Origin of the sequence: Acinetobacter sp. YH16053, from assembly GCF_013417035.1 — a bacterium.
In the GTDB taxonomy this organism is placed as follows: domain Bacteria; phylum Pseudomonadota; class Gammaproteobacteria; order Pseudomonadales; family Moraxellaceae; genus Acinetobacter; species Acinetobacter towneri.
The window spans coordinates 1-57,164 of the sequence record NZ_VPEP01000008.1 but is presented as its reverse complement, the minus strand read 5'-3'; the positions used below and the strand labels follow the sequence as shown (position 1 = coordinate 57,164).

The following is a 57,164-nucleotide window of genomic DNA, read 5'->3' as shown; positions in this document are numbered from 1 at the left end:
CACAGCCAATTTGGTCATACTGCCCGATGCATGAGCATGGCAAATTGCAGCAGCCAAAGCATCGGCAGCATCTTGTTGTGGTTTGATGGATAGATTTAATAATTTCATGACCATCATTTGTACTTGTTCTTTATCGGCAGCGCCATAACCCACGACAGATTGTTTAATTTGACGAGCGGTATATTCCGCCACTTGTAAATCTAAATTTACCAAAGCGGCAATCGCTGCCCCGCGAGCCTGTCCCAATTTTAAGGCAGAGTCTGGGTTTTGCGCCATAAACACTTGTTCAACTGCTGCTTCAGTCGGGCCGTGAAATTTCACAATCCGTTCAATCCCTGCAAAAATCCGCTTTAAGCGTTCGGGCATTTCACTGGTTTCGGTGCGAATGGTTCCTGCATCTACAAAACGTAATTTAGCGCCATCACGTTCAATAATGCCGTAGCCCGTTAGACGAGAACCAGGGTCGATTCCAATAATAAGTGACATGCCAAGCCTTAAAAAATTACATCAAGTTGAATTATAGGAGTTTAAATCTCTTTTGTGTGGAGTAATTTCAAAACATTCGGTCAGTAAGCTGCCGTTTAAACAATTAGCATGTATCCTTTGCCATATTTTCAATTTTGGACTTCATTTTATTTTAAGTTTTGAGGCGTATATTTTATATACGGTAGCAAATGAGAGCGGCAATGAAGTGGATTAATAGGCTAAAACAGTGGGCGAAGCAAATTAAACGAAATGTTTATGCGGTTTGGTTTGTCGCACGTGATCCTGAAACGCCGTTTATGGCAAAGCTTTTGGCATTGTTGGTCGCTGCTTATGCCATTTCTCCCATTGATTTAATTCCAGACTTTATACCTGTTTTGGGTTATTTAGATGACCTGATTTTAGTGCCATTGGGCATCATGTTGGTATTGCGTTTAGTACCTGCTGAAGTAATGCAGCGTTGTCGCTTACAAGCCGATGCGATCAGTCAAAAACCGAGCAGTTATATTGCAGCATCAGTTTTTATTGCGTTGTGGTTATTATTGGCTTATGCCGCATATTTTTATCTTTATCGTTTAAATATATAGACGTATTAAGTCTGTTATTGGGTGATGATGAAAATATTAATGACAGACTTAACCTTTAAAAATACAATAATGCCCATATTGAAACAACAGCGAATCAAAAAGCTTGATCCCGATGAAGCACTTGGTTACTGCATTTTATTTATTTTGTTGAGATTAGATTAATTTTCATGAAATTATTTCTTATTGTTCTAATTGGCTTAGTTCTTGAAGTCTTCGTCTGGATTGGTGTGGGCGACCTAGTGGGGAGCATGTGGTACGTGTTCTTTTGGTTTGTCGCTGCTTTCTTCATTGGTTTGAACCTGATTCGTAAATATTCTGCAGGCGTGATGCCACAAATGCAGCAAATGCAAATGGGGCAGATGAGTGCCGATCCTGCGCTGAGCAATAATTTACCTAAAATTTTTGCGGGTTTTTTATTGATGATTCCAGGATTAATTAGCGATGTTTTGGCATTGCTGGTGATGATTCCTGCCGTACAAAATGCCTTTAAAGCGGCAATGATGAAAGCCATGATGAAACGTCAGCAAGCCATGATGGATCAAATGATGGGTGGCATGATGGGCGATATGAATGGCATGGGCGGAGCAGGTCAAAACCCGTTTGCAGATTTAATGCGCCAAATGCAAGACATGCAAAATCAGCAGGGTGGTGGTCGTGATTCCAGTATTATTGATGGTGAAGCACGTGAAATTACCCCCGATGCGAAAAAAATTGAAATGAAAGATGTCAATCCACCTAAATAATATGGGTGATGCTTGAGATCAAACCGAATCGTGCTGATTCGGTTTTTTTATGGGTATTTTTTGGTGAATATGCACGTGAGTGTTTAAACATTGAGGTGTGCATTTAAAGCCTTATTTATTCTCCTACCGCACAAGGTATAATCGGACTTTCAATTCTCCTAATGTATTTATGTCTTTGTTATTCACCATTTGTTCGCTGCATTTTGTGGCACAGCTTAGCCCAGGCCCAGATGTTTTATTAATTGCCAAAAGTGCAGCCAGCAATACCCGCCGTAATACCTTGCAGATTATTGCGGGTATTTCATCAGGGATTGTGGTGTGGGTGGTGCTGACCTTATTAGGTTTTACGGTTTTGGTGCAGCAATTTCCTTGGATTCAGCAAGTCTTAATGCTGATTGGCGGTTTATTTCTTGCCAAAATGGGATGGGGCATGTTGTCGGGCGGTTGGCATAGTTGGCAGCAGCGCAAACAGTTTGATGATACTCAAGTGCAAATTCCAGCCGCAAAAAACTACTTTTTATTGGGGCTATTCACCAATTTATCTAATCCGAAAACCTTAATTTATTTTAGTAGTGTATTTGCTTTGGCGTTGAGTTCATCGGCAAGTGCATCTTTGAAAGCCCAATTGGCAGTGATTATTCCAATCCAAACTTTTGTGACATTTACACTATTTATGTTGCTACTTTCTACACCAAAAATGAAAAAGTTATATCAGCGTTCAGGCAGTTATATTGATATGGTCTCGGGCGGATTATTTTTATTATTTGCTGTGTGGTTGTGGTTAGATGCACTGCGTATGTTTTAAAACATAGGTTTTGATGCCAATTAGTTAGATGATTTGATGTTGTCCAAAGCCAAGTTTGACGATTTTTTATTCAGTATTTCGGTTGCAGTCGTGTTTTCAGTTTTATCTAAATGATTGGGCTGATAAGTACGGTTTGATTGCAAAGTTGCTTCGGTATTTTCCGAACCTTGGTATTTACGACTACGGTTGGCACGTTCTCGCAAGCCACCTTTTTTAATGAGTTGCACCACTTTAACTTTACTCCGTGTAATAAAAAAATATGTGCTGAAAGCCAAGCTTGAGTCTAAACTTCAAGTAATCGAGCATGCAGAATTTTAGCATGGCATACCTATTTTAGATGGATAAAGTGACTGTTTATTCAAAAATACGATTTGCGCGAATAGCAGAACTTTGACATTCTAATTCACAAGCGATTGTGTCAGTTAAATCATCCAAAGGATGCAGGCTACAAAGTGTCACAGTTGCTTAAACAAAATTACACTGCATCAGGGTAGATGGTGTAACAATAAAAACAAGAATTACAGTGAAGTAGGAGAATACCTATGCTGTATCATCAGTATCGTTGCGCATGTTGCAATCGGGTGGTGGAATCATCAGAAAAAGAATGTGGTACTTGTGGTTCACACAATATTCGTAGTCCTTATGGTTTCTGGTTATTCTGTATTTTGGCATGCTTGGCAGCAGCCGTTGTGTTTAAAGTCGTGCATGTTTATTTGCAAGATCATCAAGAAGTGCCCGTGCAACAATCGGTGCTTGAGGTGATTCGTACGCAATAAGTGCTGCATCCAAGCTTAACGCTTATTTCGTCTATACAAGATTTCAAAAAATCCTGAATCATTAAATGGCTCAGGATTTTATTCAACTGTTTTTTCAATATTGAAGAGACTCACCATTTTATTCTTCAATATGGATGAGCAATTTAAAAAGATTAGCGACTTAAGAAGTCAGCTTGGTTGATTGCAGACAGTGCAGCATTCACCTCAAAAATCTTGCCACGAATATTCTTCACGCCAAAACTTTCTAAACGTGCAGTGTGCATTTTTAAATAGCGTTCAGCATTGGCCGCATGATCAAACAGATAGATTCCACCGGCTTCCTGTGTTTGACTGTTCTCAGTCCAAATTTTCCAAAGCATGCCAGTTTCTAGGTTAATGCTTTCTGCAAGTTCACGGTACGCTTGGCTCATGCTTTCGCCAAATGGGCCTTCAGAAGGGAAATCGACTTGAAGAATAACCGCCATAATAAACTCCTACATCATTATCTTAGATGAGTATTTAAAAAATCTCAGGAATGATTCACTATAACATATTCGTATTTTGTATATTGTGGTTTGACAGCTAAATTTTAGGCATAAAAAAGCCCACCGAAGTGAGCTTGATAAAACTGAAAAGTTTTACATTACAGACCTGCAGAAGCTTTTAACGCCTCAACTTTGTCAGTTTTTTCCCATGTAAATGCAGTGTCAGAACCTTGACGACCAAAGTGACCATAGGCTGCAGTTTGCTTATACATCGGTTGTAACAGGTTCAACATGTTGGTAATGCCGTATGGACGTAAATCGAAGTGTTCACGTACTAAAGCAATAATCAACTCATCTGCCACTTTTGCAGTGTTGAAGGTGTTGATTGAAATTGATGTTGGCTCTGCAACACCAATAGCATAAGACACCTGAATTTCACATTTGTCTGCCAAGCCAGCTGCCACAATATTCTTTGCAACATAACGACCTGCGTAAGCAGCAGAACGGTCAACTTTAGATGGGTCTTTACCAGAGAATGCACCGCCACCATGACGTGCCATGCCGCCGTAAGTATCGACAATGATTTTACGACCAGTTAAACCGCAGTCACCGACAGGGCCGCCAATCACAAACATACCTGTTGGGTTGATGTGGAATTTGGTGTCTGCATGGAACATTTCTGCAGGAATCACTTTTTTCACAATTTCTTCAATTACCGCTTCTTTAAGCTGAATTTGCGAAATTTCAGGATCGTGCTGAGTAGATAACACCACCGCGTCCAAACGTACAGGCACACCATTTTCATAAGCAAAAGTCACCTGACTTTTTGCATCTGGGCGTAACCACGGCAAAGCACCACTGCGACGTAATTCAGCTTGCTTTTCCATTAAGCGGTGTGCGTAAGAAATTGGGGCAGGCATTAATACATCAGTTTCACGGCTGGCGTAACCAAACATCAAACCTTGGTCACCTGCGCCTTGATCTTCAGGCTTTTGACGGTCTACACCTTGTGCAATTTCAGGTGATTGTTTACCAATCATGTTAATGACCGCACAGGTTGAACCATCAAAACCTAAGTCAGAATGATGGTAACCAATGCCATTTACGGTTTGACGAACAACGGCTTCAAAATCGACATTTGCAGTTGTTGTGATTTCACCTGCCAGTACAACCGCACCCGTTTTTACAAGCGTTTCACAAGCAACCCGCGCATAAGGGTCTTCTTTTAAGATTGCATCCAAAATGGCATCACTGATTTGGTCAGCCATTTTATCTGGATGGCCTTCGCTTACAGATTCCGAGGTAAATACAGCGTACTCGCGCATAAGTCCTATCACAGTTAAATTCAAAAGACGCAATATGTTACATCGAGTTAGACTTTAGGACTAGCGCATTACGACTAAATTGGCTGAATTTATTTCAATTCAATGACTTTTTATCGCATATCTTTAGCTAAAAAATAGATAAAGTATCGGTAGGACTATATTGTGACTCAAAAATATTCATGTTGGCTAAAGTATGCTGTCATAATTTTAAACTAAGGAGCACCTTGTTTTTAAGTGGTGAATCATTTTTAAAAACAATATTGTAGATGGGTAATTTAAAGACTTTGAATTGACTTTATCTGCATCAAGCTGCATTTTCAAAAGCTGTTTTAAAATTTTGGACGATGGCTGTGATTCAATTTATTGTGTGAAAAGTGAATAAAATTCAAGATGTGTTAAAATCTGTCTATTATTTCTACAGAATACTGTTGTGTTTTAACTTGTTGCTAGGCATTTGATTGGAGTTGCTGCAAGAGCGACATCACAATTCCATCCTGCGTCTATAAATTGAAATATCTATACTTTAGAATTTTGCCAAGAATAGAGCTTAACACGGCAATTAGCTATTTTCTTGTTGTTATAAACGTGAAAACGTCTTTGAATTTGCACGAAAAATACCCTGAATGGGAATTAATGCGGAAATATTGTTGCATAGGCTTTACCCCTCAGGCGTTTTTTTGAGAGAATAGCGGCTGTTTTGAATTCTATTCATCTTCTTCTATTTAACGATTTTTTGTGGACTCTGACCTATGACGACCCCGCTTAACGAACGTCGTATTGCAAACGCAATTCGTGTATTGGCAATGGATGCTGTGCAAAAAGCAAATTCAGGACATCCAGGTGCACCGATGGGGATGGCAGATATTGCCGATGTGGTGTGGCGTGAATTTTTGAATCACAACCCAACCAATCCACAATGGGCAAACCGCGACCGTTTTGTATTGTCTAATGGTCATGGTTCAATGTTGCAATATGCGTTGTTGCATTTAACAGGTTATGATCTTTCAATCGAAGATTTAAAAGCGTTCCGTCAGTTACACTCTAAAACACCTGGCCACCCAGAATTGGGTTATGCACCAGGGATTGAAACCACCACTGGTCCACTCGGTCAGGGGATTGCCAATGCTGTTGGTTTTGCTTTAGCAGAAAAAACACTGGCTGCACAATTTAATAAAGAAGATATTCAGGTTGTAGACCATTTCACTTACTGTTTCTTGGGTGATGGTTGCTTAATGGAAGGTGTTTCACACGAAGCATGTTCATTGGCAGGTACTTTAGGTTTAGGCAAGCTGGTTGTTTATTATGATGACAACGGCATTTCTATTGATGGTGAAGTAGAAGGCTGGTTCTCTGACGATACCGAACAACGTTTCTTATCTTACGGCTGGCAAGTCTTAAAAGTTGATGGTCACGATGCCGATGCAATTCGTGCTGCAACGGTTGAAGCAAAAGCTGAAACGCAAAAACCGACTATTATTATTTGTAAAACTGTTATTGGTTTAGGTTCGCCAAACAAACAAGGTAAAGAAGACTGTCACGGTGCGCCATTAGGCCATGATGAAATCGCTTTGACGCGTCAAGCATTAGGTTGGACAGATGAAGCGTTTGTAATTCCTGAAGATGTATATGCCGCTTGGGATGCGAAAGCTAAAGGTGCAGAAGCAGAAGCAGCATGGAATACAACTTTTGATGCCTATGCAGCAAAATATCCAACGGAAGCTGCAGAACTTAAACGCCGTTTAAGCGGTGAACTACCTGCAGAATTCATCGCGCAGGCAGATGCGTTTATTGCTGAAACCAATGCTAAAGCTGAAACTATTGCAACGCGTAAAGCCAGCCAAAATACTTTGCAAGCATTTGGCCCATTATTGCCTGAATTATTGGGTGGTTCTGCAGACTTGGCAGGTTCAAACTTAACCCTTTGGAAGGGTTGCCAAGGCGTTCAGGACAATGCAGCAGGGAACTACGTGCATTATGGCGTACGTGAGTTTGGTATGACTGCTATTGCAAATGGTGTAGCACTTCACGGTGGTTTCATTCCTTACGTTGCAACATTCTTAATGTTTATGGAATATGCGCGTAATGCCGTGCGTATGTCTGCATTAATGAAGCAACGTGTGATTCATGTGTATACCCACGACTCGATTGGTTTGGGTGAAGATGGTCCAACACACCAACCGATTGAACAAATTGCATCTTTACGTGGTACGCCAAACTTAAATACATGGCGTCCAGCAGATACCGTTGAAGCGGCTATTTCTTGGAAATCTGCATTAGTACGCAGCGAAGGTCCAACTGCTTTAATTTTCTCACGTCAAAACTTGCCATTCCAAACTCGTACTCAAGCGCAAATTGAGAACGTGGCAAAAGGTGGTTATGTCTTGGCTGAAGAAAAAGGTGAATTGAAAGCCATTATTATTGCAACAGGTTCAGAAGTGGGCTTGGCAATGGAAGCATACGCGCAGCTTGAAGGTGTACGTGTTGTGTCTATGCCGTGTGCAGAAGAATTTGTGAAGCAAGATGCAGCATATCGTGAAGCGGTATTGCCATCACATATTCGTGCACGTGTTGCGGTTGAAGCAGCGCATGTAGACTACTGGTGGAAGTTTGTCGGCTTAGACGGTAAAGTTATTGGTATGACAACTTATGGTGAATCTGCACCTGCAAAAGACTTGTATCAGTACTTTGGCATTACCACTGAAGCGGTTGTTGCTGCAGTAAAAGAATTAACAGCTTAATTTTTTAATCCAGTGTTTTTAAAGGCGTTCCTGCAAAGGGACGTCTTTTATTTTTGCATATTTGTTTGGTATTCGATGTGATGATCCAACAAATTTTGTCAGTGTAAGTCAGGTTTGTGAATAAACCTCTGTGTAATTGAGTGAGATGAGAAATGAGTTTGTACGAGCAAATTAATGATGAAGTCACTTTAATGGATGCGGGTGAGCAAAAGTGGATTGGACAAGATTTACCACTTGAAGCTATGGTGGCGGTAGAGTTGTTGTTACAGGATTTGGCTGAAGATCAGCAAATCAAAATTCGCCGTAAGAACCATGAAAAGCAATCAGGCTTAAAGCAAGTTGATCGTATTTTGATTGAGAAGCTTTAATCTATTGCGATGAATGCGGTGCATTAAATGGTGTATCGTCAAAAATAGCTTTATTCTATGCGTAGGGTAAAGCTTTTTTTATTGCTGAAAAATAGTTTATAAAATAGCCTAAGCATAATATGAATGATGCATAATCAATAAAATGATTCGATGCAAAAATAATCAGGCAATATCAAAGCATGCAGACAACTATATTAGATCATCAATTTAAGCACATCGACATTGTCGCGTTAAGTGAAATCCAATTTGAGCAATGGCAACCACTTTGGCAGGGTTATCAGCAATTTTATCAGGTGCAATTAAGTGATGAGGTTACGCAAAATACGTGGTCAAAACTAATTAATCCACACAGTACGCATATTTATGGTTTTGCTGCCGTATATCAAACTCAAGTTGTGGCAATTGTGCATGTAATTGAACATGACAGTTGTTGGACGCTTAAACCTTATGCCTATTTGCAAGATTTATATACCTTGCCTGAGTACAGAGGGATGGGAATTGCTCAGCAGCTTATTCAGCAGGTGAATCAAACAGCGCAACAGCGTGAATGTGATCGGGTATATTGGCTGACTCATGAAGATAATTTACAGGCACGGCAGTTGTATGATCGTGTCGCAAAAAGAACAGGTTTTATTCAATATCGCAGCCCTGCAACAGCGATGTAAAACGCGCATGCATATTTTTACAAATTTATCGTTTCAGTCATGCAACATACTGTTTTATCTTTAATCCTGTATTTGCAGCAAAAATCTATAAACTAAACCTCATTGAAACGTATCAACACTTTTAGAGATGAACAATATGAACATGAAATCGATTGCTTTAGGTTTGGCTATCGCGTCTGCAGCAACAATGACAATGGCTAAACCAGTGGCTTATCAAATTGACCCAACGCATACTGCTACTGTATTTACTTGGGATCACTTCGGTTTTTCTACGCCATCAGGTAACTTCTCAGACATTCAAGGTACTATCAACATTGATGAGAAAAAACCTGCTAACTCATCTGTGAATGTGACGATTCCATTAAGTAGCATCAACACCAACGTAAAAGCTTTAGATGAGCACTTAATGGCAGCAGATTGGTTTGATGCAGCAAAATATCCAACCATTACTTTTAAAAGTACAAAAGTTGAAACTCAAGACAAGAAAAACTTTAAAATCACAGGTGATTTAACGGTTAAAGGTGTAACTAAGCCAGTGGTACTTGACGCAGTATTGAACAAACAAGGTCCACACCCAATGACTCAGGCAGCGACTGTTGGTTTTAATGCAACAACATCATTCAACCGTTCTGCATTTGGTATCGCAAGCTATGTACCAAACGTGGGTGATAAAATTACTGTTAACATCACTACTGAAGCATCTGTAGCTGCAAAAAAATAAGCAGTTGTAATTTGATCAAAAAGCATCATTTTTTAAATGGTGCTTTTTTTATGTCTGTGATTTCATCTACATGACTTTGATGTTAGTAATTTTAGGTCTATGACTTGTAAATCTATGTAGATAAATGGCTTTTTCTGTTTTTCTTTTTGTCCATCTGTACATCCCAAATATAAAAAAATGCGAACCGAAGTTCGCATTTTCATTCATCATGTTGAGGTTAAAAGCTTAACTTAGAAGAAGCCTGCAGGTTTAGTTGAATAACTTACCAACAAGTTTTTGGTTTGTTGATAATGTTCTAACATCATCTTATGGTTTTCACGGCCAATACCTGACTTTTTATAACCACCGAAAGCTGCATGCGCAGGGTAAATGTGGTAACAGTTCGTCCAAACGCGACCCGACTGAATAGCACGACCTGCACGGTAAGAAGTGTGCGCAGAACGTGACCAAACACCTGCACCTAAACCGTAAATGGTGTCATTGGCAATTTTAATGGCTTCATCGAAGTCTTTAAATGTGGTCACAGAAAGCACTGGGCCAAAAATCTCTTCTTGGAAAATTTTCATGTCGTTGGTGCCTTTGAAAATTGTCGGCTCAATATAGAAACCGCTGCCAACTTCATGACGCTCACCACCACCTGTTAACACTTGTGCACCTTCGGCACGACCTGTCGCAATACAACCCAAGATTTTGTCCTGTTGTTCTTGCGATGCTTGTGCACCAATCATCGTTTCAGTATCAAGCGGGTGACCTGTTTTAATACGTTTAACACGTTCAATGGCTTTTTCAAGGAAACGGTCAGCAATACTTTCCTGCACGAGCGCACGCGATGGACAAGTACAAATTTCACCCTGATTCAGCGCGAACATAGCAAAGCCTTCGAGTGCTTTGTCTAGGTAGTCATCATCTTGCGCCATAACATCTTCAAAGAAAAGATTTGGAGATTTACCACCAAGCTCCAAAGTCACTGGAATGATGTTTTCAGTGGCGTATTGCATGATCAATTGACCGACCTGAGTCGAACCTGTGAATGCAATTTTGGCAATACGTGGATTGGTTGCCAATGGGCGACCCACTTCTACACCGTAACCATTGACTACGTTTAATACGCCTGCTGGCAATAAATCTTGAATGAGTTCGACTAAAACTAAAATGCTGGCAGGGGTTTGTTCTGCAGGTTTAAGTACAATACAGTTACCCGCAGCCAAAGCAGGTGCAAGTTTCCATGTTGCCATTAAAATTGGGAAGTTCCATGGAATAATTTGCCCCACAACGCCCAACGGCTCATGAAAGTGATAGGCAATGGTATCTTCATCAATTTCAGAAATTCCGCCTTCTTGGGCACGAATACAGCCCGCAAAATAACGGAAATGGTCAATCGCCAATGGAATGTCGGCAGCCAATGTTTCCCGAACAGGCTTACCATTATCCCATGTTTCTGCCACTGCCAATAATTCTAGATTTTGTTCTAAACGATCTGCAATTTTAAGCAGAATGTTGGAGCGTGTGGTTGGAGATGAGCTGTTCCATTGTGCTTTGGCTTTATGGGCTGCATCTAAAGCCAGTTCAATGTCTTCTGCCGATGAGCGTGGGACTTTGGTAAATACTTTGCCATCTACAGGAGAGATATTTTCAAAGTATTCGCCTTTTACAGGGGCGACCCACTCGCCACCAATAAAGTTTTCGTATTGTGCTTTAAATTGAACTTTTGAACCGGGTTGATTGGGATCTACGTAACGCATAATTCTCTTCCTTTGATGGTTTTTTATAATCTGCCGTCATCTTTACCTTTTAGCACAATCCTGTGTCTAAAATCAGGTTAAATTTACGGCTAAGGTATAAGGTACTTTAGTACGTTATTTGTTTAGCATACCAATATAAGGTTGGAAAAAGGTTGGAAAGTTGCAGGTTTACAAGCAGCGAACAAATCCTTACAAAAGTAAGCAGTACAATGGATGTAATGCCCACAGGATTGTGAGAATCAATAATGATGAAAAAACAAGACCTATTGGAAAAAAGACAGCATATTGAACAGCTTAGACAAAGAAGTAGTTTATCGCCGCTGCATGCGCAGCAAATTCAGCAGAGTATTTTAAATTCTTGGCAACGCTCTGAAATTGCAGAAATTCCTGTAGATCGGCAGGCTGCTCCGTTAAATTCCAGTTTATCGCATCCGCAAGGCGGTTCGGCTTTACAGAGAGCTGTGCAAAATTGCGCAGAAGATTTAAAACATATCGCGCAGCAGTCCGACATGGTGGCAGCCGTGGGCGATGTGGGCAGTACGATTATTTGGACGGCAGCGAGCGCTCAAATGCGTAATGTGGCGGAACGAGTACATTTTGTAGAGGGTGGACAGTGGCGTGAAGAGTTGGTGGGTACCAATGCTTTGGCTTTGTCACTCAAAACTCAGCAAGCCAGTTGTGTGTTTTCCAGTGAACATTATATGTCATCGTTACATGACTGGGTTTGTTATGCCGCACCAATTTTAGACCCACATTCCAAACAAGTGTTGGGCGTGATTGATTTATCGACCACTTGGAAAAATCATAACAGTTTGGGTTTGTTGGCAGCAGAGCGCTGTGCTTCTTTAATTCAAAATGCGTTGCTGGAACAGCAAAAACAGCAGCTTTATATTCGCGCGTTTCGTGTGCCACAGGTGTTATTTAATGGCAAAGTGGTGGTGATGACACCGCGTCAAATTGAAATATTGGTGATTTTGGCACTTTGCCCACAAGGCATGAGTTTAGACACTTTACACCAAGCACTATATGGTGAGCGTAAAGTCAGCATGGGAACGCTAAAAGCTGAAATGTCGCAATTACGCGATATTTTAGGGGGGATGCTCGGCTCGCGTCCTTACCGAGTTTTGGCGCATATTGAAGCCGATTTTTTACAAGCTGAGCAGGCTTTAGATGCAGGTTATGTGCAGTCTGCCTTGCAAACGTGTGCAGGGGTATTTTTGGCGAAAACTGAAAGTCCATTTTTATGCGCATGGCGAGATTGTTTAGAATCACGCCTGAGTGATGCCATTTTTAATGCACAAGATACCGATGTATTGCTGAAACATTTGGCGCATAGCCCTGAAGCGATTGATGCGGTAGAGCGTTTAATTGAACTGATGCCAAAGCATCATCCTGCACATCAAATTTTATTAAAATACAAAGCCTAAATGACGAATCAAGTCTTTAGGCTTTCATTTCACTGTCCTTTAGTCTTACTGTTTTTTTTAGTTTTTACAGCCCCTTGCGGTTTAACCAGTCAAACAAGGACTGATACACTTCCGCACGGACTTCTGGCGCAGAAAGCACCAAATCATGCACGCCATCTTCAATTTGGCAAAGCTGAATATCACCATGCATGTGATGCCCATATTTTTGCATATCCGCAACATCTAAAATTACGTCAGTACGTTGCGCAATCTCATTCCATTGGCGTGGATAACTACTTTGACTCGCATGCATAATTAAGGTTGGTACACCCAAATGCACACTGGCATGAATTTCTTTTTGTGCTTCATGAATTGCACGTACAAAACTTAATCGCACTTTAGGATAGCGCGGTTTTTTCCATTCCAAGTTAAATAGCCATTCACCATGATATTGCTTGTGTAGACTTGGCACATAAAATGGATTGAGGTGACTTGGAAATTTCATTTCTGGCAGTAATTTGCCTAATTGGCTTAGACGAGGAATGCCGACTTTTTTCTCAATTTCGCTCATATTGAAATCATAAAAAGGGCTGTTACACCATAAACCACGAATCAGTGGATGATTGGGATGATGTGCTACATATAACGTGGTGATTAATCCACCTGTTGAATGTCCCGCCAAAATCACTGAGTCATGTTCTTCTGCGGCAATTTGCTCAAGTGCAGCGGAAATTTCTGCATCATATTCAGACAAGCTGCGCACGTTGTACCAATGCTGATGTGACAAATGCGAACGCCCGTATTTGCGCAAATCTAAGGCATAAAAGTCGTAGCCGTACTGATTAAACTGGTCTGCCATTTCAGTTTGAAAGAAATAGTCAATAAAACCATGAATATAAAGTACGGCTTTACGGGTTTCCTGTTCAGCTTTTTTGCGTACCAAGGTAGCAATCACTTTGCCTTCATAATCAGATGGAAAATCCAGCGTCATTTGTTGGTAATCGGCACCCAAAATATCGGGTTGATAGCTTGGTGTTGTTTTTTGTTTTTTACTTAACAGCATAAGGTGTTCGTCATCCATTTTATTTTGACTATATCCTTGATGAGCTGTGCGCATTTGTCAAATTGAATTATGCAAACCCTCTGCATCTAAATCGCTTTAGTTTTATGCTGCGAGTTCATTTTGTTCTGAACAGCAAAAAAAGCAGAACGCATCTGAGATGGTTCTGCCAAAGGGAAGGATAAAAATAAAACAGCAAAAGAGGAAAATTGAAAAAAAGGATGGGAGATGCTGAGCAAATCTTGATTCACTCAGCAGGAGATTCAAATTACATCGCGGCTTTAAAAATTTCGACCACTTGTGCATGATTGGCTTTACGTGGGTTGGTGAGCATGCAGGCATCTTTTTGTGCATTTTCAGCCATAATCGCCAAGTCATCTTCTTTCACGCCTAACTCTGCTAAACCTGTTGGAATACCAATTGAGCTAGATAATTCACGAATTGCATCAATTGCGGCATAGGCGGCTTCTGTGGTGGTTAATCCGTCAGTATTGACTCCCATCAATTCTGCAATATCTGCATAACGCTCAGGGCAGGCAATCAGGTTAAATTCGCAAACATGCGGCAGTAAAATTGCATTACAGACGCCGTGCGGCAAGTTGTAGAAACCACCGAGTTGATGCGCCATGGCATGCACATAACCCAATGAGGCATTATTAAATGCCATACCAGCCAAATATTGCGCATAGCTCATGGCATCACGTGCTTCAATATTTTCACCATTTGCCACGGCAGGGCTAAGCCACTGGCTAATCATACGAATAGCTTTTTCAGCGCAGGCATCGGTAATAGGATTGGCTGCAGTTGAAACGTAGGCTTCTACAGCATGGGTTAAGGCATCCATGCCTGTTGCTGCGGTTAAACCTGCAGGTTTGGCAATCATGAGTTTTGGATCATCAATGGCGATGAGTGGTGTGCAGCGCCAATCGACAATTGCCATTTTAACGTGCGTGTCGGTATTGGTAATGATACAGAAACGGGTCATTTCCGATGCTGTACCTGCTGTGGTGTTAATGGCAATTAGTGGAGTCATTGGCACGGTACTTTTATCAATGCCTTCATAATCACGAATATGCCCACCACCTGCGGTAACTAAGCCAATGCCTTTGGCACAGTCGTGTGAAGAACCGCCACCTAAAGACACAATAAAGTCGCATTGATTGGCATTGTAGGCATCGACACCTTTATGTACGTTAATGTCGGTTGGGTTTGGCTCAGCACCTGCAAAGATATGGCTAGCAACGCCTGCTTCGGTGAGATAGCCTGCAATGGTATCGGCTACGCCAAATTTAAACAGTCCTTCATCTGTCACAATCAGGGCTTTTTTAGCACCTAAATTTTGCGCTCTTACGCCAATTTCTTTGGCACAACCAGGGCCGAAGAGAGACACACAAGGAATATAAAAACCGTTGGTTTGATCTGCAATATTTTTAAAAGCCATGCTCAGATTCCTTCTTGCATTGGGTATTGGAATAATGTGTTGTTATCGCGGTGTTGAACCGTGATTTGAGTATTCAATGCTTTGTGGTGAAATCCTACCTACCAAACACCAACCCTATTTTCTGAGTAAATAATGCAAACTAATCAATTGAAATTTATTTGTTTTTTAATGGGTTTTTATTTTTTCTGAAGTTGTGCGCAGGCTATAGGCAAGGGCTTAAATCTTGTTTATAGTGTTTTTGTATCTCTAATTTTAAGGTGTAGATACCGTTCACATAAATTTCAGGTGTAATTCAATTAATAAGTGGCTTAAGCTCGATTGAAGAATTGTCCACTTTTTGCAGATGGAAATAAAAAACAAAAAATAGGGATGTATCACGTGATGGGTCTAGTCGGTGCAATCAAATAAAAATAAGATGACACTTAGATAGACCGCACTTAAGCATGAGGAGCGTATATGCAGCCAATTTGCCAGCATAGCCAGTTGCATGCCGTTGCACAGCAATTGGTTCGTATTTCCAGTGTGGCCGCAGAAATCTATCAAGATCAAATGGATTTGGTTGGACATTTTACAGCACAAAATTTGTTTCGGATCGATCCTTTGCAGCATCGGGTCGAATTGCTGAATGGTCTGTTTAGTCTTGAATTTTATCCGCCAAAATCGCATACAAATTTAATAGAAACTCACTTTGAATTTGCGGGGAAACAGCAAGAAGCATTTGAAGATTTTTTCTTACATGATCTGCATTTTTTGACTGGGGATTTAAAACCGCAGCATTCTTTATTTTTGCGTAATCAGGCGCAGCAATTGCGACAATTGATTCTGCAGCAAGTTTACCTGTGGGTAGATGGTGCAGCACGGGTTAAGCAATTGTTATTGCATTTAGATGCAATGCAGGCACAAATTTTAGATCAGGCATTAATGCAGGCAGACGATCAGTATCAACCAGTATTGACCAAATTTGTGCAGCAAGGGCAGCACATTCCTGAAGATGTTTTAACTAACTTAACGATGCTGTGTGCTTTGGAATTTATAGAGGGTGAAACCTTTTTGCCAGTGCAAGCACTGATGCAAAGTTATGATGATTTTTGTTTTAGTGCGGCAGAATTTTTACCTAAAGCCATGCATCGTATTTTAAGTATTTCATTTCCTGAACGATTTAATTTGCAGGATTTAATCGATCATCAGGATGATATTCGGTTGTTGTATCGACATGCCGAAGAACATGGGCATTTATTGGGTTTTGCGCGTTTAATGCACCGTGAGGTGTGGCAGCGTTCCGATGCTTTGGCGAAACCGCATTTTTTAAAATCTTGCCCTTTAATTTGGCAAAAGAAAGTCGCCAAACTGCCGTTATTTGATTATCCACGTGCGGTGAATTGGCTGTTTAAACAGTCTGCACAAGTGTTGGATTGGCTCAGTTTAAATATGCAGCACACCAGTGTGCGGGTCGCAGTGACAGCGCTCAGTTTTGTCGATTGTAGTCAGGCACATCCACGGATTATTTTGGCAACTTTGCAATATTTTCAATATTCTGCGGCGCGTATGTTTATTCAAAGCTGTAATGTGTATGCGACACAGCAGGCGTGGTTTGCGCATGCACATAATGTCAGCCTAATGCCACATGGTGAAAAACAATCTGTAGATGATCCACGCGTTGCGATTAGTCCTTCCATTTTGTATTTGGATGAATGGATGAGTTTGCTAAAAACAGTGGCGCAGCAAGATGAGTATTTGGTGAAACATGTATTTAGACGTTTGAGTCGTGTCATGCAAAGTTATATGTTGTATTTACAGCAAATCACACAGGATTTACCACCCGCTTTGTTGGATTATATTCAGCCCGAGAGTCAGCAGCAGCGTGACTTTTATACGGTATTGCAGCGTTATCAGCTTCAACCCGATGATTTTAGGCAGCGTTTTTATTTACGGGCGCAGCATACGCGAGTTTCAGTGTTTGACAGTTATGTGCGTGACTATTTACTGGAATATTTTGCAGCGCATACGCATATTCCTAAAAGTCTGAGTTGGTTGGGGCTGTTTCATCAGGAGGTGCGTTGGCATCAACAAGTGTATAAAGCAGAGCTATTTGCCAAACTGAAAAAAGAAATTCCGTGTAGCACATGGCAGGCGAAAAGCCCGCAGCAAATATTGTACTTTTCAGGTTGGTGTTTTGAAGAACTGACCGATTTAGACCGTATTATTGAAGAATCGAAAAACTTTAAACACTGTTTGGCACTTAGCTATGCCAAGCTAATGAGTGAAGGGCAATATGTGGCTTTTCACATGGCATCGCCACATTATGCGCAGCAATTGACTCTGGGCTGTCATTTTCGGCAGGGGCAACTTGAATTTGATCAGTTGGAATATCCGAATAATCAAAAAGCGGAACAGTTACTGGTGACCATTGCAGAGCAGTTTATTGCATGGCTGAATCCACAATTGCCAGCTAAAGCATAAGACAACAGTTGTCGTATTCGCAGACTTGAGCCTTAACTTTTAGGCAAAAACTCGTTAGGCTATAGCCGTTCAGCAATGGTATAGGTCTTATGAAACAGGAAACTGCACTTAAACTTTTAAAAGCAGGCGAAAATGTCTTTTTAACAGGCTCTGCTGGTGCGGGTAAAACCTATACCCTGAATCAATACATCAATTATTTAAAAGCACGAAAAGTACCTGTAGCCATTACAGCATCTACAGGTATTGCTGCAACGCATATGAATGGCATGACCATTCACACGTGGGCAGGTATTGGTATTAAAGACTTTTTGTCCGATGCCGACCTAAAAAATATGAAAGAGCGCAAATATCTCAAAGAACATTTAGAAAATGCGCAAGTGTTGATTATTGATGAAATTTCGATGTTGCATGCCAAGCAACTGAATTTAGTCAATCAGGTTTTAAAATATTTTAAAGACAGTGATGAAGCCTTTGGCGGCATTCAGGTGATTGTTGCAGGAGATTTTTTCCAGTTACCGCCTGTAGGAAAAAACGATGAGCGCAATCGTGACAAGTTCTGTTTTATGTCAGAGGCGTGGGTCGAAGCTAAATTTCGAGTCTGTTATTTAACTGAGCAGCACCGTCAGGGCGACGATTATTTAAATGACATTCTCAATGCAATTCGTGCACAAAGTATTGATCATCAACATATTCAGGCTTTGGAGCACACCCGCCATCAAGATATTGGCGACACTTTCACACGTTTATATACGCACAATATGGACGTGGACAATATCAACTTTAAGCATCTGAATGAAATTGAAACTGAGAGCAAGCAGTTTGATGCCGTGTGTGATGGCAATGAAAAGTTGATTGAAACGCTGAAATCATCCGTACGTGCGCCTGAAATTTTAAATCTAAAAAAACATGCCAAAGTGATGTTTGTTAAAAACAACTTCGATATGGGCTATATCAACGGCAGTTTGGGCGAAGTGATTGGCTTTGAAGAAGATGACGATCACGGTATTTTGCCTAAAGTAAAATTGACCGATGGCACGGTATTACTGGTCGAGCCTGAAACTTGGTCGGTGGATAATGATGCAGGCAAAACCATTGCCAGTTTCCAGCAAATTCCGCTGCGTTTGGCATGGGCAATTACCATCCACAAATCACAAGGTATGACCTTAGAAGCGGCAGAAATCAATCTTAGCCATACTTTTGAAAAAGGGCAGGGTTATGTGGCGTTGTCACGATTAAAATCGTTAAGCGGTTTGCGTTTATTGGGATTTAATAGCCAAGCTTTGGAACTCGACAGTTTAGCGATTAAGGCTGACCGCCGTTTTCAGGAATTGTCTGAAGAAGCTGAAACGCACTATGAGCTGTTGGATTTAACACCACAACATAATGCATTTATTCGTCACTGTGGTGGCACGTTGAACGAAACCGAAATTTTGCGCAATGAAAAGAAAATTGCCAAAGGTGGAAAAACCAATTATGCGACTGCCACGTTAGATGAAACCCGCGCTTTATTTGAAGAAGGTTATGATATTCAGGATATTGCAGTAGAGCGAGGTTTAACTCCTGCAACTATTATCAACCATTTGGCACGTTTGCAAAAAGAACAAAATCTGGATATTTCAGTGGCACATCCAGGTGAAGAAGTGGTGGAAGAGGTCCGTAAAATTTATAAGCGATTAATGAAGCGTCAAAATGCAGAGCACTTCAGCGATGATGGCGCAATTAAACTGCGCCCGATTGTTGAAGCGACTAGTCCACGCATGGGCTATGATCAGGTGCGTTTAGCATTGCTGTTTATTCAGTAGTTTAGTCATTTGGATAATGATGACTTATACTGCAATTCTGCATTAAAAATGCCCGCTTAACGTCACATAAAATACTATCGTTTTGAGAAAAACTTCGGTTAAACTGCCATCACTGTAAGCCTTAAAATATAATATTCGGTATGGCATTTACACCGTGGTACACATTTCGAAAATTTGTCTATAACAACTTACACGACGATGACTATGAAACATGGTTTAGTCGTTGCATTAACTATTTTTTAATTTTACTGATTTTAGGCAATGCCAGTGCGGTTATTTTAGAGTCGGTGAATGATGTCTATCTTGCCTATCAGGTATTTTTTGACCATTTTGAAAACTTTTCCATCGCAGTGTTTACGCTTGAATATTTGCTGCGGATTTGGAGTATTGCCGAAAAAGACCCGTTTATTTCGCCGTGGAAACAGCGTGTAAAATGGCTTACCAGCGGTGGGGCAATTATAGATTTGTTGGCGATTCTACCTGCTTATATTAACTTCTTTGTGCATCTAGATTTACGGTTCCTAAGAATTTTACGTTTGCTGCGTTTGTTAAAACTGACACGTTACTTTGTATCATTGCAAATTTTATTAAGAGTGATCGAACGGGAAAAAGGATCATTTCAGGCAGTCATTTTTATTCTCTCTATTATGATTGTGATGTCTGCCGCAGGTGTGTATGTGGTGGAAAGCAAGGCACAGCCTGAAGCCTTTAGCTCAATTCCCGCTTCGATGTGGTGGGCAGTGGTGACTTTAACCACAGTCGGTTATGGCGATGTCACACCAATTACCCCTTGGGGCAGAATTTTAGGTGCGTTAATTACGGTATTGGGTGTCGGCTTGGCAGCATTGCCTGCAGGTATTTTAGCCACAGGTTTAGCCAACGAACTTGAACAACGTAAGCAGCATTTAGGGTTGAAATTTAGAGAGCTATTGCAAAATAGTGAGATTGATCTGTTAAATGATCAAGAAAAAATTGAAGATTTACGCAAACAAGTCGGTTTAACCACTGAGCAAACCCAAGATATTTTATTGCAGTTAATTCGTGAGCGTCGTGAAGAAGAGCTGCGTTTAGAACAGGAGCCTTATAAATACTGCCCACATTGTGGAGAGAAGTTGTCGGAGTAAGCGAGGCTTGGGTTAAGAATTTCAATTCTAGTTTGGCTCTGCACGTTGGAAGCCTAAAACATGCTTGCTGAAAGCCATATTATTTTTATGGAATTGTATTGATTTCGTAGTAAATATCATCGAATAAAAACTAAGATGAAGAAAACTCATTATTTACATGCTAAGATTAAATTAATTCATTATTAAATTGAATCATGTTTGGCTTTGTTTCTTATTTTGCAAAATAAAAATGCGACCTAGGTCTAAACATGCAGTCAATAACTTGAAAAACTAGGAACAAGCAATGCTTGAAATTCGCCACTTAAAAACGCTATCAGCCCTGCGTGAACATGGTTCTTTGGTTGCTGCCGCCAATGATTTATGTCTGACGCCATCTGCCATTTCTCATCAACTCAAAGAACTAGATCATTGGTATGGCGTAGAAGTGGTGAACCGTCGTAGTCGCCCTGTGACATTTTCCAATGTCGGACAGCGTTTATTGAAACTGGCGGATGATGTCCTGCCACAAATTCAAATCACCCAAACTGATATTACCCGCATTGTGCATGGTCAAACGGGGCGAATTATTTTTTCTTCGGAATGTCATAGTTGCTTTGACTGGTTGATGCCGCTGCTGAATCAATATCGTCAGCAATACCCTGATGTAGATTTAGATTTTGCTTCAGGTTTTGAAGCCAATCCGCATGAATTATTGCAAAACGCAGAATTTGATTTATTGATTACCGCAGACCCGATTGCCTTAAAAGGTATCGAATATTTTCCAATTTTTGAATATGAATCGCGTTTGGTGTTGTCAAATACTCATCCTTTAGTACGTGCCGAGCGCATTACCGTACAGGAGTTGGCAGAAGAAACCCTGATTACCTATCCTGTCGATAAACACCGTTTAGATATTATGTCTAAGCTATTCATTCCAGCCAATATTCAGCCAAAAGCTATTCGTACTACAGATTTAACCCAAATGTTGATTCAACTGGTGGCGAGTGGGCGAGGGATTGGCGCATTGCCAGATTGGGTGGTGAATGAATATGAGCAAAAAGGCTGGGTAACTTCACGTCGTTTAGACTGCGTTGCTGCGGGAGGATTACGCCGTACCTTGTATGCGGGTTATCGTAGCGAAGAAAAAGAAAAGTGCTATTTTGAAGGCTTTTTGAAGCAATTAGAGAAATTTTCCCAAAAACGCACGCAGTATTATTCAAGTTAAAAATCGTACGATCAGCATCGTAAAGAGAATGCTAATTTATCGCTAAAAACACTAAGCTCATCTAAATCTCCACTAAAAACAGTGAGATGTTCTTGCTAAGCTTGCCTTGCGAAAATTAAGGGAGAGCGCAGTGAGTTCGGTACGTTGGCTGACAAAGGATTTGTGGATTGTTGCTGCGGGTTTTATGGCAGCAATGCATATTGGCAAGTTGCCACCGACTGTACCCATCCTACAAGCTGAACTCGGAATTAGTTTGGTTCAGGCAGGTTTTTTGCTGTCTTTGGTACAAGCTGCGGGCATGTCTTTGGCGTTGTTGCTAGGCAGTTATACCGCAAAAATTGGCTTAAAACGCTGTGTACTTTTGGGTTTGTCTTTATTGGCAGGTGCAAGTTTTGTTGGTGGTTTTGTACATAGCTTTTCCGCACTATTAAGTCTGCGTGTAATTGAAGGTTTTGGCTTTTTACTGATTACACTCAGCGGCCCTGCATTTATTCGTCAACTGGTTGCAGTGGAGCAGTTGCCTGCCAAAATGGGGCTGTGGAGTGCCTATATGGGCGGTGGGATGGGTATTGGTTTACTAAGTACGCCGTTTTTACTGCCCATCTTGGATTGGCAAGGCGTGTGGATGTGTTTGGGATTGTTATCCTTTGCGCTCGCAATCATCATTTATAAAGCCGTACCAAGTGTGCAGATCAGCACGCAAGCCATTGCCATCTTTGAACTGATTAAAAGCACTTTGAGCCATCCACCCGCATGGATATTGGCTTTGGTTTTTGGTGTTTATGCAGGGCAGTGGTTCAGTTTGGTGGGTTTTTTGCCGACCATTTATCAGCAATATCAAATATCTTTACAAACCGCAGGTGTGCTCACAGCTATGGTTGCAATGGCAAATGCGGTGGGTACATTTGTATGTGGGTTGTTATTACAGCGTGGGCTGAGAGCGCAAGTGTTGATGCAAATGGGTTTTGCGGTATTGATGCTATGCGCACTGAGTTTTTATATTTTGCGTGATGTTTTACCATTCATTGTGCAGTTTTTATTGGTCATCCATTTCTCTTTATTTGGTGGTTTAGTCGCAGCTGTGGTATTTGCGCAAATACTTAATTTTGCACCACAACCGATTGCGATTAGTACCACCGTAGGTTTGGTGTTGCAGTGCTCGGCAATTTCACAATTTTTATTGCCGCCTGTGGTCGCAGCTATCGTATCTGCCACAGGAACATGGCTTTGGGTTGGTATTTTAATGGCCGTTTTATCTGCAATGGGAATGATATTAACATCTATCTTGTTTCGCAAAGTGGCTTAGATTTGGATGGTTTTTATTGAAATTGGTTGATACAAGACGATGAATTCAAGCAAAACCATCTAAACCAAGCGTCCCTAAATCTATGTTAAGAATAGCCAATAAACAAGGTGAGAATTCCTGCTGCAATCAGTGGTCCCACAGGCACGCCACGTAGCACAGCAACACCTGCGACTGTACCAATCAATAAGCCTGCGACCACATCAGGCTGATTGGTCATGAGCTTGACACCACGCCCGCCTAACCATGCCACAAAAACACCAATTGCAATCGCAAGTAAAGATTTCCAACTCAGGAAAGATTTTAGAATTGCTTCGCCTGGAAGTTTGCCACTGGCAATGGGTGTCAGTACGCCAATGGTGAGAATGATAATGCCCAGATTTAAGCCATGCTGCTGCAATAGTGGGAAAAATTCACTTAGCGGCGTAATTCTAAAAATAATCAGTACTGCTGCGGCAATGGTCACAGCCGTATTTTGGCTAAAAATACCGCATGCGAGTAGAACGATCAGCACCATCAGGTTAAGGTCTAATTGAGAGAGCATGGTGATCCATAAAAGGGGAAATAAATTGGAAAAGTGCAGTTATTGTAACTGTTTTGAACTACAAGCGGGCAAGGTACGCAATGTGTTCAGAATTTACGGTGTATTTGGTTTAGAATAGCAGCAAATATATTTATACTTTTTATCATTAGGTCGCTCATCATGTTGTTGGAAAAAATGTTGCAATCACAAGGCTTTGGATCACGTAAACATTGCCAACAACTCATTAAAAATGGTGCAGTCACCATTATGGGCGAAACCCAGACCAATCCTAAATTCGCGATAAAAATTGCGCCTGAAACGGTTTTGCAATTTTCGGTGTATGGGGAAAATTATCAATATCGTGAAAAGGTCTATATCGCCTTACATAAACCACAAGGCTATGAGTGTTCGCATCAGGCGACCCATCATTTTAGTGTGTTTGACTTGTTTGATGATGTATTGCTGAATCGTGGTTTGCAGTGTGTTGGACGCTTAGATCAGGACACCACAGGGCTGTTATTGCTGACGGATGATGGACAGTTTTTACAAGCATTGACCCATCCTAAAAAGCATGTGGCAAAAGTGTATGCTATGCACACCGCAGACCCGATTAATGCAACACAAATCCAGCAACTTGAGCAGGGTGTCGCATTGCGCAATGAATCAGGGACATTTGCTGCAACAGAGGTACAACAGCTTGCTGAACATGAATTGCAGATGACCATTCATCAAGGTGTTTATCACCAAGTTAAACGTATGCTGGCAGCAGTGGGCAATAAAGTAGAACAATTACATCGTCAGCAAGTTGGTGCATTAAACTTGACTGATTTGGCTTTAGATGTGGGTGAATGGATGTATTTAAGCCCTGAACAAGTCGAATTGGCAAAAAACCGTATGGAATAAATGAGGTTCTGCTGAACTTTCATCAATAGCTTATGATCAATGGCTTACGTCAGATTAAATTTAAACCCTTTGCCTAAAGCCGTAATCGTCAGATCAGGTGACTATTTTAAAAAGCAGTGATAAGTCTGGAATTCATCATCTTTGACAAAGCCCATCTTTTCATACAATTGGTGGGATTGGTAATTACTTTTTTGTGTTTCAAGGCTAATCCGTAGCGCATTTTCATGTCGTGCAAATAAAATTGCAGTATCAATGAGCTGTTTGGCCGAACCTTGTCGTCTAAAAACAGGGGTGACATAAACGTCATCTAAAATATAGTAGGTCGAGCAGGCAACCGAAGAAAAGCCTAAATAAAGTAATACAAATCCAGTGATTTTTTGATCTTTGATATGAATGAAAATCACACTTTCCTGATTTTCAAAACGCTGTTTTAAGAATGCTGCTGAAAGGCTTAAATTCGAGGATGCACCATAAAACTGACGATACTCATCGAACAATACAGCAAGCTGGTCTAAGTCTTCTAAAGTGGCACGTCTTACAATCATTACGATACTCCATGCTTTTTTATTGTCCTTGCATGAAGCATAGCTAAGTTTTTAAAGTAAATTTTTAAAGAATTGTTTAAAAATGCAACACTGTTAATTTTTGTCAGTTTCACCCAAAATTGCATTGAGTTCATCAAACAAGTCTAGATGTTCATCATCCGGTTCAAAATCTTCAACACTATTATTGCCAGTTACAGATGCTTCATTGCTTGGGGTTGCATCCACTAGCGTTGCTTTTTGCTCTTGTTTTAATTTGCGTAACTTAATCAATTGTTCCAGATTAATATTCTGATTTTCAATTGAAAAGGGAATTGATTTAGTCAGCACGACTTGCTTAAAAAACAAACGTACCGCTTGCGCAGGCGTAATCCCCAACTGTTTAAACACAGCAAAGGCTTGTTTTTTCTCTTGAGAGTCCAAGCGTACTTGATAGACTTCAGTTTTTCTCATAATTTTTAATAGAAGGAAATAGATTTAAATTTTAGCAATATTGTAAACAATTCATTTGTAATTTCAATATGACTACAACGAAAATCCACTATTTTGTAATGACAAACATATTACAATGTCAATTCTTGCTGTGCGCTAAAGTGGAATTGTTGCTGGCTAATCGGGTCAAAAAAACTTAAATGCTTGGCAAGCAATTGTAGCGGTGCAGAAAAATCATCTGCTTGTTTGTGCTGTAAAATGGGATAAAACGGGTCGTTCTTAATCGCAATACCTAAGCTATTTAAATGCACACGCAGTTGGTGCTGCTTGCCTGTTGTAGGCTTTAATTCATATTTTGCCCATGTTTGATTATGTTCAAGCAAACGAATTTCTGTTTCGCTGTTAGGTGTGCCTGCCACGACGTGCATCAAATAAAAAGGTTCACCTTTTTCCATGCGTAATTGCACAGTACATGGTAGTGACAAATTAGCTTGATAAGGCGCAATGGCATGGTAGGTTTTTTGCACCTGACGTTCTGCAAATAATTGCTGATACACCGCCCGAGTTTCTGGTTGTTTGGAAAACAGCACCACACCCGCAGTTTCGCGGTCTAAACGATGAATAGGCGTGAGCTGCTCATTCTGTGTTTGTTTTTTTAAGCGTACTAATAGGGTTTCTTGTACATATTGCCCTGTAGGGCTCATGGTCAAAAAATGTGGTTTATCTACAACCAATAAGTGTTCATTTTCAAATAAAACTTGATGCTGAAAAGGCACGGCAACTTCATGCGCTAAAAAACGATAATAAAAAATATCCTGATGTGCGCTATAAGGTGTATCTAAATCTAAACGCTTGCCTTCGGCATCATAAACCAGACCATCCTCAAAGCGTTGCAGCCATTCCTGTGCAGAAATATGGGCAAACTGGGCACATAAATAACGAAAAATTGATTCAGGCTGTGTGCTTAATTTGGGTAAATGCAATTTGCTGGCGCTCACACCATCTAGCATGGGTGGAACAAAGGTGTTGGGATGAGTCGACTTCATCTGCAAATTGCTCATATTCAGGTGGGAGAGTTTCTTTTTCATCATATTGAAAATAGCCTAAGCAGCTTGGGTGCTAAGCTTAATAATCTTGATTCATTGCCTTGTCTAAACTTGTTATAAATTGTCCACATTTACACAGTTTTATCCATCAGTACATAGGCTTTAAAGCAGTGCGATGCTATCATAATTGGTCTTTTGAATCATGTCGTGAGCGTTATGCAGTATTCATTTAATTTGGCTTTAAATAATGAGCAAGATACCCAAAATCTGGCGCAGGTTTTGGCAACGCATTTTCGGTCGGGTGTGATTTATTTAATTGGTGATTTAGGCGCAGGAAAAACCACTTTATCGCGTTATTTTCTACATCATTTGGGGCATCAGGGCGCGGTTAAAAGCCCGACTTACACCTTGGTGGAACCTTATCAAATACAAGGACAAGATATTTTTCATTTTGATTTATATCGTTTAAATGATCCTTATGAATTAGAGCTGATGGGCATTCGTGATTATTTAGAAACCCCAAATGCCTTGTTTTTATTTGAATGGCCATCAAAAGGTGGCGATGAAATTCCGCCCGCAGACCTGATCATTGAAATTAAAAAATCGGAAGATGAATTAAGCCGTACTGCAACGCTAAGTTCGTCTTCGGTTGCATTACAACAAGCTTTGGAGCAACAATTTAATCATGCCTAATGATGTGTTAAATCTACGTCGGATCCACACGCTTGAACCTGCCTTAGCCAACCAAATTGCTGCGGGTGAGGTAATTGAGCGTCCTGCCTCTGTGGTCAAAGAACTACTAGAAAACTCCATTGATGCAGGTGCAACCGAGCTAATTATTCGGGTGGCACAAGGCGGCAGTACACTCATTGAAATTATTGATAATGGTCGTGGCATTCATGCTGAAGATTTGCCTTTGGCGGTGACTCGTCACGCGACCAGTAAAATTCAAACGGCTGATGATTTACATGCTATTGTCAGTTTAGGCTTTCGTGGTGAAGCACTGGCATCAATTGCAGCAGTATCGCGTTTGACTTTGGTCAGTAGCCAAACTGAAGATGGTGTCGGTTATCAGGTCGAAGTCAATGGCACTGCCTTTGACCATCAAGATATTCAGGCCGTTGCTGCACAAAAAGGCACACATATTCGGGTACAGGATTTATTTTTTAATGTGCCTGCACGACGTAAATTCCTGAAAAAAGCGGGTACAGAATTCGGACATATTGAAGAAATTGTGCGTCGTTTGGCACTCACACATTTCGATATTCGTTTTGTTTTGGAACACAACGATAGCATCAAACTGAATTTACCCATTGCAGACAGTGGCGAATTGCGTTTTCAGCGCGTGCAGCAACTTTTAGGACGAAACTTTGTCGAAAATGCCTATTGGATAGATGCTGACAGTGTCACCATGCACTTATCAGGTTGGTTGGGGCATCCTTCCGATGCACGTTCACAAGCCGATCTGCAATATGTGTATGTGAATGGACGTATTGTAAAAGACAAGACCATCTCCCATGCTTTGCGTATGGCATACGAAGGTATTTTGCATGGACATCAACATGCTGCATATTTGCTATTTTTAGAAGTAGAACCTGAAAATATTGATGTCAATGTGCATCCGACCAAGCATGAAATTCGCTTTTTAAATCAGCGAGAAGTTCATGAGTTTGTAAGACATTACGCCAAAGAAACCTTAGCTCAATTTCAAACTGCAACTGCAGATTTAGCTACAGCCATGAAAGCCGATCCTATCGAACAAGCTGCGCCTTATGTGGTGCAACCGCGTTATCAGGAACAATTTTTACTGCACAAACATGCCGAGGCAAATCCTTACAATTCCGCTGACGATGCAGTAGATGCGTACACGATGCAGCCCGCTTCACAAGCGGGAAGTGAGTTACTTACCGATTTTAATCAGAGTCAGCCGCAGACAGTTCAATATAACCGACCTGTGCAGAGTAATTATCAAGGTTCGCAACAGCTCAACAATGCTTTAAAAAGCTATCTCGCGCCTTTACGTGATCTAGATCAAGACTCAGCCAATCTTACGCAAACAAACACAACACCTGCGGTGGATGAGCATCCGCTCGGCATTGCAATTGCGCAATTGCATGGTATTTACATTCTGGCGCAAAACAGTGAAGGCTTGATTATTGTAGATATGCATGCCGCCCATGAACGAATTGTGTTGCAACAGATGAAAGCCGCTTGGGATAAACCTGAGTTTTGGACTTCGCAGCAATTGCTGATCCCCAAAGTTATCAGCATTAGCCGCATGCAAGCCATGCGGGTGGATGATTTAAAAGAACAATTGGCACGACTGGGCTTGGAAATAGACCAATATGGCGATGAGCAAGTCATTGTGCGCGGTGTGCCAGCCATTTTGCATAAAGCAGATTTTGCAGAGTTGATTCCTGAATTACTGAATGATTTAGACCCAAATGATGAAGCGCAGGCATTACTGCAAAAACGTGATCATATTTTGGCGGGTATGGCGTGTCATAGCGCGGTGCGTGCACATCGGATGCTGAGTCTTTCTGAAATGAATGCCTTGTTACGTCAAATGGAACAAACTGAATTTGCCAGCCAATGTAATCATGGTCGTCCAACATGGCGTGCTTTTCCATTGGCTCAATTAGATAAACTTTTTGCTCGAGGAGAGTAGTGTTACATGTCAAAACAATTGCCGGTCATCAATTTAATGGGACCAACTGCAAGTGGTAAAACTGCTTTGGCATGTGAACTCTATGAACTAGGTCATTTTGAGCTAATTTCAGTCGATTCTGCGCTGGTTTATCGAGATATGGATATTGGTACAGCCAAACCAACTAAAGCGGAACAGGCGCGTTATCCGCATCATTTGATTGATATTATCAGCCCGCTTGAAGTGTATTCTGCTGCACAATTTGTCGAAGATGCCTGCGCCTTGATTGACGATATGCATGCGCGTGGCAAAACCCCAATTTTAGTGGGCGGAACCATGCTGTATTTTAAGGCATTGCTTGAAGGTTTATCTTCAAATTTACCCAGTGCCAATTACCAAGTACGTGCTGAAATTGAAGATAAAGCCGCGCGTGAAGGTTGGGAGGCTGTATATGCAGAATTATGTGCGGTAGATGCATTGGCGGGACAAAAGTTTAAAGTGTCCGATAAGCAACGTATTATTCGTGCACTAGAAGTTTATAAATTAACAGGAACGCCAATTACCCAGCTTCAGGCAGAACAACCCAAAAATGTACCATATCGTTACACTTTTCATAACCACGCTTTGATGCCTGATCGGGTAGAATTACATCAGCGTATTCAAAAACGCTTAGAGATTATGTGGGAAATGGGTTTTTTGAATGAGGTGCGACATCTTATTGAAAATTACGATTTAGATGCTAATTTACCCTCTATGCGTTCAGTTGGCTATCGTCAAACTTTAGAGCTTTTGCAAAACGGTGATGAAAGTCGCGAAAAAATGCAGGAAATGGAGGATAAGGCGCTATTCGCGACACGACAACTCGCGAAACGTCAATATACTTGGCTCAGATCGTTGCAAGAATCGCATAAATTTCACACATATTTTACGATAAAGCAGGCTCAAGAAGACTTGCGAAACTGTTACGGATAAAGCAAAATTTACCTACTGTCTTTTTTATAATTTTTAATTGAAAAATAGAGATAGTTTTTGCGCTGATTTTTAATTATTTTTGGAGTTATAACATGTCTAAAGGTCAAACTTTACAAGATCCGTTCTTGAATTCTCTCCGTAAAGAACGTATTCCTGTTTCTATCTTCCTTGTGAACGGTATTAAGCTACAAGGCCATATTGAATCTTTTGACCAATATGTTGTTTTATTAAAAAATACGGTAAGCCAAATGGTTTACAAACATGCAATTTCTACAGTTGTTCCTGCACGTAATCCACGTCCTGCTGGTGCACCTGCTGGTGGTCAAGGCGCAGGCTTCGGCGGTCAAGGCGGTGGCTTCGGTGGTCAAGGTGGTGGCTTCGGTGGTCAAGGCGGCTTCGGTGGTCAAGGTGGTGGTTTTGGCGGTCAAGGCGGCTTCGGTGGTCAAGGCGGCGGCTTCGGTAGTCAAGGTGGCTTTGGCGGTCAAGGCGGCGGCTTTAGTGGTCAAGGTGGCTTCGGCGGTCAAGGTGGCTTCGGTGGCGGTCAAGCAACAGGCGGTTTTGACAACGATTCTAAATTTGAAGAATCTTCAGAAGACGATAACAACCATTAATTGATCTTCTTAAAAAAACCTCTCGAAATGAGAGGTTTTTTTATGTCTATGGTTTTTATCAAAGTCATATTTGAGTAGTAAATAAGATGCGGTGCACATGTTAGAAAAGCATAAAAAAACCAGTGTAGCAACACTGGTTTTAATCTTAGAAATAGCAGAAAACTTAAGCTTAGTTTTTCTTGCGGTCTAAGCTTGGGTCTTTAATTTCTACAAAAGCATTGTTGCGCGTTTCACGTAACCAGCTATCCAATTCAGTATCAAACTGGCGTTCACCTAGTATTTGACGTGCCATACGTTCTTGGTATTCACGAGTCATATCTTGCTGGCGTGTATCGGTCACTTGCAGTACATGCCAACCAAACTGGGTTTGGAATGGTGCGCTAATTTCACCTTTTGCAGTGTTTTTCATTTGATTTTCAAATTCTGGCACCATCACGCCAGGATTCACCCAGCCTAGACTACCGCCATCACGTGCAGAGCCAGCATCATTAGAGAAAGTCGAAGCTAAGGTTGCAAAGTCTTCACCCGCTTTTAAACGGTTGTGAATACTGTCAATCATGTGTTTCGCATTTTCAGGGCTTACTACTTCACTTGGCTGAATCAAGATATGTCGAGTTTGATATTGTGGAACTAGTGCACGTTGCTCAGTACTTTTGCGTTCCAGTAATTTTACGACATGAATACCATCACGGACTTCAATCAATTCACTGGTTTGCCCCACATCTAATGGCGTAATACGTGCAGCAAGTTCTGCAGGAATATCGGTCAAGTTACGTAAGCCCATGTCTGCAGACTGAACGGTTATGCCGTTGCCTGTATATTTTTTACTGATGGCTTGAATGTCATTGTTCTGCGCCAGTTCAGCTTTGACTTGTTGCGCAACCTGAGCTGCATTTTCTTTTCCTGAAACACGCACATGCAAAATATGGACTTGGTTGCCTAAAGCGGCCTGACCTTGTGGGGTTTTCAGAAAGTTATCAACGTCTTGATCGCTAATTTGAATACGTGACATCACCACTTGCTGACGCAAACGATTCATGGCCAAATCTTCTGCAATACGATTACGTAAAAATGCATAACTGCCAGGAGATGATTTGTCTAACTTTTGCTGAAAAGCCTCTAAGCTATTGCTTCCATTTTGCTGTGCAACTTTTAACACAGCTTCATTCAGGGATTTTTCATCAGCTTTAATGTTATAGCGTTTTACTTGTTCTAATTGAGCCTGACGTACAATTAATTGCTCTAAGGCTTGTTGTTCTAAAATTTGTTGAGGTGGAACAGGGCGCTTTTGCATTTCAAGCTGTTGCTTAAGTTCAACCACGCTTTGCGCTAAATCACTTTTTAAAATGACACTATTGTCAACTACAGCCACAATTTGATCATTCGCAGCGGCAAATGCAGGCAGGCTAACAGCCATGCTCAGTGCCAAGGTAGATGCTTTTAAAAATCGTTTTAACTGTACTGTCTTCATTAACGTTGTGTCCAAGATTGATTAATTTTATTAAAACCTAAAATACGGTTTTCAAGCAAAGAAGCAAGTTTATTATTGAAACTGCCTAAACCTTTTAAATTTAGCTCTGCCATAATGGCACGTTTTGGTTTAACACCTGCATCTGTCACATCGTCCAAGTCGTTATAGTAAGAGCGACCATAGACTGAAATACCCCAGCAGCATGATTCGTAATTTACACCCAGTAAATACTCACGTGCCACACTGTTATCTAAGTCATATTGTGCGTGACCTAAAATACGCCAGTTGTTGTGAATGGGTTGAATGAATGATGCAACCACTTGATCATAATGGTCTTGGCGGTTTGGAATATAACGACGGTTAATATAGCCAAAGTTATATAAGTTACCCTGATCGCCAGCGTAAAGCAGATTTACATTACGCTGAGCATTGTCGCCATTAGACATCCAAGCAGCATTGGCACCGATGCTGAGATTTTGGCTTAATTGGCTGGTGAGGCTGACAATTGGCCCTGTACGGCTTTGCGTGTCAAAATCATCGCTGGTATTTTCTAGTGTGACACGGCGGTCTTCAAAATAGAAACTTTGACCAATGCCTGCCTTAATACGTTCCAAACCAATTTCATCAAACAGGCTGTAGCTTAAGCCTAAAGATAGGAAATTATTATCTTCTAAACGGTCATGTCCATAGAAACGGTTTGGACTGAATAATTGATCATAATTGATTGATGCTGTTGCAGAATCAAAGTTAGGGTGATCATTTTGATTTTTATACGGTGCATAGGCATAGAATGCACGTGGCGTAATCGTTTGTAGGAAGCGACCATTTTTTTCAAAGGTAATCCCTGTGTCTAAAGTGAATTGAGGAACAGTAACCGACTCACTTTTACTTGAAGATTTATACGTGTCTGTACTTAGAGTTTCTTTATCATAGAAGGTGTTGATGTTGCGTAACGATACTTCTGGAATCACAAATGACCACGGGTTACGGTAGTTGTAACGCACTGCAAAGTCATTATAAATACGCGTACCACTTGGTTCCCCATCTTGCGCAGCTAGATCTTTTTTGAAGTAAGCCGTGTCGTTATTAAACTCGACTTGGAAACCTTGAGGATTACCTGTTTTATAATTCAACAAGAATTGTGGTAAACGTGCATAAGGGCGTTTTTCATAGGCAATAGATTGATCCAGCGTTTGGAAATCTTCAACTTTGAGCTGAGCTTTTAAGCCAGGGATACCATTGCGATAGTTAAGTTCCCAAGCACGACGTAAATTAAGGTCGGTTTTGGAGTTCGGGTTGTTATTTAAATCGGCAAAGTAATCTTTGTCTGAAGCATAGTTGTATTCAAGATTAGTCGAAAACTGATTGTTAATTTGCCAGTTGTGTAAAAAGTGCAAGTCTTTACGGTCTTGGTCATCATATTTGGCATCTGAAGCTAAATAACCGCCCCAAATTTTACCTGAACCAAAATTTTCAGTTAAATAACGGAATTCACCTTCTAGCATCGCGCCACGATCTGCAATATAACGTGGGCTAACGGTAGCATCAAAATTCGGTGCAAGGTTTAAATACACAGGCACAGATAGCTCGACACCACCATCATTGGTAAAGCCAAAACTAGGCGTCAAAATACCTGTGGTACGGCGGTCATCAATTGGGAAATTGAAGTAGGGTACAGCCAAAACTGGTACATTTTTCACATACAATTTGGTGCCACGTGTTTCACCGCGTCCCGTTTCCTGATTCAGCTTAATTTCATTGGCTTGAATTTTCCAAGTCGGGGCTTGTTCAGGCGGGCAAGTACTGTAAGTGGCATTATTCAGCACCATCGTATTGGTTGAGGTGCGTGCAATTTTTTCTGCCATGCCGTGTGCATGTTGTTCTTCGGCAATATAAAAACTGTTGTTTAAGTCACCTTGCTGGGTTTTTAGGTTGTAATTAATTTCATCACTTTGCGCCAGTAAACCCGCTTGCGCCATTTGTACCCGACCTTCGGCTTTGGCAAAGGTCTGAGTTTGATCAATGGTAATTTTATCGGCACGAATTTGACGACCTTCTTGGTCAATCACCACGTTGCCTTCTAAGACTGAATCACCATTTGGGTTATAGTGACCATAATCGGCAGTCACTGTAGAAGTGGCATTTGCAGCATCTACCGCAACAGTACCTGAGCTGATCGGCGTTAGCCACGCACCCTCACAATAGGCAGAACTTTGGCTGTGACCAAATTGTTGTTGTGCTTCAGGTGCAGCTTTATCAACATAATATTGCTCAAAGAACTGCTGCCCAGGATAAGCTTCCTGAATGGTGTGTTTAAGCTGCTGGTTATTGAGATTTGTGACAGATGAAGTCTGATCTGTGGTCTGCGCATAGCTGGAAACAGAGTGACCACATAACAGAGTTAAGACCGCAGTCGCTAAAGGATTAAATTTAAACTGATGCTTCATTTATCTCATCAACCAAGAATGCTTAATCGCAATTAATTATTGTCGCATCATAGAGAAAAAGCGCAGAAGTAGCTACACTTAGCACTTTAAAAACTCAGCCTGTATTAGAATTTATTGCAAATGAATACACAACGCGAACAATTGATACAAACATGGATAACATCTGTACTTGGTTCAGATCAATTTGAAACTCATTTTTTAGCAGGCGATGCAAGTTTTCGTCGTTACGCACGAATCAAGTTGAATAATAAAACATTTATGCTCATGGATGCACCACCAGAAAAAGAAGATTGTGGTCCTTTTGTGACGATTGATGAATTTTTTGCTGCCCATGGCGTGCGCGTGCCAAAAATTGTAGCCAAAGACCTGACACAAGGCTTTTTGTTGCTTGAAGATTTTGGTGATGTCTTGTTATCCACCTTGCTGAATGATCAGACTGTAGATGACTACTATGCGCAGTGCTTTAAGCAGTTAATTCAATTACAAGATATTGATGGCACTGCACATTTCCCTGAGTATTCCTATGACAAACTCATCAGTGAAATGGAATTGCTCACCGATTGGTTATTGCCTGCCTTACAGATTCAGCCAAGCGCAGAAGAAAGTGCCTTAATTAAACGTACTTTTGCTATTTTAGCCAATGCAGCTGTGGCACAGCCGCAAGTGATTGTGCATCGTGATTTTCATAGTCGTAACTTAATGAAAGTTGGTGAGGACACCGAGCTTGGTGTGATTGATTTTCAGGATGCGGTCATTGGTGCAGATACATACGATTTAATTTCGATTACGCGTGATGCTTATGTGCAGTGGAATGCTGAGCATGTGTATCGTTGGTTTAAAATGTTCTATGACTTGTTGCCAGAAGCATCTAAACAAGAACGTGATTTTGAACAATTTAAAAAAGATGCCGATATGATGGCGATTCAGCGTCATATCAAAATTTTAGGTATTTTTGTGCGCCTGTTTGAACGTGATGGCAAATCGGGTTATCTCAAAGATTTACCGCGCGTGATGTGGTATTTACTTGAAGAAAGTAAGCCTTATTCAGAATTACAACCATTTATGCACTTTATTCACACGACAGTAATGCCAAAATTTACAGCAAAATATGGTCAGTATGAGGTGGTTGCCTAAATGAAAGCCATGATTCTTGCCGCAGGAATGGGCAATCGTATGCGTCCTTTAACACTGCATACGCCTAAACCTTTATTGGAAGTCGGTGGAAAACCTCTAATTGTGTGGCACATCGAAAAATTACAAAAGATGGGTGTGCAGGAAATTGTCATCAATACGGCATGGTTGGGTGAAAAACTTGCAGATGCTTTGGGTGATGGTTCTCAGTTTGGTGTGAAAATTTTGTGGTCGCATGAAGGCGAAGGCTTAGAAACTGCAGGTGGCATCATCAATGCGTTGCCATTATTGGGCAATGAACCTTTTATATTGGTGAATGGCGATGTTTGGACCACCATGGATTTTGCGCCACTATTAAATGTGCAGCTTCAAGACGACTTGGCACATTTGGTTTTGGTGGAAAACCCTGTGCATCATCCGCAAGGTGATTTCACTTTGGCTGCAAACAAAGCCTATACTTTTGAGCAAGCACGCTCAGGTGAAAATCTGACTTATAGTGGCGTGGCGGTGATGCATCCGCAAATGTTTAACGGTTTGGAATCGGGCAAACGTCCGCTTGCGCCATTGCTCAAACAAGCCATGCAGCAAGAAAAAATTTCTGCACAGAAATTGCAGGGTGTTTGGGTGGATGTTGGCACTCCTGAACGATTAAATGCGCTAGATGAACAAATTCAGCGGGGTGTGTACGCTTAAGTGCATATTCACTAAGCATTCGCCCCTATGACTGCAACTATAAATCGGTATACTTCCATTAACTTTTTCGAGATGTGAATTGTGATGCATTCGTTTTTTCAGGAACTCAAGCAAGGTAGTCAGGCTTTAGGTTTAGAGCTCAGTGATGAGGCTTTAAATTTATTACTCAAATACCAAGATGCTTTGGTGCTATGGAACAAAGCGTACAACCTCACTGCAATTCGTGACCCGAAAGAAATGCTAGTGAAGCATTTGCTTGACAGTCTGAGCATCCTCAAAGATTTGCCTGCAGGTCGTTTACTGGATATTGGTACTGGCGGTGGTATGCCAGGCATGATTATTGCCTTGTGTCAGCCTGAGCGCGATTGCGTGTTATTGGACTCGAATGGTAAAAAGATTCGTTTCTTAAAACAGTTTATTGCCGATTTAAAACTGAAAAACGTCGTGGCAGTTCAGACCCGTGTTGAAAATGAAGACAGCATCCGCGAGTTAGGTCAGTTTGATGTAATTACCAGTCGTGCTTTTGCATCTTTAACTGACTTTGTAGCCGCGTCAAAACCATTTATGCATGAGCAAAGTATTATTGCATCTATGAAAGGTTTGATTCCTGCCGATGAAGTAGAGGCATTGAAAGATGAATTCAGCTGTGAAATTATCGAGCTTAAAGTTCCGCGCTTAGACGAACAACGTCATTTACTTTTATTAAAACGTATCTAATTTTCAAAGGACTGGGGTGATCATGGCACAAATTATTGCGATTGCGAACCAAAAAGGTGGTGTCGGAAAAACCACAACCGCAGTAAATTTGGCAGCATCTTTGGCTGTTTTGAAAAAGCGCATTTTATTGGTCGATATGGACTCACAAGGCAATGCCACCATGGGTTCAGGCATTCAAAAAAATGATTTGCTGTATTCAGTGACCGATGTATTGTTGGGCGAAGTGCCGATTGAAACTGCAATTAGCAAGGCAGAAGTTGGTTATAAAGTTTTGGGTGCCAATCGTGATTTGGCTGGGGTTGAATTGGTGATTGCTGAGCAAGAGGGGCGTGAGTTTATTTTGCGCAATGCCTTGCAAGAAGTTGCCAAAGACTTTGATTATATTATTGTCGACTGTGCACCAAGTTTAAGCTTAATTACAGTAAACGCTTTAGCAGCAGTGCAAAGTGTAATCATTCCAATGCAGTGCGAATATTATGCACTTGAAGGTTTGGCTGACCTGACGCAAACCATTGACCGTATTCAACAAGCACTCAATCCTGATTTAGAAATTATTGGCGTATTGCGTACCATGTATGATGCGCGTAATGCCTTAACCCGTGACGTGTCTGAAGAATTATCGCACTATTTTGGTAAAAAATTATACGATACCGTGATTCCGCGTAATGTACGCTTGGCAGAAGCACCTGCACACGGTTTACCCGTCATTTATTTTGAAAAAAGCTCGAAGGGTGCAGTTGCCTACCTGAATTTAGCAGCTGAAATGTTGAAAAAAAGCAAAGTGAAAAAAGGAAGTAAAGCATGACCACAAAAAAACGCGGATTAGCCAAAGGTCGTGGTTTGGATGCCTTATTGGGGTCAATCCAGAAAGAAAAATTACAACTTGAAGTGCAATCTTTAGATCATGGTCAGCTAAAACAAATTGATGTCAATTTATTAAAACGTGGTGAATATCAACCGCGTCGCTTTATTCAAGAGCAAGATTTACAGGAATTGGCGGCATCTATTGAAAAACATGGTGTAATGCAGCCAATTGTGATTCGTCCGATAGATGACGAACAACATCCTTATGAAATTATTGCAGGTGAGCGTCGCTGGCGTGCTGCACAGTTGGCAGGTTTAACTGAAATTCCTGCAATTGTGCGTGATTTGACCGATCAGGTCGCGATTGCTTTGGCATTAATTGAAAACATTCAGCGTCAAGACCTCAACCCAATTGATCAGGCAATGGCGTTACAACGCTTTCACGATGAGTTTAGCTTGAGTCATCAGGAAATTGCCGAAACAGTAGGTAAAGCACGTACCACGGTCAGTAATTTATTGCGTTTACTCACTTTGGCTGAGCCTGTTAAAGAGTTGATGCAGCAAGGCTTGCTAGATATGGGTCATGCACGTGCTATTTTAACTTTGAAAGCTAAAGATCAGCTCAAAGTCGCGCAGCATGTAATTGAAAAGAATTTATCGGTACGTCAAACCGAACAGTTGGTACGTGACTTTAATGCGCCAAAACAAGAAAAGCCGAAAACGGCTATTGCGCCTGATATTCAACAACTCACGCAACGTCTTTCTGAGCGTTTTAGTGCAGATGTTAAAATTGATTATAACAAGCAAGGTAAGGGCAAATTGACCATCAGTTATCACTCTCTGGAAGAGCTGGATGGTATTTTAAATATTTGCCTGTCCGATTAATTTTAATTCGTATTTTATTGGGGAAAAGCGAATGTGGGAATTGGTAAAAGCAGGTGGCTGGCTGATGCTGCCGTTGGTATTGTGCTCGGTATTTACCGTTGCAATTACCATTGAGCGTTTTATGCGTTTAAAGAGAGCAGGTATTTTGCCCAATGCGTTGTTGCTCAACCGCGGGCAAAGTTTAGCGACTGTGTTGCAACAACTGAATCAAAGTGCCAACTTAAAAAACAGTACATTAGGCCGTATTTTTGAGGCGGGTGCGCGTAACAAACAACAATCAGAACACTATGCGCGTGCACAAATGGAAGCGACAGCTTCACAAGAAATTGGTTATTTAGAAAAAAATATCAACTTCTTGGGTACGCTCAGTGCAGTTGCGCCATTATTGGGTTTATTGGGTACAGTGCTTGGGATTATTGAATCATTTTTAGTGATTGATGTGGGTGCAAGTAATCCAACCTTAATGATTCCAGGGATTTCTAAAGCCTTAATTACCACTGCTGCAGGTATGTTAATTGCAATTCCAGCCTTATTTGCCTATCGTTATTTTCAGCGTTTGGTGCAAGAATATACTGCTGAGTTAGAGCAACAAGCGACTTTGTTTCACGCAGGATTATTCCATCAGAGTCAACCTCATCAGCTTGATGCGGATGTGCAAGATGTGAAAAAAGTAAGCTAAGGTGAGTTTATGAAATTCAAACGCTCGCAAGTTGAAGATATTCATATTAACCTGACCCCAATGATTGACTGTTTGCTGTTCATCTTGGTGTTTTTGTTGCTTTCGACCACATTTAACCAATTTAGCCGTATGAATTTAACTTTGCCAGATGCGCAAGGCGTACCACCAAAATCTTATGAACATAAAATTGAAGTCGTGGTAGATTCTTCAGGGCATTATTCTGTCAATGGTCAGGCACTTTCGACTAAGGAAGTGGCAGATTTAAGCACAGCAATTAAACAAATTTCTCAAGATCGACGTGATTTAATGTTTATCATTGCTGCAGATGCCAAAGCCACTCATCAAGATGTGATTCGAGTGATGGATGTCGCAGGACAACTTGGTTTCGTCAACATCAATATCAGTACGAAAGTCCCAACTCGAGGTTATTAGTGAAGAAGGATTTACAGGTCTATCGCCGTCTTCTGAGATATTTGCTCCCATTTTGGGGCTTGGCAATCTTGGTGATTATCGGTTTCGCCATTAATGCAGCCACAGAAGTATCTGTGGCAAAACTCTTGGAAAAAATTATTAATGCCATTCAGGAGCGTGACCAATCTTTCACCACACTATTTCCGCTATTAGTCATTGCGCTGATGTTTTTTCGTGGTTTGGGAACTTTTATTGGCGGTTACTATACCGCAGTGATTTCACGTAATTTGGTATTTAATATTCGTCAGGAAGTCTTTGCTAAACTGCTGCGTCTACCTGCGCAGTATTACTTAGACAATACCAGCGGGCACATTACCGCCAAAATTATGTATAACGTAGAGCAGTTGACTGCTGCATCTACAGAATCGCTGCGTACATTGGTACAACAGGGTTTGATTACACTCGGCTTGCTCGGCTATTTGCTGTATACCAACTGGCGTTTGACCCTCTGTATTTTGGTATTTGGCCCATTAATTGGCTTGCTGATTCGTAAAGCTGCAAAACGCATGCGTCGTTTATCTATTCAAGTACAAGACACCATGGGGGATGTAAACCACGTGGTGCAAGAAACGGTGAATGGTAATTTGGTCGTCAAAGGTTTTTGTGGTCAGACCTATGAACAAAGCCGATTTAAAGAAAACTCTTTAGAAAACCTGCGTCGTGGTTTAAAGATGGTGGCAGTGCAGCAATTGAACAGCCCTGTGGTGCAGTTCATTATGTCCATTGCTTTGGCAATTATTATCTGGATTGCCTTACGCCCAGAAATTCTACGTGATATTTCAGCAGGCGAGTTTGTAGCCTACATTACTGCCGCAGGTATGTTGAGCAAACCAATTAAAGCCCTTACCGATATTAATGAAAAATTACAACGCGGTTTGGCAGCAGCGCATTCGGTTTTTGAATTGCTCGATATGCCTGAAGAAGATAATCACGGGACGCTTACACCAGACTTAAAAGGTAATTTGCAATTTAAGAATGTGAATTTGGTGTATTCCGATGGGCATCATGCCATTCATGATTTTAATCTGGATGTCAAAGCAGGTGAAACTGTGGCTTTAGTTGGGCGTTCAGGTGCGGGTAAAACCTCATTGGTCAATCTGTTGGTACGTTTTCAGGAAGTATCTTCAGGGCAAATTTTGTTTGATCAGCAGGATATTCGTGACATTGAGCTGAATAGCCTGCGTTCACAAATTGCTATGGTCAATCAGCAAGTGGTATTGTTTAACCGTACGGTGCGTGAAAATATTGCCTATGGTCAGCTTGAAGGTGCGAGTGATGAAGCAGTGATTGCTGCAGCCAAAGCGGCTTATGCACATGACTTTATTATGGCTTTACCGCAAGGCTACGACACAGCATTAGGTGCGCAAGGCTTGAATTTGTCTGGTGGTCAGCGACAACGTATTGCCATTGCACGTGCAATCTTAAAAAATGCACCAATTTTAATTTTAGATGAAGCCACCAGTGCTTTAGACAATGAATCTGAATACTTTATTCAACGTGCATTTGATGCGGCTATGCAAGACCGTACCACCATTGTCATTGCACACCGTTTATCTACCATCGAAAATGCTGATCGTATTGTAGTGATGGATCAGGGACGTATTTTAGAACAAGGTACTCATCAGGAACTCATGGCGCAAAAAGGCGCGTACTTTCAGTTGCATCAGCGTAACTTCGAGGAACATTAATTCATGTCTTTGGCACAATTTATTCAGGACGCTTGGCAGCAACAGGCCAAATGGCTAGTTGTGCTTAGGCCCTTGTCTTTATTGTACCGTGGCGTGAGTTTGCTCAATCAAAACTTATATCGTTCAGGTATTAAAACCGCTTATACCGCGCCCGTACCTGTGATGGTGATTGGTAATATTACTGTGGGTGGCAGCGGCAAAACCCCTTTGCTGATTCACTTGGTCAAATATCTACAAAGTTTAGATGTTCGTGTCGGCGTGATTAGTCGTGGTTATGGCGGCAAAGGCCCATTTCCAGCCTATGTAAGTATCGATGCCAATGTAGATGTTGTGGGTGATGAACCGACCTTGATTGTGCAATCTACAGGCGTGCCGATGGCAGTGGGGCCAAATCGTCAAAAAAGTATTGAATTGTTGCTTGCACAGCATGAATTGGATTTAATTATTAGTGATGATGGTTTGCAGCATTTGGCTTTAAACCGTCAATTGGAATGGATTGTTTTAGATAATAATCGTGGTTTGGGTAACGAGAAAATATTGCCCGAAGGTTATTTGCGTGAACCAAAATCTCGATTAGAGCATGCTACGGTGATTGAGCATGCAGCGCAGCCGAGTTCTGAGTTGAATATGCATTTGGCCGTTGCAGCGCCATACTTATTGCATCCCGCACAAGAATTAATTTTTGATCCGACCCAAAATTTTTATGCTGTCGTGGGCATTGGCTTTCCTGAGCGGTTTTATAAAACTTTAGAGTCGATGGGTGTGACCCAATTTCAATGTCATGAGTTTCCAGACCATCATGACTATGAAATTACCGATTTGCAGTTTGAAGACTCGCAACCGATGATTACCACAGAAAAAGATGCGGTCAAGTTATTGCCCCTGTTAAAGCAATATCCAGATTTTCAGCGCGAAATTTGGGTTGTACCTGTAGATGCAGTATTGTCATCGGCCTGCTATGTCACCTTACATCAACAATTGAAACAATTGGGTTTAAACCTGCCTGAAAGACCATGATAAGGAAAATTATGAAGCACATTGTTATCCCTGCACGTTATGCCAGTTCACGCCTGCCAGGCAAACCTTTACTGGAAATTCATGGTCGTGCCATGATTTTACGTGTGGTTGATCAGGCAAAAAAAGTGGCAGGTTTTGATGACTTGTGTGTGGCGACCGATGATGCTCGTATTGCAGAATTATGCCGTGCCGAAGGTGTAGATGTAGTGCTGACTTCGGCAGACCATCCATCAGGTACAGATCGTTTAAGTGAAGTGGCGCGCATTAAAGGTTGGGATAAAAACGATATTATCGTCAATGTGCAGGGCGATGAGCCACTTTTGCCTGCGCAATTGGTGCAACAAGTGGCGCAGTTGTTAGAAGCTCAACCTGAATGCTCGATGTCTACGCTATGTGAGCCGATTCAGCAACTAGATGAATTTACTCGCGACAGCATTGTTAAAGTGGTCATGTCTAAACACAATCAGGCTTTGTATTTTAGCCGTGCCACGATTCCTTATGACCGCGATGGTGCGAAAGCAGCGACACCACAATTGCATGCACATGCGTACCGCCATTTAGGTTTGTATGCGTACCGTGTGGAATTGCTGCAAGAATATGTGACTTGGGAAATGGGAACATTGGAAAAGCTGGAAAGCCTAGAGCAATTGCGTGTCTTGGAAAATGGACATCGTATTGCCATTGCAGTTGCAGAAGCCAATTTACCACCGGGTGTAGATACCCAAGCAGACTTAGACCGTTTAAATGCAATGGATATTGCCCATTTTGAGTAAGTGAATCACCGACCATGCAACGTGATGTAATTGGACAAGTATATCCTTGGCAGCAACAAGTTTGGGAAAACCTGACAGGGCGATTTCCCAAAATGGGGCATGGTTTATTGTTTTTTGGCAAACAGGGTTGTGGTAAAGAAGCCTTTGCACAGCAATTTGTGGCTTGGATTTTATGCCAACAGCGTGATGTGCAGTCACAGCCTTGTGGTGAATGTAGCAGTTGTCAGTGGTTAAAATCAGATACACATCCGAATTATGTCTATATCAGCACCGATGAAGAGAATAAAAAGCAAAACGCGAAAATTAAGATCGAGAAGATCCGTGATTTATTACCTTTTGTCCAGCAAACGGTAGATGGCTGGCGGGTGATTGTGATTGAACCTGCTGAAGCCTTAAATATTGCATCTTCCAATGCGTTGCTGAAAACCCTCGAAGAACCGGGTGATCGCATCGTGATTATTTTGCTGGCAGATCATTATCTTAAATTACCTGCAACCATTCGTAGCCGTTTGCAGCATTTTGCTTTAGACCGTATTGATGCTGCACAGGCTACGGCATATTTGCAGCAGCATTTGCCCGATTTAGATGCGAGCAAACAGCAATTGTTGATGAATTTGTCTAATCAAATGCCATTGCAGGCTTTGCAGTTGGCACAGGCAGAATGGCTGGAACAGCGTACAGATTTTCTGAAAGACTGGTATAAACTGGTGACGCAAAAAAATATGCCGATGGCAATCGCAACCAAGTGGAACAAGGCGCTGAGCTTTACTGATTTTAGTCAGATGTTTGAATACTTGTTGTGTGATTTAATTTGTGTCAAGCTAAATCAAAGCATTAAAAATTTGGATTTAAGCACCGCTTTGCAGCATTTGGCTGAACAATATGACTTAGAAAGTCTGTTTGGTTTATATGCAGAATTACAGCAAGCCAAGCCAATGCTTGAGCAAAACGTGCAAAGTAATCTAGTGCTTGATCAATTATGTATTAAGTTGATGAATATTTAAGGGGAACATGATGCAACCACGTATGGGCGGTATTATTCAGGCCAATATTCCTGATGTCGAAGCGCTATATTTAAGTTATATGCCATACGTTGTGGGCGGTGGCTTATTTGTACCCTCAAAACAACCTGTAAAAATGGGTGAAGAAATCTTCGTGCTTGCAACTTTGCCTGAACAATCACAAAAAATTCCACTTACAGGAAAAGTCATCTGGATTTCGCAAAAGCAAAACGGCATCAAATTGCAGGGCTTTGGCATTCAACTGAGCGGTGAAAAAGGCGTTTATTACAAATCTGAAGCCGAAAGAATCCTTGCGGGGCTTAAGTCTGACAACCGTAACAGTTACACTATGTAGGTTGTTTGCTTTTAGGAAAAAATCGTGTTTGTAGATACACATTGTCATTTAACGATGTTGGATTTAAGCCCTTATGATGGTGACTTAGATGCAGCAATTGCACAGGCACGCCTAGCGGGTGTGTCTAAAATTATGGGTATCTCTGTCGATTTAGACGATCATATTGCATTGTCAAAAATTGCAGCACGCCATGCCGATGTTGGTTATAGCGTGGGTGTGCATCCTTGTGAAAATGCAGAAAATATGGCGCGTGCCACCACCGAGCAACTGATTGCTTTAGCACAAGCAGACAAAGTCTGGGCTTTGGGCGAAACAGGTTTGGACTATTTTCACAGTACCGATTTTGTCGCAGAGCAAAAAGCCTGTTTTGCACGGCATATTCATGCGTCACAAGCTGTAAAAAAACCTGTGGTGGTACATACCCGTGCTGCCAAGCAAGATACAGTAGATATTATCCGTGCTGAAAAATCGACGCATGGTGTATTACATTGCTTTACTGAAGACTGGGCAACCGCCAAAGCGGTGTTAGATTGTGGTTATTATGTGTCATTTTCAGGCATTGTTTCCTTCAAAAATGCGCAAGATTTACGTGATGTGGCCAAGCAAGTACCTTTAGACCGTGTCTTAATTGAAACTGATAGTCCATATTTGGCACCTGTGCCATATCGCGGTAAGACAAATGAGCCAAAATACGTTCCGTATGTAGCCAAAGCCCTAAGTGATGTATATGATAAGTCCTTAGAGGAAATGGCTTTCATAACAACACAAAACTTTGAAAACCTGCTCAAAGGACATTAATTTGCATAGTGGAATGATGCAAAAATTTAATGTTCTGGTGATATTAAAAATTTCCATTGATTGAATAGTGAAAAGAGAGTTTATCGGGTGAAGATGGATCGTCAGGCTCAGTTTCGAGCAAGAGAAACGTTAATTTTCCAAGTGGCAGAGCAGTTGCTTTTGGAAAATGGTGAAGCAGGAATGACCCTTGATGCTTTGGCAGCAGAACTGGATTTGGCCAAAGGTACTCTATATAAACACTTTCAAAGTAAAGATGAACTATATATGTTGCTTATTATTCGTAATGAGCGCATGTTGCTAGAAATGATTAAAGATGCGGAAAAACAGTTTCCTGAACATCTAGCATTTTTTATGCTGCATCACTTACATCATCCTGAACGTACTGTGCTTTTTCATCAAATTGAAGAACGCCTTTCTACAACGGGTGTTGGCATTGGCTTGTTGTTTAGTGAACTATATCAGGTTCGTAAAAGCCGATTACGCATCATTATCCGTATGACTGAACAATATTTAGAATCTATTCATAGTCACATGGAAGTGCGTGATTATCTGGCTTCAATTTGGGCACTTACGCATGGTGCGGCAGCCATTTTAAACTCAAGTTTCTATCAGCGTTATTTAGGTTCCCGGGATACTTTACGTGTGGCCTATATCGATCAAGCGTTGGCGATGCCCAAACAAGCACAATCTTTCGAGCAATTGAATTAATACGCTATGAACACACCACTATCTTCGGTTCGCGGTTTTACGCTCATTGAATTGATGGTGGTGATAGTCATTATGGCGATTATGGCATCGCTGGTTTTAATGAATATCGGTGGTGTTGATCAGCGTAAAGCTATGCAGGCGCGTGAAGTGTTTTTATTGGATTTGCGTAAGCTGAATCGTGAAGCCAATGATCAAGCGCGTATTTTTGCACTCAATTTGCATCAAGCAACCGATGTTTCAGCTGCGCGTTATGATGTGTTGGAATATCAGCCTTATGCCACAGAACAACAATTAAGCCTACAAAATAATCAAAAATGGCAAAGCTATAGCGAATTTAAAAGAAGAACTTTACCTGAACAAGTTTCTATCCAAATTTTATCTTTAGAACAAAGCTATCCGAATGCTAACAATAGTGAGTTGCTGCAAGGTAATGCACCCGCACTGATTTGGCTTGGCAATGGTGAAGCCAAACCTGTGCGTATTCAGTTCTATTTAGAACAGCGTCCTGTAGGTGCGGAAATAGAGGTCGATCATTTAGGAAAAATCCATGAAAGCTAAAGGATTTACACTACTTGAAGTTATGGTGGCTTTGGCAATTTTTGCAACAGCAGCTATGGCAATGACCAAAGTGGCGATGCAATATACCCAATCCACCGCCAATGCAATTTTAAGAACCAAAGCACAATTTGTGGCTTTGAATGAAGTGGCAATGATGGAAATGAATCGGCAATGGTTAAGTGGAACAGAGTCAAAGCAAGTGACACAACAGGGCGAAACATGGCAAATTGACAAGTCCACACAGCCAACCATTAGTCCGAATGTGCAACGTGTCGATCTTCAAATCAGTTTATATAATCAAGACACAGGACAAGTTGAAGCAGGAGTGACTTCTTTGGTGTTTTTTAATGCCCGTGAGCAGCAATCATGAGTACAAAGAAAGGCTTCACTTTAATTGAGTTGCTAGTCGCTATTGCAATTTTTGCAGTGCTGTCTGCTTTGGGTTGGAAAGTATTTGATTATCTCGCCAAAGTCAAAGATCGCAATGCGATGCATGAAGCCAATTTAGAGCAGTTGCAAGAAAGCTATCAACAAATTTTACGTGACACGATGCAGGCTGTTCCATTAACGGCCAATGTTAAAGGGCAGCAACAACCTGCTTTAGTTTTACAAAATGGACGCTTTAATTTCAGTAAAACAGGGGTGACCGATCCTTTGCAGCAGGGTATTTCACCCCATGAGCGTGTTGAATATCAATATCGTGCCGATGAAAAAAAATTGTATCGTTTAAAATATCGTAATTTGCATCAAACGGGCAATGATCAGCCTGAGTCGAGCGTGATGTTGGATGAAGTTGAAGCCTTTGAGATTATGGTATTGAATCCAAATGAATTAAGTAGTTGGCCTGAAAGCAATATTGATCCTCAGCAAACTGAACAATTAAGGCTACTCCCGAAAGGAATAAAAATAAATTTAACCGTGCGTGACGTGCAATACGAATGGATATTTAGCTTATTGCAGACTGATTTTTTAAAGAAGAAAGACAATTAAAGGCACAGTGGCAATGTATTCAAAATCGACTCAGCGCTTAGGTAGCATCATCAAATCACAACAAGGCATCGCCTTGATTACGATTTTGATGTTGGTTGCCTTGGCTACGATTTTGGCCGCGACCATAGCCAAACGGCAAATGTATACCAGTGAAAATACCGCGTATTTGATGCGTCAAAATCAAGCATTGTTATATGCCAAAAGTGCCGAAGTGTTTTTTGCAGAATTACTACAAGATGATGCTGAAAATGCAGGTCAAGTCGATCACTTACAAGAAAACTGGGCAAAACCAATGCCGCCATTTCCAGTCGAAGATGGTTATGTATCGGGCGTATTGCAAGATGAGTCGGGGAAATTTAATTTAAATAGTTTGCTGACAACCGAAGATCAAGTGAACGAAAAAGCAAAAAAATATTTTGAAAAGCTGTTGCAGCGTGTTGGGCTACCTGCTCAATTAAGTGAAGCCGTGATTGACTGGCAAGATGCAGATGATGAGCCGAGTGGTGCAATGGGTGCAGAGTCGAGTTATTACCAAGGTTTAGCAATTCCTTATTTACCGCCCAATAGCTTATTTCACAGCGCAGAAGAATTAAAACAAGTCCGTGGTTTTGAAGGTACGAAGTATCAGCAAATTGCGCCTTATGTGAGTGCCTTGCCAAAACGGGATACCACTATCAATATTAATACCGCACCTGCTTTGGTTTTGGCGAGCTTAGATGAAAAACTGGATGTGGTTGTAGTGCAAAATCTACTTGATCGTCGTAATGCCAATTTGGAACACTTTAGCAATGTAAACGCTTTGTGGGAGTTAGATGGCTTTCAAGCTGTCGATAGCGCGATACGCAATGAATTTACAAGTTTATTGGGTGTGCAATCCCATTATTTTAAAGCCAAAATTGAAGTGGTATTGGGCGAGCGCAAACGTCAATTTAGCAGTGATTTGGTGCGTACCGAAAAATCTGTCAATGTCAGTGGGCGAAGTCTGGCGCTATTTTAAGTATTAGCATTAACCTTGACTTAGTTGCTGTTATTCGGATGCAAATGCATTGCATATCTGTACTGAAACTGATCATTACGATTTTTGTCTGGCAATCTGCGGGCTAAAATTGGCTTATTGTTCACGTTTTGCATTATAATTAAAAAGAATATCCCCCAAATATTTTGATGACGTTAAGACCCATGTTAATTCGAAAGTTATTTAAGTTTGAAAATGCGCATATTGTGCGTAATTGCACTTCAGACCGCTGTAAGCGCTCGATTCATGGTCATAGCTATAAAGTAGAATTATTACTGAAAGCTTCAAAACTTGATCATGGACAAATGGTGTATGACTTTGGTTTGCTTAAAGGTGTAATCAAAGAATTATTTGATGCCTTCGATCATGCCATTTGTTTTTGGGAGCAGGATGACCCTGCATATATTCAAGCCTGCAAAACGTTCAGCGCACGTTGGGTATCTTTACCAGTATCGCCATCAGCAGAGCAGTTTTCACGTATTTTCTTTTATTTGGCACAACAAGTTTTGGCATCAACCATCACACAAAATGGGGAAGGTGATGTAGAGGTCTATTCTGTGATTGTACATGAAACTGATACAGGCTATGCACAAAGCTTTTTGGAAGATATTGAAAATGCGCAGATGGGATTGCTAAGTCTGGATCAAATTCATTTCTCTGAGCAAGTACAGACAGAATGGTCAGACCCACAAATGTATGAAAAATTAAAACAGGGGATGACATTCCAAAACCCGAATGTCGAGTTACAAGTTAAACTTTAAATCACATCATTAGACATCAACAAGGATTGATAGCGGTATGTCTTTTACTGAGCAGCAATATGCGAGCTTAAACAAAGTCCAGTTGGATGACAGTTGGAAATACAGCTTGGCTGAATTTTTATTAAGTCCTCAAATGGATGCGCTACGTGAGTTTTTGTTGCAAGAAAAACAACAGAATAAGGTGATTTATCCACCAAGTTCGCTGATATTTAACGCTTTAAATACCACCCCTTTAAATCAGGTGAAAGTGGTTATTATTGGGCAAGACCCTTATCATGGGCCGAATCAAGCGCATGGACTCAGCTTTTCTGTGCAAAGAGGGGTTGCATTACCCCCATCTTTGCGTAATATTTTCCATGAGTTACATACAGATTTAGGTATACCTGTTCCACGCCACGGCGATTTAACCCATTGGGCGGAACAAGGGGTGTTGTTACTCAACAGCGTATTAACTGTACAAGCAGGACAACCAACCTCGCACCAAAAGCAGGGTTGGGAAGATTTTACAGATCATGTGATTGATGTGTTAAATCAACAACGTGAGCATATTGTGTTTATTTTATGGGGCGCGTATGCACAACGTAAGGGACAACGTATAGATCCGAATAAACATCTGATATTGAAGGCAGCACATCCATCGCCACTGGCAGCAAATCGTGGTGGTTTTTTTGGATGTAAAGTATTTTCAAAATCAAATAATTATCTTAAACAAAATGGCATTGAGCCTATAGACTGGCAGCTGGACGCATGACACATTCTCCCATTTCAAAAGAATACCACCCAGATTTAATTATAGAAGAAGCAAAAAATGGCTGGCGCATTGTGCGTTTGAATCGCCCAAAATCATTGCATGCTTTGGATGAATCAATTGTTTCTGCATTATTGGCAGTATTTGAAGATTTTCATACCGATGACAGTGTGAAAGCAATTTGGCTGGATTCAACTACACCTAAAGCGTTTTGTGCAGGTGGTGATGTGCGTAAGTTACGCCAGTTGGTTATTAATGATGAAGTTGCAACCGCCAATAAATTCTTCGAGCAAGAATATGCGCTGGACTTGTTGTTGCATAACTATGCCAAGCCTGTGTTGGTTTGGGGTGAAGGTTATGTGATGGGCGGTGGTTTAGGCCTTTTCATGGCTGCGCCATTCCGTTTGGTAACACCGTATTCACGTTTGGCGATGCCAGAAATTAATATTGGCTTGTACCCAGATGTAGGCGCAACCCGCTTCTTGGCAGACCGTGGTGCGATTGGTTTGTTCACTGGTTTAACAGGTTCAATTATGACTGCAGCGGGTGCTTATGGTATTGGTTGGGCAACGCATATTTGTGATGCGCAGCGTGCAGCAGTGTTAGATAAAGTCATTAATATTGACTGGAATCATTACCCAGCAGGTGACTTTCGTGCCATTGATGACACCTTGAACAGTATGCATCGCCCAGTAGGTCCAGGGCCATTACAAAACTCTTTGGATGTGATTCAAAGCGTGTGCCGTGGTGTGAGTTTTGAAAGTGACTATGAGTCGATTATTGGTTTGAGTGATGCGCGTAGTGACTGGTTGCGTCAAGCCAGTGAAAATCTGCAAAAAGGTTCACCAACCACAGCGGCTTTAACTTGGTTGTTATGGCAATGGGGTAAGCAAGTTCATTCTTGGAATGAAGTATTTGAACTAGAAACTCAAATTTCTGACTGGAAAATCCGTCACGCAGATTTTGTAGAAGGTGTGCGTGCGCGTTTAGTTGATAAAGACTTGGCACCTGCATGGCAACAAAACGGCAAGATTAATCTCAAAAATATTTTTGTAGATAATCCACCTGTGACCACTATTGAAAGCTGGAATGAATTGTTAAAGCAATACGAAATTATTTAATTTTTCATTCTATTTCGCTGTTATTTTGAATGTCAGAACAACACTATAGTGATGAAGATTGGATGCAGCTTGCTTATGCGCAGGCTGCATTGGCTGCGGCACAGGGAGAAATTCCTGTGGGTGCAGTGATTGTGAGTCAAAATCAAGTAATCGGTGCGGGCTATAACGCACCTATTTCTTTACATGATGCAACTGCACATGCTGAAATTGTTGCTATTCGTGCCGCTTGCGCCAATATTAAAAACTATCGTTTACCCGAAGACGCAATCTTATATGTCACCTTAGAGCCTTGCACCATGTGTGTGGGGGCATTGATTCATGCGCGAATTAAACGGGTAGTGTTTGGTGCGACAGAACCCAAAGCGGGTTCATTAATCAGTGCCAGAAAGCTTTTAGAATCGGGTTATTACAATCATATTTTTGAATATCAATCAGGTTGTTTAGAGCAACAATGCTCGAGTCAGTTAAGTGATTTTTTTAAAATGCGTCGTGCACAAAAGAAACAACAAAAGCAGCAACAGCTAATAAATGACCTAGATGATCAAAAGCAAACCTGAGTTTTACTGCTGATTTGCGTTAAACTGAATGACAGATCATTTAATAATTTATTCTCAGGTCTTACCATGAATGCCATTCAAATCAAAAAAGAATTTAATGCGCCTGTTGCGCAGGTTTTTGAATTACTGTCTAAACATGCGACATATAACATTGCCTTTGCGCCTATGCAGGTAGTGCGTGTGAAAGATTCAGCTGACCCTGAGCGCCCTGATGGAGTAGGTTCCGTACGTCGCATGGGTATTGGGCCAATTAAGCCTTTGCAGGAGCAAATTACTTTGCTCGAACCGAATCAGCGTATTGAATATAAAATCATTAAAAACCCATTGATCAAACATCATTTGGGGGTCATTGAATTTCAAGATATGCCTGATAATAAAACTTTGGTGACCTACAGCATTGAGTTGCAAACTCGTGTGCCATTTGTGAGTAAGGCTATTTTGGCTCAACTAAAAACTGCAATTAAAATTGGCTTGTCTAAACTGGCCAAATCTCTCTAAATCATTACGGAAACAGCATGACGGTTCAAATTATTACCATTGATGGCCCAAGTGGCTCAGGTAAGGGTACCTTAGCTGCAAAATTGGCAGCACATTATCAATTTCATTTGCTAGATTCAGGTGCTTTGTATCGTTTGCTTGGTTTGGCTTTGCATAAGCAAAATCTGCTAGATCGTCTAGATACAGAGCTGCAAGCGTGCATCAACATCGCAACGCACTTAAACATTCAATTTGTAACCCAGTCTGATGCAACTCAAGTGCTATTGGATGGTGAAGATGTCACCCAAACTATTCGTACTGAGCGTGTAGGTGAGTATGCTTCTAAAGTGGCAGCTGTGCCAGAACTAAGAATCGCATTGCTTGCCCGACAGCACGCTTTTGCCCAAGCACCTGGCCTGGTGGCAGATGGGCGTGATATGGCAACCAGCATTTTTCCTGCAGCGCAAGCCAAAATCTATTTAACGGCTTCGGCGGAGTCACGTGCACAAAGACGTGTAAAACAGTTGCAGGGTATGGGGCTGGATGCTAAAATAAGCGACATTTTAGCGAATATCCAAGCTCGCGATAAACGTGACATGGAGCGCACAGTTGCTCCACTTAAGCCGGCAGATGATGCTTACATCATTGATAGTTCTGAACTGAACATTGATGAAGTATTTGCATTAATGACGGTTTATGTCGATCAGAAGCTTGGTATTAGCCGCGCTTAATAGGCGTGAACCTAATATATTCAGCGAACGCATAGCTTGATCAGTTTTATACGGACTATGTAGACGCTTAACTAAACCGGCCTTGTCTGATCCAAGACCGCTGACTTTATCAGGTATATCATGACCGAATCTTTTGCAGCCCTCTTTGAAGAAAGCGAATTAAACCTCAACGTTGAAAAGGGTGCTGTCATCCAAGGCGTTGTAGTAAGCATCGACTCTGATTGGGTAACAGTTGATACTGGCCTTAAATCAGAAGGCGTTGTAGACCGCGCTGAATTCTTAAACGAACAACGCGAACTTGAAGTTCAAGTTGGTGACACCGTTGATGTTGTTGTTGAAGCACTTGACAACGGTATGGGCCAAACTGTTTTATCACGTGAAAAAGCAAAACGTGCTGAAACTTGGACTAAACTTGAAAAAATCTTTGAAGACGGCGAAATCGTTACTGGTGTTATCTCTGGTAAAGTTAAAGGCGGTTTCACTGTAGACATCGGTCCAGTTCGTGCGTTCTTACCAGGTTCTTTGGTAGACACTCGTCCTATCCGTGACACAACTCACCTTGAAGGCAAAGAGTTAGAGTTCAAAGTTATCAAACTTGATGCTAAACGTAACAACGTTGTTGTATCTCGTCGTGCAGTGATGGAAGCTGAATCTTCAGCTGACCGTGAAGCACTTCTTGCTCAGCTTGAAGAAGGTCAAACTGTTACTGGTACAATCAAGAACCTTACTGACTACGGTGCATTCGTTGACCTTGGCGGTATTGATGGTCTTCTTCACATCACTGACATGGCTTGGAAACGTATCAAGCATCCATCAGAAGTGGTTGAAGTGGGTCAAGAAGTTACTGTTAAAGTACTTAAATTTGACAAAGAGCGTAACCGCGTATCTTTAGGTCTTAAGCAATTAGGCGAAGATCCATGGTTAGCGATCATGAGCCGTTATCCTAAAGGTTCTATCGTTAAAGCTCGCGTAACTAACTTAACTGACTACGGCTGTTTCGCAGAAATCGCTGAAGGCGTTGAAGGTTTAGTTCACGTTTCAGAAATGGACCACACAAACAAAAACATCCACCCATCTAAAGTTGTTCAGATTGGTGATGAAGTTGATGTTATGGTTCTTGAAGTGGACGAAGAGCGTCGTCGTATTTCTCTTGGTATCAAACAAACTCGTGCTAACCCATGGGAAGAGTTTGCTAAGAACCACGACAAAGGTGAAAAAGTTTCAGGTACTATCAAGTCAATCACTGACTTCGGTATCTTCATCGGTTTACCAGGCGGTATCGATGGTCTAGTTCACTTGTCTGACATTTCTTGGAACGAGCAAGGCGAAGAAGCTATCCGTCGTTACAAGAAAGGTGACACTGTTGAAGCAGTTATCCTTTCTGTAGACGCTGAAGGCAACCGTATCAGCCTTGGTATCAAGCAATTGAACAGTGATCCATTCAACGATTTCTTAGCTGCTAACGAACGTGGTGCTTTGGTTAAAGGTACTGTAACTGCTGTTGACGCTCGTGGCGCAACTGTTAAGTTAGCTGACGAAGTTGAAGCAACACTTAAAGCATCTGAAATCAACCGTGATCGCGTTGAAGATGCAACTAAGTTCTTAGAAGTTGGTCAAGAAGTTGAAGCGAAAATCATCAACGTAGATCGTAAATCTCGCTCTATCAACTTGTCTATCAAAGCGAAAGACGAAGCTGAAGAGAAAGAAGCAGTTGCTAACTTGAAAACAGCAGCTAGCGGTCAAGACAATGGTCCTAAGACTATTGGTGATTTGATCAAAGCTCAAATGGGCAACTAAGTTGCGGGTAAACTGTATGGTTAATGTAAATTAACTAATACTTTTTACACAAATACTGTAAACGGTAGCGTAGTATTCAATTATTACGCTACCGTTTTGTATTTAAACAGGTTATTATCAGTTTTAGGTAAAAGTAGCTTGATAATTAAAGAGGTCGCAGATGACTATTGAAGCACTTAATAAGTCTGACTTGATAGAACGAATTGCTTTGAAAAATCCACATCTGGCTGAGCCATTGGTGGAAGAAGCTGTTAAGATAATGATAGATCAAATGATTGCATCACTATCGGCAGATAACCGAATTGAAATTCGTGGATTTGGTAGTTTTGCATTGCATCACCGTGAACCACGTGTAGGTCGTAACCCAAAAACAGGTAAGTCTGTAGAAGTTGCGGCTAAAGCTGTACCGCATTTTAAGCCGGGTAAAGCACTACGTGATGCAGTAAACGAATCGGCAAATAAATAAAATTCCTAGGGGTGTTTATGCGTTACGTTCTCGTCGCTATTTTAGTTATTCTATTTGGATATTCTCTGGCACTGGTTTTGCAAAACGGCACTGAACTTTCGGTTGATCTATTGTTTACCCAAGTACCTGCTATGCGTTTGGGCTTATTATTACTAATCACGTTAGCACTTGGTTTAGTGTTGGGACTGTTGTTGGGTGTGCAAGTTTTCCGTGTATTCCAAAATAGTTGGGAAATTAAGCGACTACGTAAAGACATCGAACATCTGCGTAAAGAGCAAATTCATGCGGCTCAACTGGCTGCTGCTGAAGCTGCTGCACATACGCGCCATGAAAAAACAGTATTAGATGTGCATACAGAAGACCGTTCTTCTAATGCCCTTTAAATTAGCAAATTAAGTTAATTTAAAAGCAACACCCCAAGGTTTACTTTGGGGTGTTTTTTTATGCTTATATTTTTATAGTCATCTATTCCGCTTATGATCAGATTTGAGCTGTCTTTTGACTATCTGCCTCATGCGAATCACTTTATAATAAGCATTATTTGTCTAATTCATAGGTAATTCTCTTGAGTATCATTGTTGCCCTCGATGCTAAAAGCCAATATGACGCCTTAACCATTGCAGAACAGTTAGATCCTGCATTATGTCGAGTAAAAGTTGGTAAAGAGTTATTTACCCATGAAGGTCCTGCAGTCGTGAAAGCCTTGCATGACAAAGGTTTTGAGGTTTTTCTAGATTTAAAATTTCATGATATTCCAAACACAACTGCGCAAGCGGTCTGTGCTGCAGCTGACTTGGGTATTTGGATGGTCAATGTGCACGCCTCTGGTGGCCGAAAAATGATGGAAACCTGCGTGGAGCGTTTAAAAGCGGGGAATTACCAAACACAACTGATTGCGGTGACTGTATTGACATCTATGGGGCGTGAAGATTTAAAAGACTTAGGTTTAGATATTGAGCCGTTTGAGCAAGTGCAGCGATTGGCTAAACTCACAAAAGATAGTGGTTTAGATGGGGTGGTATGTTCTGCGCAAGAAGCAAAAATGTTGCGTGAAACTTTGGGACAAGATTTTTCCTTAGTGACGCCAGGTATCCGCCCTGAAGGTGCTAATGCCGATGATCAAAAACGTATTGTGACTCCAAAACAAGCTATGCTGGATGGTTCTACGCATTTGGTGATTGGTCGTCCAATTACAAAATCTGAAAATCCACGTCAGACTTTGAAAGATATTTTAGCGACGCTTTAATTTTACTATCGCTGACTCTCTAAAAGGGAGATAAGCCCTCATTGCTGTCCCACAATTTTTCACAAGAGGAAGCTCATTTGAGCTTCCTCTTGTTTTATGGGTATTTTATCGGGTGAAAATAAAGCTTTTAAAGTTCTTCTTTCAAACAAATTCACTTGAATTATTC

The 57,164-nt window shown here is 41.2% G+C and carries 60 protein-coding genes (1 of these 60 running past the window's edge); 47 read left to right on the top strand and 13 right to left on the bottom strand.

The window, feature by feature from the left end; all coding sequences use genetic code 11:
- Positions 1 to 486, bottom strand: partial view of a crossover junction endodeoxyribonuclease RuvC gene (gene ruvC, locus FTV43_RS08415; protein ID WP_004976895.1) — the 5' portion only. It extends 60 nt beyond the left edge of the window; the window shows 486 of its 546 coding nt (coding positions 1-486); the start codon lies at positions 484 to 486; its stop codon lies off the left edge, out of view.
- A 200-nt stretch (positions 487 to 686) separates the two neighbouring features.
- On the opposite strand from ruvC, the gene FTV43_RS08410 reads away from it, so the two are divergent.
- The 3 genes from FTV43_RS08410 to FTV43_RS08400 all read left to right on the top strand — a co-directional run bounded on the left by FTV43_RS08410 (position 687) and on the right by FTV43_RS08400 (position 2,618).
- Positions 687 to 1,070: a YkvA family protein gene (locus tag FTV43_RS08410; RefSeq protein WP_179995315.1), complete on the top strand. Its 384-nt coding sequence runs from the start codon at positions 687 to 689 to the stop codon at positions 1,068 to 1,070.
- Between the two features lie 167 nt (positions 1,071 to 1,237).
- On the top strand, positions 1,238 to 1,813 hold the full coding sequence (locus FTV43_RS08405) for an FxsA family protein (protein ID WP_004976892.1): 576 nt from the start codon (positions 1,238 to 1,240) through the stop codon (positions 1,811 to 1,813).
- 169 nt (positions 1,814 to 1,982) lie between these two features.
- The gene (locus tag FTV43_RS08400) at positions 1,983 to 2,618 is read left to right on the top strand and encodes a LysE family transporter (protein ID WP_004976890.1); all 636 of its coding nucleotides are present in this window, start codon (positions 1,983 to 1,985) and stop codon (positions 2,616 to 2,618) included.
- A gap of 20 nt (positions 2,619 to 2,638) precedes the next feature.
- On the opposite strand, the gene FTV43_RS08395 is transcribed toward FTV43_RS08400, so the two are convergent.
- Positions 2,639 to 2,848, bottom strand: coding sequence for a hypothetical protein (locus FTV43_RS08395; protein WP_179995314.1), 210 nt, complete (start codon positions 2,846 to 2,848; stop codon positions 2,639 to 2,641).
- 312 nt (positions 2,849 to 3,160) lie between these two features.
- On the opposite strand from FTV43_RS08395, the gene FTV43_RS08390 reads away from it, so the two are divergent.
- Positions 3,161 to 3,394, top strand: coding sequence for a hypothetical protein (locus FTV43_RS08390; protein ID WP_004976885.1), 234 nt, complete (start codon positions 3,161 to 3,163; stop codon positions 3,392 to 3,394).
- 152 nt (positions 3,395 to 3,546) lie between these two features.
- Here FTV43_RS08390 and FTV43_RS08385 read toward each other — a convergent pair whose 3' ends face one another.
- Together FTV43_RS08385 and metK are read right to left on the bottom strand one after the other, a co-directional pair.
- Entirely contained in the window at positions 3,547 to 3,858 is a 312-nt protein-coding gene (locus tag FTV43_RS08385) for a monooxygenase (protein ID WP_004976884.1), read from the bottom strand.
- Positions 3,859 to 4,016: 158 nt separating this feature from the next.
- Positions 4,017 to 5,183 (bottom strand): methionine adenosyltransferase, encoded by a 1,167-nt coding sequence (gene metK, locus FTV43_RS08380; RefSeq protein ID WP_004976883.1) that lies wholly within the window; start codon positions 5,181 to 5,183, stop codon positions 4,017 to 4,019.
- Positions 5,184 to 5,932: 749 nt separating this feature from the next.
- Here metK and tkt point away from each other — a divergent pair.
- From tkt to FTV43_RS08360, 4 genes are all read left to right on the top strand, one after another.
- The gene (gene tkt, locus FTV43_RS08375; protein ID WP_004976881.1) at positions 5,933 to 7,921 is read left to right on the top strand and encodes a transketolase; all 1,989 of its coding nucleotides are present in this window, start codon (positions 5,933 to 5,935) and stop codon (positions 7,919 to 7,921) included.
- A gap of 152 nt (positions 7,922 to 8,073) precedes the next feature.
- Complete coding sequence (locus FTV43_RS08370) at positions 8,074 to 8,289, top strand: hypothetical protein (protein ID WP_004976879.1); 216 nt, start codon at positions 8,074 to 8,076, stop codon at positions 8,287 to 8,289.
- Positions 8,290 to 8,468: 179 nt separating this feature from the next.
- On the top strand, positions 8,469 to 8,954 hold the full coding sequence (locus tag FTV43_RS08365) for a GNAT family N-acetyltransferase (RefSeq protein WP_096901195.1): 486 nt from the start codon (positions 8,469 to 8,471) through the stop codon (positions 8,952 to 8,954).
- Positions 8,955 to 9,090: 136 nt separating this feature from the next.
- Positions 9,091 to 9,675 (top strand): YceI family protein, encoded by a 585-nt coding sequence (locus FTV43_RS08360; RefSeq protein ID WP_004976875.1) that lies wholly within the window; start codon positions 9,091 to 9,093, stop codon positions 9,673 to 9,675.
- A 230-nt stretch (positions 9,676 to 9,905) separates the two neighbouring features.
- Here FTV43_RS08360 and FTV43_RS08355 read toward each other — a convergent pair whose 3' ends face one another.
- Positions 9,906 to 11,417, bottom strand: a complete 1,512-nt coding sequence (locus FTV43_RS08355; protein WP_045795779.1) for an aldehyde dehydrogenase family protein — start codon at positions 11,415 to 11,417, stop codon at positions 9,906 to 9,908.
- A 245-nt stretch (positions 11,418 to 11,662) separates the two neighbouring features.
- On the opposite strand from FTV43_RS08355, the gene FTV43_RS08350 reads away from it, so the two are divergent.
- The gene (locus FTV43_RS08350; protein ID WP_179995313.1) at positions 11,663 to 12,844 is read left to right on the top strand and encodes a transcriptional regulator; all 1,182 of its coding nucleotides are present in this window, start codon (positions 11,663 to 11,665) and stop codon (positions 12,842 to 12,844) included.
- A gap of 64 nt (positions 12,845 to 12,908) precedes the next feature.
- Here the strand turns inward: FTV43_RS08350 and FTV43_RS08345 are convergent, their stop codons facing one another.
- A complete protein-coding gene (locus FTV43_RS08345) occupies positions 12,909 to 13,904 on the bottom strand; it encodes an alpha/beta hydrolase (protein ID WP_179995312.1) in 996 nt (331 codons plus the stop codon).
- Positions 13,905 to 14,151: 247 nt separating this feature from the next.
- Positions 14,152 to 15,324 carry an iron-containing alcohol dehydrogenase gene (locus tag FTV43_RS08340; RefSeq protein ID WP_004976867.1) on the bottom strand — a complete coding sequence of 391 codons (1,173 nt, stop codon included), beginning with the start codon at positions 15,322 to 15,324 and terminating at the stop codon, positions 14,152 to 14,154.
- Between the two features lie 456 nt (positions 15,325 to 15,780).
- Here FTV43_RS08340 and FTV43_RS08335 point away from each other — a divergent pair, with 456 nt between their 5' ends.
- The 5 genes from FTV43_RS08335 to FTV43_RS08315 all read left to right on the top strand — a co-directional run bounded on the left by FTV43_RS08335 (position 15,781) and on the right by FTV43_RS08315 (position 23,220).
- The gene (locus FTV43_RS08335; protein WP_179995311.1) at positions 15,781 to 17,784 is read left to right on the top strand and encodes a hypothetical protein; all 2,004 of its coding nucleotides are present in this window, start codon (positions 15,781 to 15,783) and stop codon (positions 17,782 to 17,784) included.
- Between the two features lie 89 nt (positions 17,785 to 17,873).
- Positions 17,874 to 19,586: an AAA family ATPase gene (locus FTV43_RS08330; protein WP_179990130.1), complete on the top strand. Its 1,713-nt coding sequence runs from the start codon at positions 17,874 to 17,876 to the stop codon at positions 19,584 to 19,586.
- Between the two features lie 140 nt (positions 19,587 to 19,726).
- Positions 19,727 to 20,710, top strand: coding sequence for an ion transporter (locus FTV43_RS08325; protein WP_096901190.1), 984 nt, complete (start codon positions 19,727 to 19,729; stop codon positions 20,708 to 20,710).
- Between the two features lie 283 nt (positions 20,711 to 20,993).
- Positions 20,994 to 21,914: a LysR family transcriptional regulator gene (locus tag FTV43_RS08320; RefSeq protein ID WP_131261626.1), complete on the top strand. Its 921-nt coding sequence runs from the start codon at positions 20,994 to 20,996 to the stop codon at positions 21,912 to 21,914.
- 130 nt (positions 21,915 to 22,044) lie between these two features.
- Positions 22,045 to 23,220 (top strand): MFS transporter, encoded by a 1,176-nt coding sequence (locus tag FTV43_RS08315; RefSeq protein ID WP_179995310.1) that lies wholly within the window; start codon positions 22,045 to 22,047, stop codon positions 23,218 to 23,220.
- Between the two features lie 85 nt (positions 23,221 to 23,305).
- On the opposite strand, the gene FTV43_RS08310 is transcribed toward FTV43_RS08315, so the two are convergent.
- Complete coding sequence (locus tag FTV43_RS08310) at positions 23,306 to 23,761, bottom strand: DUF441 domain-containing protein (protein WP_179995309.1); 456 nt, start codon at positions 23,759 to 23,761, stop codon at positions 23,306 to 23,308.
- Positions 23,762 to 23,920: 159 nt separating this feature from the next.
- Here FTV43_RS08310 and FTV43_RS08305 point away from each other — a divergent pair, with 159 nt between their 5' ends.
- Positions 23,921 to 24,643: a pseudouridine synthase gene (locus FTV43_RS08305; protein WP_104851878.1), complete on the top strand. Its 723-nt coding sequence runs from the start codon at positions 23,921 to 23,923 to the stop codon at positions 24,641 to 24,643.
- A gap of 101 nt (positions 24,644 to 24,744) precedes the next feature.
- On the opposite strand, the gene FTV43_RS08300 is transcribed toward FTV43_RS08305, so the two are convergent.
- From FTV43_RS08300 to FTV43_RS08290, 3 genes are all read right to left on the bottom strand, one after another.
- Positions 24,745 to 25,188 (bottom strand): GNAT family N-acetyltransferase, encoded by a 444-nt coding sequence (locus FTV43_RS08300; protein WP_004976850.1) that lies wholly within the window; start codon positions 25,186 to 25,188, stop codon positions 24,745 to 24,747.
- Between the two features lie 93 nt (positions 25,189 to 25,281).
- Positions 25,282 to 25,638, bottom strand: a complete 357-nt coding sequence (locus FTV43_RS08295; protein ID WP_096901186.1) for a type II toxin-antitoxin system RelB/DinJ family antitoxin — start codon at positions 25,636 to 25,638, stop codon at positions 25,282 to 25,284.
- A 110-nt stretch (positions 25,639 to 25,748) separates the two neighbouring features.
- A complete protein-coding gene (locus FTV43_RS08290; RefSeq protein ID WP_154320807.1) occupies positions 25,749 to 26,663 on the bottom strand; it encodes a pseudouridine synthase in 915 nt (304 codons plus the stop codon).
- Positions 26,664 to 26,879: 216 nt separating this feature from the next.
- Between FTV43_RS08290 and tsaE the strand changes: the two genes are divergently transcribed.
- The 4 genes from tsaE (at position 26,880) to hfq (ending at position 30,893) form a co-directional block, all read left to right on the top strand.
- On the top strand, positions 26,880 to 27,356 hold the full coding sequence (gene tsaE / locus FTV43_RS08285; RefSeq protein WP_179995337.1) for a tRNA (adenosine(37)-N6)-threonylcarbamoyltransferase complex ATPase subunit type 1 TsaE: 477 nt from the start codon (positions 26,880 to 26,882) through the stop codon (positions 27,354 to 27,356).
- Entirely contained in the window at positions 27,349 to 29,331 is a 1,983-nt protein-coding gene (mutL, locus tag FTV43_RS08280) for a DNA mismatch repair endonuclease MutL (RefSeq protein ID WP_179995308.1), read from the top strand. Before tsaE ends, mutL begins: the two co-directional genes overlap by 8 nt.
- Before the next feature lie 6 nt (positions 29,332 to 29,337).
- Positions 29,338 to 30,282 carry a tRNA (adenosine(37)-N6)-dimethylallyltransferase MiaA gene (gene miaA, locus FTV43_RS08275; protein ID WP_179995307.1) on the top strand — a complete coding sequence of 315 codons (945 nt, stop codon included), beginning with the start codon at positions 29,338 to 29,340 and terminating at the stop codon, positions 30,280 to 30,282.
- 92 nt (positions 30,283 to 30,374) lie between these two features.
- Positions 30,375 to 30,893, top strand: coding sequence for an RNA chaperone Hfq (gene hfq, locus FTV43_RS08270; RefSeq protein ID WP_178318404.1), 519 nt, complete (start codon positions 30,375 to 30,377; stop codon positions 30,891 to 30,893).
- A 169-nt stretch (positions 30,894 to 31,062) separates the two neighbouring features.
- On the opposite strand, the gene FTV43_RS08265 is transcribed toward hfq, so the two are convergent.
- Both FTV43_RS08265 and FTV43_RS08260 read right to left on the bottom strand, forming a co-directional pair.
- Complete coding sequence (locus FTV43_RS08265) at positions 31,063 to 32,364, bottom strand: peptidylprolyl isomerase (protein WP_168419028.1); 1,302 nt, start codon at positions 32,362 to 32,364, stop codon at positions 31,063 to 31,065.
- Positions 32,364 to 34,811, bottom strand: coding sequence for an LPS-assembly protein LptD (locus FTV43_RS08260; RefSeq protein WP_179995306.1), 2,448 nt, complete (start codon positions 34,809 to 34,811; stop codon positions 32,364 to 32,366). Before FTV43_RS08260 ends, FTV43_RS08265 begins: the two co-directional genes overlap by 1 nt.
- Before the next feature lie 120 nt (positions 34,812 to 34,931).
- Between FTV43_RS08260 and FTV43_RS08255 the strand changes: the two genes are divergently transcribed.
- The 28 genes from FTV43_RS08255 to pyrF all read left to right on the top strand — a co-directional run bounded on the left by FTV43_RS08255 (position 34,932) and on the right by pyrF (position 56,998).
- Positions 34,932 to 35,945 carry an aminoglycoside phosphotransferase family protein gene (locus tag FTV43_RS08255; RefSeq protein ID WP_179995305.1) on the top strand — a complete coding sequence of 338 codons (1,014 nt, stop codon included), beginning with the start codon at positions 34,932 to 34,934 and terminating at the stop codon, positions 35,943 to 35,945.
- On the top strand, positions 35,946 to 36,635 hold the full coding sequence (gene murU, locus FTV43_RS08250) for an N-acetylmuramate alpha-1-phosphate uridylyltransferase MurU (RefSeq protein ID WP_179995304.1): 690 nt from the start codon (positions 35,946 to 35,948) through the stop codon (positions 36,633 to 36,635).
- A gap of 84 nt (positions 36,636 to 36,719) precedes the next feature.
- A complete protein-coding gene (gene rsmG / locus FTV43_RS08245) occupies positions 36,720 to 37,352 on the top strand; it encodes a 16S rRNA (guanine(527)-N(7))-methyltransferase RsmG (RefSeq protein WP_131261485.1) in 633 nt (210 codons plus the stop codon).
- A 22-nt stretch (positions 37,353 to 37,374) separates the two neighbouring features.
- Positions 37,375 to 38,157, top strand: a complete 783-nt coding sequence (locus FTV43_RS08240; RefSeq protein ID WP_096901175.1) for a ParA family protein — start codon at positions 37,375 to 37,377, stop codon at positions 38,155 to 38,157.
- On the top strand, positions 38,154 to 39,041 hold the full coding sequence (locus FTV43_RS08235) for a ParB/RepB/Spo0J family partition protein (protein WP_179995303.1): 888 nt from the start codon (positions 38,154 to 38,156) through the stop codon (positions 39,039 to 39,041). The genes FTV43_RS08240 and FTV43_RS08235 overlap by 4 nt, the downstream gene beginning before the upstream one ends.
- Positions 39,042 to 39,072: 31 nt before the next feature.
- Positions 39,073 to 39,720: a MotA/TolQ/ExbB proton channel family protein gene (locus FTV43_RS08230; RefSeq protein ID WP_004976814.1), complete on the top strand. Its 648-nt coding sequence runs from the start codon at positions 39,073 to 39,075 to the stop codon at positions 39,718 to 39,720.
- A 9-nt stretch (positions 39,721 to 39,729) separates the two neighbouring features.
- Complete coding sequence (locus tag FTV43_RS08225) at positions 39,730 to 40,152, top strand: biopolymer transporter ExbD (protein ID WP_004976812.1); 423 nt, start codon at positions 39,730 to 39,732, stop codon at positions 40,150 to 40,152.
- Positions 40,152 to 41,879, top strand: a complete 1,728-nt coding sequence (gene msbA, locus FTV43_RS08220) for a lipid A export permease/ATP-binding protein MsbA (RefSeq protein ID WP_179995302.1) — start codon at positions 40,152 to 40,154, stop codon at positions 41,877 to 41,879. The genes FTV43_RS08225 and msbA overlap by 1 nt, the downstream gene beginning before the upstream one ends.
- A 3-nt stretch (positions 41,880 to 41,882) precedes the next feature.
- Complete coding sequence (gene lpxK, locus FTV43_RS08215; RefSeq protein WP_004976808.1) at positions 41,883 to 42,896, top strand: tetraacyldisaccharide 4'-kinase; 1,014 nt, start codon at positions 41,883 to 41,885, stop codon at positions 42,894 to 42,896.
- 11 nt (positions 42,897 to 42,907) lie between these two features.
- Complete coding sequence (gene kdsB / locus FTV43_RS08210) at positions 42,908 to 43,669, top strand: 3-deoxy-manno-octulosonate cytidylyltransferase (RefSeq protein ID WP_004976805.1); 762 nt, start codon at positions 42,908 to 42,910, stop codon at positions 43,667 to 43,669.
- A gap of 14 nt (positions 43,670 to 43,683) precedes the next feature.
- On the top strand, positions 43,684 to 44,673 hold the full coding sequence (locus FTV43_RS08205; protein ID WP_179995301.1) for a DNA polymerase III subunit delta' C-terminal domain-containing protein: 990 nt from the start codon (positions 43,684 to 43,686) through the stop codon (positions 44,671 to 44,673).
- Positions 44,674 to 44,683: 10 nt separating this feature from the next.
- Positions 44,684 to 45,025 carry a PilZ domain-containing protein gene (locus FTV43_RS08200; protein ID WP_179995336.1) on the top strand — a complete coding sequence of 114 codons (342 nt, stop codon included), beginning with the start codon at positions 44,684 to 44,686 and terminating at the stop codon, positions 45,023 to 45,025.
- A gap of 24 nt (positions 45,026 to 45,049) precedes the next feature.
- Positions 45,050 to 45,823 carry a TatD family hydrolase gene (locus FTV43_RS08195; RefSeq protein WP_004976800.1) on the top strand — a complete coding sequence of 258 codons (774 nt, stop codon included), beginning with the start codon at positions 45,050 to 45,052 and terminating at the stop codon, positions 45,821 to 45,823.
- Between the two features lie 93 nt (positions 45,824 to 45,916).
- Positions 45,917 to 46,531, top strand: a complete 615-nt coding sequence (locus tag FTV43_RS08190) for a TetR/AcrR family transcriptional regulator (protein WP_179993840.1) — start codon at positions 45,917 to 45,919, stop codon at positions 46,529 to 46,531.
- A gap of 6 nt (positions 46,532 to 46,537) precedes the next feature.
- The gene (locus FTV43_RS08185; protein ID WP_179995300.1) at positions 46,538 to 47,089 is read left to right on the top strand and encodes a prepilin-type N-terminal cleavage/methylation domain-containing protein; all 552 of its coding nucleotides are present in this window, start codon (positions 46,538 to 46,540) and stop codon (positions 47,087 to 47,089) included.
- Positions 47,079 to 47,459 carry a type II secretion system minor pseudopilin GspI gene (gene gspI, locus FTV43_RS08180; RefSeq protein ID WP_179995299.1) on the top strand — a complete coding sequence of 127 codons (381 nt, stop codon included), beginning with the start codon at positions 47,079 to 47,081 and terminating at the stop codon, positions 47,457 to 47,459. Before FTV43_RS08185 ends, gspI begins: the two co-directional genes overlap by 11 nt.
- The gene (gspJ, locus tag FTV43_RS08175) at positions 47,456 to 48,079 is read left to right on the top strand and encodes a type II secretion system minor pseudopilin GspJ (protein WP_179995298.1); all 624 of its coding nucleotides are present in this window, start codon (positions 47,456 to 47,458) and stop codon (positions 48,077 to 48,079) included. The genes gspI and gspJ overlap by 4 nt, the downstream gene beginning before the upstream one ends.
- A gap of 13 nt (positions 48,080 to 48,092) precedes the next feature.
- Positions 48,093 to 49,076: a type II secretion system minor pseudopilin GspK gene (gene gspK / locus FTV43_RS08170; RefSeq protein ID WP_179995297.1), complete on the top strand. Its 984-nt coding sequence runs from the start codon at positions 48,093 to 48,095 to the stop codon at positions 49,074 to 49,076.
- Positions 49,077 to 49,258: 182 nt separating this feature from the next.
- Entirely contained in the window at positions 49,259 to 49,855 is a 597-nt protein-coding gene (locus tag FTV43_RS08165; RefSeq protein WP_104851897.1) for a 6-carboxytetrahydropterin synthase, read from the top strand.
- Positions 49,856 to 49,892: 37 nt separating this feature from the next.
- Positions 49,893 to 50,606: a uracil-DNA glycosylase gene (gene ung / locus FTV43_RS08160; protein ID WP_168419008.1), complete on the top strand. Its 714-nt coding sequence runs from the start codon at positions 49,893 to 49,895 to the stop codon at positions 50,604 to 50,606.
- Positions 50,603 to 51,724, top strand: a complete 1,122-nt coding sequence (locus FTV43_RS08155; RefSeq protein WP_179995296.1) for an enoyl-CoA hydratase/isomerase family protein — start codon at positions 50,603 to 50,605, stop codon at positions 51,722 to 51,724. Before ung ends, FTV43_RS08155 begins: the two co-directional genes overlap by 4 nt.
- A gap of 29 nt (positions 51,725 to 51,753) precedes the next feature.
- Positions 51,754 to 52,281, top strand: a complete 528-nt coding sequence (gene tadA / locus FTV43_RS08150) for a tRNA adenosine(34) deaminase TadA (protein WP_179995295.1) — start codon at positions 51,754 to 51,756, stop codon at positions 52,279 to 52,281.
- A gap of 66 nt (positions 52,282 to 52,347) precedes the next feature.
- The gene (locus FTV43_RS08145) at positions 52,348 to 52,779 is read left to right on the top strand and encodes an SRPBCC family protein (protein WP_179995294.1); all 432 of its coding nucleotides are present in this window, start codon (positions 52,348 to 52,350) and stop codon (positions 52,777 to 52,779) included.
- A 17-nt stretch (positions 52,780 to 52,796) separates the two neighbouring features.
- Entirely contained in the window at positions 52,797 to 53,489 is a 693-nt protein-coding gene (gene cmk / locus FTV43_RS08140) for a (d)CMP kinase (RefSeq protein ID WP_168542465.1), read from the top strand.
- Between the two features lie 120 nt (positions 53,490 to 53,609).
- Positions 53,610 to 55,286: a 30S ribosomal protein S1 gene (gene rpsA, locus FTV43_RS08135; protein ID WP_168419003.1), complete on the top strand. Its 1,677-nt coding sequence runs from the start codon at positions 53,610 to 53,612 to the stop codon at positions 55,284 to 55,286.
- 160 nt (positions 55,287 to 55,446) lie between these two features.
- Positions 55,447 to 55,752: an integration host factor subunit beta gene (locus FTV43_RS08130; protein WP_168419002.1), complete on the top strand. Its 306-nt coding sequence runs from the start codon at positions 55,447 to 55,449 to the stop codon at positions 55,750 to 55,752.
- A gap of 17 nt (positions 55,753 to 55,769) precedes the next feature.
- The gene (locus FTV43_RS08125; protein ID WP_168419001.1) at positions 55,770 to 56,135 is read left to right on the top strand and encodes a lipopolysaccharide assembly protein LapA domain-containing protein; all 366 of its coding nucleotides are present in this window, start codon (positions 55,770 to 55,772) and stop codon (positions 56,133 to 56,135) included.
- Positions 56,136 to 56,317: 182 nt separating this feature from the next.
- Positions 56,318 to 56,998 (top strand): orotidine-5'-phosphate decarboxylase, encoded by a 681-nt coding sequence (gene pyrF, locus FTV43_RS08120; protein WP_179995293.1) that lies wholly within the window; start codon positions 56,318 to 56,320, stop codon positions 56,996 to 56,998.
- The last annotated feature ends 166 nt before the right edge of the window (positions 56,999 to 57,164 follow it).

Bases quoted from the DNA above. Each gene is read 5' to 3' on its own strand.
- gspI (WP_179995299.1), top strand. From the start codon at position 47,079: ATGAAAGCTAAAGGATTTACACTACTTGAAGTTATGGTGGCTTTGGCA.
- tsaE (WP_179995337.1), top strand. From the start codon at position 26,880: ATGCAGTATTCATTTAATTTGGCTTTAAATAATGAGCAAGATACCCAA.
- FTV43_RS08145 (WP_179995294.1), top strand. From the start codon at position 52,348: ATGAATGCCATTCAAATCAAAAAAGAATTTAATGCGCCTGTTGCGCAG.
- metK (WP_004976883.1), bottom strand. From the start codon at position 5,183: ATGCGCGAGTACGCTGTATTTACCTCGGAATCTGTAAGCGAAGGCCAT.
- FTV43_RS08355 (WP_045795779.1), bottom strand. From the start codon at position 11,417: ATGCGTTACGTAGATCCCAATCAACCCGGTTCAAAAGTTCAATTTAAA.
- FTV43_RS08390 (WP_004976885.1), top strand. From the start codon at position 3,161: ATGCTGTATCATCAGTATCGTTGCGCATGTTGCAATCGGGTGGTGGAA.
- FTV43_RS08345 (WP_179995312.1), bottom strand. From the start codon at position 13,904: ATGGATGACGAACACCTTATGCTGTTAAGTAAAAAACAAAAAACAACA.
- hfq (WP_178318404.1), top strand. From the start codon at position 30,375: ATGTCTAAAGGTCAAACTTTACAAGATCCGTTCTTGAATTCTCTCCGT.
- gspJ (WP_179995298.1), top strand. From the start codon at position 47,456: ATGAGTACAAAGAAAGGCTTCACTTTAATTGAGTTGCTAGTCGCTATT.
- FTV43_RS08165 (WP_104851897.1), top strand. From the start codon at position 49,259: ATGTTAATTCGAAAGTTATTTAAGTTTGAAAATGCGCATATTGTGCGT.
- FTV43_RS08260 (WP_179995306.1), bottom strand. From the start codon at position 34,811: ATGAAGCATCAGTTTAAATTTAATCCTTTAGCGACTGCGGTCTTAACT.
- FTV43_RS08335 (WP_179995311.1), top strand. From the start codon at position 15,781: ATGCAGCCAATTTGCCAGCATAGCCAGTTGCATGCCGTTGCACAGCAA.
- FTV43_RS08290 (WP_154320807.1), bottom strand. From the start codon at position 26,663: ATGAAGTCGACTCATCCCAACACCTTTGTTCCACCCATGCTAGATGGT.
- FTV43_RS08240 (WP_096901175.1), top strand. From the start codon at position 37,375: ATGGCACAAATTATTGCGATTGCGAACCAAAAAGGTGGTGTCGGAAAA.
- FTV43_RS08225 (WP_004976812.1), top strand. From the start codon at position 39,730: ATGAAATTCAAACGCTCGCAAGTTGAAGATATTCATATTAACCTGACC.
- FTV43_RS08400 (WP_004976890.1), top strand. From the start codon at position 1,983: ATGTCTTTGTTATTCACCATTTGTTCGCTGCATTTTGTGGCACAGCTT.
- miaA (WP_179995307.1), top strand. From the start codon at position 29,338: ATGTCAAAACAATTGCCGGTCATCAATTTAATGGGACCAACTGCAAGT.
- FTV43_RS08385 (WP_004976884.1), bottom strand. From the start codon at position 3,858: ATGGCGGTTATTCTTCAAGTCGATTTCCCTTCTGAAGGCCCATTTGGC.
- rsmG (WP_131261485.1), top strand. From the start codon at position 36,720: ATGCATTCGTTTTTTCAGGAACTCAAGCAAGGTAGTCAGGCTTTAGGT.
- FTV43_RS08320 (WP_131261626.1), top strand. From the start codon at position 20,994: ATGCTTGAAATTCGCCACTTAAAAACGCTATCAGCCCTGCGTGAACAT.
- lpxK (WP_004976808.1), top strand. From the start codon at position 41,883: ATGTCTTTGGCACAATTTATTCAGGACGCTTGGCAGCAACAGGCCAAA.
- FTV43_RS08340 (WP_004976867.1), bottom strand. From the start codon at position 15,324: ATGGCTTTTAAAAATATTGCAGATCAAACCAACGGTTTTTATATTCCT.
- cmk (WP_168542465.1), top strand. From the start codon at position 52,797: ATGACGGTTCAAATTATTACCATTGATGGCCCAAGTGGCTCAGGTAAG.
- FTV43_RS08155 (WP_179995296.1), top strand. From the start codon at position 50,603: ATGACACATTCTCCCATTTCAAAAGAATACCACCCAGATTTAATTATA.
- FTV43_RS08305 (WP_104851878.1), top strand. From the start codon at position 23,921: ATGTTGTTGGAAAAAATGTTGCAATCACAAGGCTTTGGATCACGTAAA.
- FTV43_RS08330 (WP_179990130.1), top strand. From the start codon at position 17,874: ATGAAACAGGAAACTGCACTTAAACTTTTAAAAGCAGGCGAAAATGTC.
- FTV43_RS08185 (WP_179995300.1), top strand. From the start codon at position 46,538: ATGAACACACCACTATCTTCGGTTCGCGGTTTTACGCTCATTGAATTG.
- FTV43_RS08200 (WP_179995336.1), top strand. From the start codon at position 44,684: ATGCAACCACGTATGGGCGGTATTATTCAGGCCAATATTCCTGATGTC.
- FTV43_RS08190 (WP_179993840.1), top strand. From the start codon at position 45,917: ATGGATCGTCAGGCTCAGTTTCGAGCAAGAGAAACGTTAATTTTCCAA.
- FTV43_RS08365 (WP_096901195.1), top strand. From the start codon at position 8,469: ATGCAGACAACTATATTAGATCATCAATTTAAGCACATCGACATTGTC.
- FTV43_RS08310 (WP_179995309.1), bottom strand. From the start codon at position 23,761: ATGCTCTCTCAATTAGACCTTAACCTGATGGTGCTGATCGTTCTACTC.
- FTV43_RS08255 (WP_179995305.1), top strand. From the start codon at position 34,932: ATGAATACACAACGCGAACAATTGATACAAACATGGATAACATCTGTA.
- FTV43_RS08205 (WP_179995301.1), top strand. From the start codon at position 43,684: ATGCAACGTGATGTAATTGGACAAGTATATCCTTGGCAGCAACAAGTT.
- gspK (WP_179995297.1), top strand. From the start codon at position 48,093: ATGTATTCAAAATCGACTCAGCGCTTAGGTAGCATCATCAAATCACAA.
- kdsB (WP_004976805.1), top strand. From the start codon at position 42,908: ATGAAGCACATTGTTATCCCTGCACGTTATGCCAGTTCACGCCTGCCA.
- tkt (WP_004976881.1), top strand. From the start codon at position 5,933: ATGACGACCCCGCTTAACGAACGTCGTATTGCAAACGCAATTCGTGTA.
- mutL (WP_179995308.1), top strand. From the start codon at position 27,349: ATGCCTAATGATGTGTTAAATCTACGTCGGATCCACACGCTTGAACCT.
- FTV43_RS08350 (WP_179995313.1), top strand. From the start codon at position 11,663: ATGATGAAAAAACAAGACCTATTGGAAAAAAGACAGCATATTGAACAG.
- tadA (WP_179995295.1), top strand. From the start codon at position 51,754: ATGTCAGAACAACACTATAGTGATGAAGATTGGATGCAGCTTGCTTAT.
- FTV43_RS08300 (WP_004976850.1), bottom strand. From the start codon at position 25,188: ATGATTGTAAGACGTGCCACTTTAGAAGACTTAGACCAGCTTGCTGTA.
- FTV43_RS08125 (WP_168419001.1), top strand. From the start codon at position 55,770: ATGCGTTACGTTCTCGTCGCTATTTTAGTTATTCTATTTGGATATTCT.
- FTV43_RS08325 (WP_096901190.1), top strand. From the start codon at position 19,727: ATGGCATTTACACCGTGGTACACATTTCGAAAATTTGTCTATAACAAC.
- FTV43_RS08230 (WP_004976814.1), top strand. From the start codon at position 39,073: ATGTGGGAATTGGTAAAAGCAGGTGGCTGGCTGATGCTGCCGTTGGTA.
- FTV43_RS08410 (WP_179995315.1), top strand. From the start codon at position 687: ATGAAGTGGATTAATAGGCTAAAACAGTGGGCGAAGCAAATTAAACGA.
- FTV43_RS08130 (WP_168419002.1), top strand. From the start codon at position 55,447: ATGACTATTGAAGCACTTAATAAGTCTGACTTGATAGAACGAATTGCT.
- FTV43_RS08265 (WP_168419028.1), bottom strand. From the start codon at position 32,364: ATGAAGACAGTACAGTTAAAACGATTTTTAAAAGCATCTACCTTGGCA.
- FTV43_RS08235 (WP_179995303.1), top strand. From the start codon at position 38,154: ATGACCACAAAAAAACGCGGATTAGCCAAAGGTCGTGGTTTGGATGCC.
- FTV43_RS08295 (WP_096901186.1), bottom strand. From the start codon at position 25,638: ATGAGAAAAACTGAAGTCTATCAAGTACGCTTGGACTCTCAAGAGAAA.
- FTV43_RS08405 (WP_004976892.1), top strand. From the start codon at position 1,238: ATGAAATTATTTCTTATTGTTCTAATTGGCTTAGTTCTTGAAGTCTTC.
- FTV43_RS08360 (WP_004976875.1), top strand. From the start codon at position 9,091: ATGAACATGAAATCGATTGCTTTAGGTTTGGCTATCGCGTCTGCAGCA.
- ung (WP_168419008.1), top strand. From the start codon at position 49,893: ATGTCTTTTACTGAGCAGCAATATGCGAGCTTAAACAAAGTCCAGTTG.
- FTV43_RS08370 (WP_004976879.1), top strand. From the start codon at position 8,074: ATGAGTTTGTACGAGCAAATTAATGATGAAGTCACTTTAATGGATGCG.
- murU (WP_179995304.1), top strand. From the start codon at position 35,946: ATGAAAGCCATGATTCTTGCCGCAGGAATGGGCAATCGTATGCGTCCT.
- rpsA (WP_168419003.1), top strand. From the start codon at position 53,610: ATGACCGAATCTTTTGCAGCCCTCTTTGAAGAAAGCGAATTAAACCTC.